The organism is Verruconatronum alginivorum (assembly GCF_056590205.1).
Map to the genome: position 1 here is coordinate 1,211,099 of NZ_JBWPVQ010000001.1, position 57,671 is coordinate 1,268,769.

At 58.1% G+C, this 57,671-nt stretch carries 44 protein-coding genes and 1 pseudogene (2 of these 45 running past the window's edge); 11 read left to right on the forward strand and 34 right to left on the reverse strand.

From position 1 onward, the window contains the following. Positions 1–1,365 carry the 5' portion of a bi-domain-containing oxidoreductase gene (locus tag ACWUI2_RS04160; RefSeq protein WP_486981605.1) on the reverse strand. The gene continues 915 nt to the left of window position 1, outside the view, so the window shows 1,365 of its 2,280 coding nt (coding positions 1–1,365); its start codon is at positions 1,363–1,365; the stop codon falls past the left edge of the window. A gap of 65 nt (positions 1,366–1,430) precedes the next feature. On the opposite strand from ACWUI2_RS04160, the gene ACWUI2_RS04165 reads away from it, so the two are divergent. Further along, complete coding sequence (locus tag ACWUI2_RS04165; RefSeq protein WP_486981606.1) at positions 1,431–2,186, forward strand: YdcF family protein; 756 nt, start codon at positions 1,431–1,433, stop codon at positions 2,184–2,186. 145 nt (positions 2,187–2,331) lie between these two features. Here the strand turns inward: ACWUI2_RS04165 and ACWUI2_RS04170 are convergent, their stop codons facing one another. The 22 genes and pseudogenes from ACWUI2_RS04170 to ACWUI2_RS04275 form a co-directional block, all read right to left on the reverse strand. After that, positions 2,332–3,483 (reverse strand): glycosyltransferase family 4 protein, encoded by a 1,152-nt coding sequence (locus ACWUI2_RS04170; RefSeq protein WP_486981607.1) that lies wholly within the window; start codon positions 3,481–3,483, stop codon positions 2,332–2,334. Positions 3,484–3,695: 212 nt separating this feature from the next. Next, positions 3,696–4,874: a glycosyltransferase family 4 protein gene (locus ACWUI2_RS04175; protein WP_486981608.1), complete on the reverse strand. Its 1,179-nt coding sequence runs from the start codon at positions 4,872–4,874 to the stop codon at positions 3,696–3,698. A gap of 10 nt (positions 4,875–4,884) precedes the next feature. After that, the gene (locus ACWUI2_RS04180; protein WP_486981609.1) at positions 4,885–5,895 is read right to left on the reverse strand and encodes a glycosyltransferase family 4 protein; all 1,011 of its coding nucleotides are present in this window, start codon (positions 5,893–5,895) and stop codon (positions 4,885–4,887) included. A 57-nt stretch (positions 5,896–5,952) separates the two neighbouring features. Beyond that, a complete protein-coding gene (locus ACWUI2_RS04185; RefSeq protein ID WP_486981610.1) occupies positions 5,953–7,173 on the reverse strand; it encodes a glycosyltransferase family 4 protein in 1,221 nt (406 codons plus the stop codon). 26 nt (positions 7,174–7,199) lie between these two features. After that, positions 7,200–8,273 carry a CgeB family protein gene (locus tag ACWUI2_RS04190; protein ID WP_486981611.1) on the reverse strand — a complete coding sequence of 358 codons (1,074 nt, stop codon included), beginning with the start codon at positions 8,271–8,273 and terminating at the stop codon, positions 7,200–7,202. Positions 8,274–8,350: 77 nt separating this feature from the next. Beyond that, positions 8,351–9,838, reverse strand: a complete 1,488-nt coding sequence (locus tag ACWUI2_RS04195) for a hypothetical protein (protein ID WP_486981612.1) — start codon at positions 9,836–9,838, stop codon at positions 8,351–8,353. Between the two features lie 164 nt (positions 9,839–10,002). Beyond that, positions 10,003–11,091, reverse strand: coding sequence for a CgeB family protein (locus ACWUI2_RS04200; protein WP_486981613.1), 1,089 nt, complete (start codon positions 11,089–11,091; stop codon positions 10,003–10,005). Between the two features lie 71 nt (positions 11,092–11,162). Continuing rightward, positions 11,163–11,906 (reverse strand): class I SAM-dependent methyltransferase, encoded by a 744-nt coding sequence (locus ACWUI2_RS04205; RefSeq protein WP_486981614.1) that lies wholly within the window; start codon positions 11,904–11,906, stop codon positions 11,163–11,165. Positions 11,907–11,908: 2 nt separating this feature from the next. Then, entirely contained in the window at positions 11,909–12,904 is a 996-nt protein-coding gene (locus ACWUI2_RS04210; RefSeq protein ID WP_486981615.1) for a hypothetical protein, read from the reverse strand. A 29-nt stretch (positions 12,905–12,933) separates the two neighbouring features. Continuing rightward, on the reverse strand, positions 12,934–14,106 hold the full coding sequence (locus ACWUI2_RS04215; protein WP_486981616.1) for a polysaccharide pyruvyl transferase family protein: 1,173 nt from the start codon (positions 14,104–14,106) through the stop codon (positions 12,934–12,936). Between the two features lie 23 nt (positions 14,107–14,129). Next, positions 14,130–15,683: a lipopolysaccharide biosynthesis protein gene (locus tag ACWUI2_RS04220; protein ID WP_486981617.1), complete on the reverse strand. Its 1,554-nt coding sequence runs from the start codon at positions 15,681–15,683 to the stop codon at positions 14,130–14,132. 303 nt (positions 15,684–15,986) lie between these two features. Next, entirely contained in the window at positions 15,987–16,790 is an 804-nt protein-coding gene (locus tag ACWUI2_RS04225; RefSeq protein ID WP_486981618.1) for an alpha-1,2-fucosyltransferase, read from the reverse strand. A 379-nt stretch (positions 16,791–17,169) separates the two neighbouring features. Continuing rightward, complete coding sequence (locus ACWUI2_RS04230) at positions 17,170–17,451, reverse strand: DUF2442 domain-containing protein (RefSeq protein ID WP_486981619.1); 282 nt, start codon at positions 17,449–17,451, stop codon at positions 17,170–17,172. Between the two features lie 4 nt (positions 17,452–17,455). Next, positions 17,456–17,725, reverse strand: coding sequence for a DUF4160 domain-containing protein (locus ACWUI2_RS04235; RefSeq protein ID WP_486981620.1), 270 nt, complete (start codon positions 17,723–17,725; stop codon positions 17,456–17,458). Between the two features lie 436 nt (positions 17,726–18,161). Next, positions 18,162–18,377, reverse strand: a complete 216-nt coding sequence (locus tag ACWUI2_RS04240) for a type II toxin-antitoxin system HicB family antitoxin (RefSeq protein ID WP_486981621.1) — start codon at positions 18,375–18,377, stop codon at positions 18,162–18,164. 327 nt (positions 18,378–18,704) lie between these two features. Further along, positions 18,705–18,929, reverse strand: a complete 225-nt coding sequence (locus ACWUI2_RS04245) for a type II toxin-antitoxin system Phd/YefM family antitoxin (RefSeq protein WP_486981622.1) — start codon at positions 18,927–18,929, stop codon at positions 18,705–18,707. 5 nt (positions 18,930–18,934) lie between these two features. Next, positions 18,935–19,141 (reverse strand): type II toxin-antitoxin system RelE family toxin, encoded by a 207-nt coding sequence (locus ACWUI2_RS04250; protein WP_486985039.1) that lies wholly within the window; start codon positions 19,139–19,141, stop codon positions 18,935–18,937. Positions 19,142–19,544: 403 nt separating this feature from the next. Next, entirely contained in the window at positions 19,545–19,985 is a 441-nt protein-coding gene (locus ACWUI2_RS04255; RefSeq protein ID WP_486981623.1) for a GbsR/MarR family transcriptional regulator, read from the reverse strand. A gap of 957 nt (positions 19,986–20,942) precedes the next feature. Beyond that, positions 20,943–21,032, reverse strand: a pseudogene (locus ACWUI2_RS04260) (phosphotransferase); the annotation flags it as partial. Between the two features lie 4 nt (positions 21,033–21,036). Further along, positions 21,037–22,548: a nucleotide sugar dehydrogenase gene (locus tag ACWUI2_RS04265; protein WP_486981624.1), complete on the reverse strand. Its 1,512-nt coding sequence runs from the start codon at positions 22,546–22,548 to the stop codon at positions 21,037–21,039. Positions 22,549–23,028: 480 nt separating this feature from the next. Next, positions 23,029–23,979, reverse strand: coding sequence for a GDP-mannose 4,6-dehydratase (locus ACWUI2_RS04270; RefSeq protein WP_486981625.1), 951 nt, complete (start codon positions 23,977–23,979; stop codon positions 23,029–23,031). A gap of 41 nt (positions 23,980–24,020) precedes the next feature. Further along, a complete protein-coding gene (locus ACWUI2_RS04275; protein ID WP_486981626.1) occupies positions 24,021–24,494 on the reverse strand; it encodes a NanQ anomerase/TabA/YiaL family protein in 474 nt (157 codons plus the stop codon). Positions 24,495–24,906: 412 nt separating this feature from the next. On the opposite strand from ACWUI2_RS04275, the gene ACWUI2_RS04280 reads away from it, so the two are divergent. The 3 genes from ACWUI2_RS04280 (at position 24,907) to ACWUI2_RS04290 (ending at position 28,295) form a co-directional block, all read left to right on the forward strand. After that, entirely contained in the window at positions 24,907–25,524 is a 618-nt protein-coding gene (locus tag ACWUI2_RS04280; protein ID WP_486981627.1) for a hypothetical protein, read from the forward strand. A 235-nt stretch (positions 25,525–25,759) separates the two neighbouring features. After that, a complete protein-coding gene (locus ACWUI2_RS04285; protein ID WP_486981628.1) occupies positions 25,760–26,665 on the forward strand; it encodes a 3'(2'),5'-bisphosphate nucleotidase CysQ family protein in 906 nt (301 codons plus the stop codon). A 121-nt stretch (positions 26,666–26,786) separates the two neighbouring features. Beyond that, positions 26,787–28,295, forward strand: coding sequence for an O-antigen ligase family protein (locus tag ACWUI2_RS04290; RefSeq protein WP_486981629.1), 1,509 nt, complete (start codon positions 26,787–26,789; stop codon positions 28,293–28,295). 239 nt (positions 28,296–28,534) lie between these two features. On the opposite strand, the gene glmS is transcribed toward ACWUI2_RS04290, so the two are convergent. Beyond that, on the reverse strand, positions 28,535–30,382 hold the full coding sequence (gene glmS / locus ACWUI2_RS04295; RefSeq protein ID WP_486981630.1) for a glutamine--fructose-6-phosphate transaminase (isomerizing): 1,848 nt from the start codon (positions 30,380–30,382) through the stop codon (positions 28,535–28,537). 371 nt (positions 30,383–30,753) lie between these two features. On the opposite strand from glmS, the gene ACWUI2_RS04300 reads away from it, so the two are divergent. The 5 genes from ACWUI2_RS04300 (at position 30,754) to ACWUI2_RS04320 (ending at position 35,807) form a co-directional block, all read left to right on the forward strand. Beyond that, entirely contained in the window at positions 30,754–32,262 is a 1,509-nt protein-coding gene (locus ACWUI2_RS04300; protein ID WP_486981631.1) for a hypothetical protein, read from the forward strand. Beyond that, positions 32,255–33,007 carry an MlaE family ABC transporter permease gene (locus tag ACWUI2_RS04305; protein ID WP_486981632.1) on the forward strand — a complete coding sequence of 251 codons (753 nt, stop codon included), beginning with the start codon at positions 32,255–32,257 and terminating at the stop codon, positions 33,005–33,007. Before ACWUI2_RS04300 ends, ACWUI2_RS04305 begins: the two co-directional genes overlap by 8 nt. 108 nt (positions 33,008–33,115) lie before the next feature. After that, the gene (locus ACWUI2_RS04310; protein ID WP_486981633.1) at positions 33,116–33,883 is read left to right on the forward strand and encodes an ABC transporter ATP-binding protein; all 768 of its coding nucleotides are present in this window, start codon (positions 33,116–33,118) and stop codon (positions 33,881–33,883) included. Then, positions 33,880–34,878 (forward strand): MlaD family protein, encoded by a 999-nt coding sequence (locus ACWUI2_RS04315; protein WP_486981634.1) that lies wholly within the window; start codon positions 33,880–33,882, stop codon positions 34,876–34,878. The genes ACWUI2_RS04310 and ACWUI2_RS04315 overlap by 4 nt, the downstream gene beginning before the upstream one ends. Positions 34,879–35,039: 161 nt before the next feature. Continuing rightward, positions 35,040–35,807, forward strand: a complete 768-nt coding sequence (locus ACWUI2_RS04320; RefSeq protein WP_486981635.1) for an Hsp33 family molecular chaperone HslO — start codon at positions 35,040–35,042, stop codon at positions 35,805–35,807. A 607-nt stretch (positions 35,808–36,414) separates the two neighbouring features. Here ACWUI2_RS04320 and ACWUI2_RS04325 read toward each other — a convergent pair. From ACWUI2_RS04325 to tal, 7 genes are all read right to left on the reverse strand, one after another. Next, positions 36,415–36,900, reverse strand: coding sequence for a transposase (locus tag ACWUI2_RS04325; RefSeq protein WP_486981636.1), 486 nt, complete (start codon positions 36,898–36,900; stop codon positions 36,415–36,417). A 1,384-nt stretch (positions 36,901–38,284) separates the two neighbouring features. Beyond that, complete coding sequence (locus tag ACWUI2_RS04330; RefSeq protein ID WP_486981637.1) at positions 38,285–39,835, reverse strand: NADH-quinone oxidoreductase subunit N; 1,551 nt, start codon at positions 39,833–39,835, stop codon at positions 38,285–38,287. An 18-nt stretch (positions 39,836–39,853) separates the two neighbouring features. Then, positions 39,854–41,425 carry a complex I subunit 4 family protein gene (locus ACWUI2_RS04335; protein ID WP_486981638.1) on the reverse strand — a complete coding sequence of 524 codons (1,572 nt, stop codon included), beginning with the start codon at positions 41,423–41,425 and terminating at the stop codon, positions 39,854–39,856. 10 nt (positions 41,426–41,435) lie between these two features. Further along, positions 41,436–43,325: an NADH-quinone oxidoreductase subunit L gene (nuoL, locus tag ACWUI2_RS04340; protein WP_486981639.1), complete on the reverse strand. Its 1,890-nt coding sequence runs from the start codon at positions 43,323–43,325 to the stop codon at positions 41,436–41,438. A gap of 1 nt (position 43,326) precedes the next feature. Then, positions 43,327–43,632, reverse strand: a complete 306-nt coding sequence (gene nuoK / locus ACWUI2_RS04345; protein WP_486981640.1) for an NADH-quinone oxidoreductase subunit NuoK — start codon at positions 43,630–43,632, stop codon at positions 43,327–43,329. Between the two features lie 31 nt (positions 43,633–43,663). Further along, the gene (locus ACWUI2_RS04350; protein ID WP_486981641.1) at positions 43,664–44,188 is read right to left on the reverse strand and encodes an NADH-quinone oxidoreductase subunit J family protein; all 525 of its coding nucleotides are present in this window, start codon (positions 44,186–44,188) and stop codon (positions 43,664–43,666) included. Between the two features lie 475 nt (positions 44,189–44,663). Continuing rightward, positions 44,664–45,644, reverse strand: coding sequence for a transaldolase (tal, locus tag ACWUI2_RS04355; RefSeq protein WP_486981642.1), 981 nt, complete (start codon positions 45,642–45,644; stop codon positions 44,664–44,666). Positions 45,645–47,484: 1,840 nt separating this feature from the next. Between tal and ACWUI2_RS04360 the strand changes: the two genes are divergently transcribed. Both ACWUI2_RS04360 and ACWUI2_RS04365 read left to right on the forward strand, forming a co-directional pair. After that, positions 47,485–49,422: a sodium:solute symporter family protein gene (locus ACWUI2_RS04360; RefSeq protein ID WP_486981643.1), complete on the forward strand. Its 1,938-nt coding sequence runs from the start codon at positions 47,485–47,487 to the stop codon at positions 49,420–49,422. Between the two features lie 317 nt (positions 49,423–49,739). Continuing rightward, a complete protein-coding gene (locus ACWUI2_RS04365; RefSeq protein ID WP_486981644.1) occupies positions 49,740–50,876 on the forward strand; it encodes an ATP-binding protein in 1,137 nt (378 codons plus the stop codon). Positions 50,877–50,902: 26 nt separating this feature from the next. Here the strand turns inward: ACWUI2_RS04365 and ACWUI2_RS04370 are convergent, their stop codons facing one another. The 3 genes from ACWUI2_RS04370 to metH form a co-directional block, all read right to left on the reverse strand. Next, on the reverse strand, positions 50,903–51,922 hold the full coding sequence (locus ACWUI2_RS04370; protein ID WP_486981645.1) for a M28 family peptidase: 1,020 nt from the start codon (positions 51,920–51,922) through the stop codon (positions 50,903–50,905). 282 nt (positions 51,923–52,204) lie between these two features. Beyond that, positions 52,205–56,146: an ATP-dependent RNA helicase HrpA gene (gene hrpA, locus ACWUI2_RS04375; RefSeq protein ID WP_486981646.1), complete on the reverse strand. Its 3,942-nt coding sequence runs from the start codon at positions 56,144–56,146 to the stop codon at positions 52,205–52,207. Positions 56,147–57,006: 860 nt separating this feature from the next. Beyond that, positions 57,007–57,671, reverse strand: the end of a protein-coding gene (gene metH, locus ACWUI2_RS04380) for a methionine synthase (RefSeq protein WP_486981647.1). The gene runs 3,067 nt beyond the window's last position; only the last 665 of its 3,732 coding nucleotides appear in the window; the start codon falls outside the window, past its right edge; the stop codon is at positions 57,007–57,009.

The following is a 57,671-nucleotide window of genomic DNA, read 5'->3' on the forward strand; positions in this document are numbered from 1 at the left end:
GACTCCGGCAATTGCCGGGTCGTTGAGAACGGTTTCGAAATCGGTGGTGCTTTCGGAAATGCCGTACTTCCGGGCGAGGCTTGTTCCTGTCACGCCGCCGGAGCTAACGATCGTTTTTACCAGCACTGCCCCTTTCTTCAAGGCGGGCAGGACGGTCATTTTGGTGAAGTTTCCAGCCCCGATGATCGCTAATGCTCCACTGACGGACGCGAATTTACCTTCGCCAACGGTTACGGTGGATCTTAGCTCCGGTTCGTCGACGTAGCGCAAAATTGAGGCGATCTTTCCTCCGCTTCCCAAGTTATCATAAACCTTGGCAAAATCGGCGAAATCGACCACTTCGCTGATCAACGGCTTCACATCGAGGCGTTTGGACGCCATTGCCTGGAGGACTGCTTGAAAATTTCGGTTCTCCGTCCATCGGACAAAAGGGAGCGGGTAATCACGCCCTTGGTTTTCGTAAGACTCGTCGTAGCGGCCGGGACCATAGGAGCAGGATACTTGGAAAGTAAGTTCCTTTTCGTAAAACTCCGAGCGGTTCAGCTCCAATCCTACCACACCCACCAAAACAATTCGTCCCCGTTTGCGCGACATCCGCGCGGCCTGAGAAACAATGTCGTTCGACTTCGCGGAAGCGGTGATCAAGACCGCGTCGGCACCGATCCCTCCCGTTAAGTCCATAACAATCTGAACCGGGTCGTCGTGACCAGAAAGCGCGACGGCATGAATCCCCTTTTCCTTCGCCACCTTTACTTTGGATGCATCGAAATCGAAGCCGATCACTCGGCAGCCGGAGGCCTGGAGCAACTCGGCGGTCAACAATCCGATCAAGCCGAGGCCGGTCACGACCACCGTTTCGCCTAAAGTCGGATTTGCCAGCCGAATTCCCTGAAGGCCGATCGAGGCAACAACCGTAAACGCGGCTTCGTCGTAGGTAACGCCATCGAGGATCTTCGCGACCAGATTCCGGGGGACGGCCACAATCTCCGCATGGGAGCCGTTGGAAATCACCCGGTCCCCGAGCTTGAGGTCGCCACCCTCCAAATCCTTCCCCAAACCGATCACCTCTCCGGCATTGCAATAGCCTAACGGAAGCGGTTCATCCAATTTATTGAAGACCGCCTCCAAAGTAGGCATCACCCCATCGGCCCTCATCTTATCGAAAACCATCTTCACCTTCTCCGGTTGTTGACGGGCTTTCGAAATCAAATTCGACCGGCCGAACTCAACCAGCATCCGTTCCGTTCCCAAAGAAACGAGCGTTCGATGCGTCCGAATCAAAACCGTTCCTCGCCCGGCCCTAGGAACCGGCACATCTTCGAGATAGGTTTGACCACTTCTCAGGTTCTGTAAAATTTGCTTCATTGAATCAAAAGGGTGACAGGGATAGAAGACGAAAGCCCGGCCCCTGGCATAAAAAATAATTCTGCATGAAATTCCTGGTTTCTCCCCTCTTGTGGCTTTTCATCCTTCTCGTAGGAGTTACGTTGGGCGTTCTTTGGGCAGGATTTCGGGGCAAGCGAACCTTGTGGAAAACCGGAAGTTTGTTGGCCCTGCTTCCAATTGGTGCTCTGTATTTGTTGTCTATATCGTTCGGACCGGAAATCCTCCACCGCACGCTGACGCATCGGCTCCCGTCCGCTCCGGAATCTACTCCCCGCTACATCGTGGTCTTGTCCGGCGGCTACATCCGCGGACTCACTTCCAACCTGGACGTGCTCTCTTCCGCCTCTGCCCACAGGATGCGGTATGCGGTCGACTGGCTGGATGAAAGTCCTGACGCAATCCTCGTTCTGACCGGCACCGGAGATGGACTCGATGGTCGTTCATCGTCCCACATGACCGACCTGATGGCCTCTTACGCCAATAGCCTCGGGGTTCCCAAGGAAAGGATTATTCAGGAAACAGAAGCCATTAACACATGGGAACATCCGATTAAACTTTTGTCACTTGATGATATCGACTCCACCACGCCAGTCGGAATTGTAACGTCTGACTGGCATCTTTTCCGCACCCTGGCCGTTTTCACCCCTCATTTTGATGAACTCACCTGGCGGGGTGCAACTATGGTTCCTCGGCCACTTCCCCTTTGGCGACGACTGATTCCCAACGAAGAATGTCTCTTGGACAGTACCCGCTATCTGCACGAGTGGTTTGGCCATGCTTGGTACCGTTTACGCGGCTAATGTGAGCCATTCAAAAAGTTTCTTCAATCACGGTCTCGCCGCAAGCAGCCGGACCGTGATTGGAGACCGGCGGCATGACGTCGCTTTGGATTGGGGTGACATTAGCACCCTGAAACGGGTCCGCGCATCCCAACCGACGGCTCCCTCAGTCCCCTCTTCCAACCCTCGTCAGGAAACCGAAGGTCTCCTCCGCACAACGCTTCCACGAAAACTGCTTCGCTCGCCCATAAGAGATCTCGGCGCACCTTTCCCTGAGCTCATGGTCCGTCGCCATTCTCTTCACAGCCTCACGGGCACTCTCCACACTTTCCGGGTCATAATAAACACCTCCCCGATCCCCCAAAACTTCCGGCATGACGCTGCGATTCGAGCAGACAATCGGAAGTCCGGCCGCCATCGCCTCCAACAGCACGTTTCCAAAAGCCTCGCAGGTGGAGGAATAAACAAACAACTCCGCGGTTTGATAGTTTTTTTCCAACTCCAAATGAGGCACTTCACCAAGATATGACATGAATTCCTGGCCCGGGTCCAACCGGTTCAAGGTTCCGCGTAAGCGCTCGACTGCCATCGGGTAAGTCGGCTGACCGATGAAATCCAAACGGACCGGAAGCCCGCTTTTCCGCAACGCCGCCACTGCCTCCGCCAGCACCCAGGGAAACTTATAGTTGTTGATCTGGTTGACGTAAAGAATCCTCAACGGATTGACCGCGTCGCAACGGGCGAGTGGCCGCGCTGGCCGGGGCTTCTGGAAAAACCTCGCCGAAATCCCATGTGGCACTACCGCAGTCGGACACTTTAGCGATCCCGTCGATTCCAGGACTTGCCTTCTGGCCCCCTCTGTCAAAAACATCACGCCGTCCGCCCGCCGGTAAGCCCTTCCCTGCGACCACTCCAAGGCGTGCAGGCGGAGGCGGTTCTTGCTGATGCCATAACATCTTCGCGCCTCATGGTCAAAGGGGAGAAGGTTCCGATTGAAAATCACGTACGGTCGAAATTTCCCGGTATAAGTCCCGGCAGGCACCCACAGCAAATCCAATCCAGGATTCATTGCCGCGATCTCCTTCGGATGAATGTGCTTTTGCCAAAAGAGCCGATGGTAACGCGTCTTCTCGAACAGCGGATGGTGACGCTTTTCGAGCCATGGAGTGTCGGGAACATTCTCGAGCGTCCACCGCCGCCCCCATAAAACCACCTTCTTAAATCCGAAAACCTCCGGACGTGCTTCGGCAAACAGCCCCCGAATGTGGCTGATCGCACCCCCAATGTACAAGTTGGACGCTTCAATACCGAGAATCATCTGCTTGGATAGAATGAAATAGAGTGGAAGTTAGAAGAAAGTATACGGCTCATCAATCATTGCCTATTACGTAGCGAATCTTCCCCGAAGATTCGACCGGCCAGGCCACCCGCCAAGCCTGCGCCGAAGGCGCTCGAGAGGTACGAGCACGACACCAACCCGTAATCCAGAAACCAATTGATCAACCATAACTCAATCCTTACCCAGTTCTCCTACCTCGGTCCTCCGTCCCCCGCTCTCCGCTCTGAACCCTCCGCTTTCGCGCACTCAGCCAAAAAGTCGAACGTCTCTCGTGCACACCGCTCCCATGAGAAAGTCTTGGCGCGGGCAAAAGCCTTCGCAGCGAGCTCCGCCCGGAGAGGCGCATCATTCATCATAGCCCCAATGCACCGGGCGATGTCTTGCGGATCCTCGGGATTGAAGTAACACCCCGCATCGCCTAGAACTTCGGGGACGGCGCGCCGATTGGTGCATGCGATAGGCAGACCGCTCGCCATCGCTTCGAGGACAATATTTCCGAAGGTCTCGCAATTCGAAGCAAAGACGAAGAGGTCAGCTTCGCCATAAATACGCTCAAGCTCGGCATAAGGGATCTCACCCAGATACCGCAGAAACTCACCCGACGGGTCGAGACTTTGCTTCGTCTCCTCAAAACGCCTCCAGGAGGCGGGATGGGGCGCCGGCCCCACGAAATCTATCACCACTGGAAAACCCTTTGCCCTGAGCAAAGCCACCGCTTCAGCGACGTGCCACGGATTCTTGTATTGATTGATATGGGACACATAAAGGAGACGAAAGGGTGCTTCCTCCGTACAATCCTGCAATGCTCGCGTCACTCGCGGTTCATGAAAAAACCGCTCCGCAACTCCATGGGGGATGACCCCGATCGGACAGATGACATCTTCCATCTGGGCCAGAATCCGATCCCGGCTCTCTCCGGTCAAAAAAATCACCCCCTGAGACCTGCGAAAGCTCGACTTCTGACTCGCCGCCAGCAACTTCAAACGCAAGCCCTTGACTGTCCCGCGATAGCGGGCTACCTCGGTCGGCTCAAACGGGAGCAGGTTGCGTCCCATGGTAACTGCGGGCTTGTATTTCCCGAAATAAGAACCGCCGGGAGCCCAGACAACGTCCGGCGCAATCTTCTCCGCCAATTGGGGAAACACGAAACGCTGCCAAAGCTGCCGTGCGACCGCACCCCGTTCGATCCAAGGGTGCTCTCTCTTGTCAAGCCACGGCCGGTCCGGCAAGCGTTTCAAGGTCGTTTCGCCCGCCCACAACGTCACCAGGTCAAAACCATGGCTCGTCGGATCGCCCGCAGCCAACATCTCTCGAATATGAGTAATACCTCCGCCCAGCCGCAGGTTGCTGGCATCAATAAACAAATGCATGATTCTATCTTTAAGAGTCTTGACCAGCGACTTCCCGATATAACTTCGCGTATTGTCCAGCAATCGTTTCGGCAGAAAACCGCCTAACGTTTTCGAACCCTTTTGCAACCAGCGATTCTCGGTAATCCCGATTGTGGATTACCATTCTAATTCCGGCCCGAATCGACTCCACGTCAAACGGATCTACCAGGCACGCACTCTCCCCAGCCACCTCCGGCATGGAGGAGATGTTGCTCGTAATAACGGGCCGCCCCACAGCTTGCGCCTCGATGATCGGCATCCCAAAACCCTCGAAAGTTGAGACAAACACAAGCAAGTCAGAATTGGCATACGCCTCTACAAGCTCCTCCTCAGTCAAATTCGCCCGACTTTTCCAATCCAGCCCGTGACGTTCGAATGCCTCTCGCTGTTCTTCTGTCTCCCTCCCGATCACATGCAACTCACACCGCATTCCCTCCAACGCCTCCGCCAGTCGAATCAGATTCTTGTTTGCCTTTGTCCCAACGTGAAGAATGACGGGTTTCTCGCTGCAAAAGAGGCGGTCTACCGGGGTAAACCGTTCCGCAACACAATCCGGAATGACTCGGATTTTCTCAGAAGGAAGGTTATTGTCTTCGACTAGCGTTTTTCGCGTGGCTTCAGAGATTACGGTGATCCATCGAACCCGCCGAGCTGGCATAGCAAACCAAAGTATGAAATAGATTCGCCGCCGCCATCCCTTCAACCGATAGAGAAGAGCGGCATCATGGATGGTCAAAATCGTCCGCCGTTTTTTCAAAAAGACGGCTAAGTAATGAACATCTCCCGTGATGTGGTTGACATCGCCCTGATGGAAAATAGCGGCAACCGCGTTACCGATCCGACGAAAAACGCCGGTACTCAACCATGGGCAACAGAACCGCCGCACATGGCACCTTGGGGGCAAATGGCGAATGACGGAGTCAAAAAGGCCCTCAATACTAAAATTTCCGGCGCGTCGCTTTCGGAAAAATAGAGTTACCGACAAGGGTTTTCTGTTCATCGAATCAACGTGTAGTCCAACGTATATCCAGACCAAAATCCCCCGCCCCAGCAGTCCTTACCAGTTTTTCGCGACGTAACTGGGTGCCGGAGAGGCCAGTCGGACGGTTGTGCCGAAAACCGTCAACATTGCACCGCGAGCAGCCTTTATCGAATGCCTCCCCGAAATTTCCGCACTGACCTTCCGCAGGTTTTCCTGAAAGACCGAATCCACCCTCCGGTTCTGGAGATCTCGAAGTTTCTCCAACGCGACATCCGAGCCAAAATCGTTAAGAACGTAACCGTTTTCTCCCTCGCGAACAAGATCGTCTGAACACCCGCAAACAGAGGAAAGCAGGACAGGAAGTCCGGCCGCCACAGCCTCATTGACCGACAAGCCCCACGGCTCGTGGGTGGAGGGCATGATAAAAAAATCAGCAGCACCAAAAAACCGCCAAGCTTCCTCGGGCGGCCGAAAACCTAGGAGATGAAATCGCGCCTCAAGCCCGGCATGCCGGATCCGATCAGCAAGTTCCTCTTCAAGGACACCTGATCCAATCCAAGCTATATGGGTACTCCTCGGAGCCTTGGCCAGCAGGTCTACCAGCACAAATGGATTTTTCTTTCCGATCAATTTTCCAAGGGCCACGCCCAAAAACGCATCGTCAGGAATGTCGAATTCCTGCCGAATCACCGCCCGCTGTTCCTTTCCCTTCATCGCCATCTTCGCGACCAAAGCAGTATCCACAAAAAAGGGGATTGGATGAATCCGATGAGGTGCCATGCCCATTGCCTGAAAGTACCGAACGCCCGCACTCCCGGCCGCGAAGGCCCCTCGAAGGCGCCCCATTAATGCCCGCTTGAATGGTTGGGCCAATCTTTTCTTCCAAGCCTGGCGACCTCCCTCCTGTCCGCGCGGAAGAGTGCTGTCAGCCCTAACAAAAACCGGAATGCCTCTCACGAAGCAATAGACGGCAATCTGCCACATCATTAAACTTCGCCAACCTGAAATAATCACCGCATCAGGCTTATATTCTCTTATCCAATCCCACTTCGTAACATATAACTCAAAGAAACGATTTCGCTTTTGAATCCCTCGTCGAAGGAAAATTGAATCGTAGCCACCTAGAAGGTCGATGCCGAAATCCACAACTCGACCGAACCCCGGATCGTAGGATGGCTTGGTCCCATGATCCGTTCCAAACACGACCCGAAAATCGAAATCTTCAACGTGCGCCAGCTCGCGAAAAAAAGGTGCAAAGTACTGAATGGGATGGCTGACACAATAAAGCACTTTCATAGATTGATTCAAGATGACATTTGCACTCAGCCAACGAGCAAGGAGTGTCTCGAAAGAATTTCCCGAATTCTGGCGTCCCAGGTGTGGTTTCTGTGAACCCAATCAGACAATTGATTAGCGATATCTTGACGATCCTCCTCGTTTGCCAAAAACAGGGAAATCTGTCGAACCAGCACTTCCGTATCCTTAAAAAGAAGTCGTTCGAAACAAGGATGTTCAGCAACGTTATAGGCGTCCCTAACCTCTTCTGTATCCTCATGGAGAATGAAACCGCCCGCTGCCGGTATATGAAAGGTTCGGCTCGTGATTTGATCCCCACGCGACGCTCCATGTCGGACTTCGCTCATCAACCCGAGGTTAATTTTCGAACCTGATATCGCCTTAATGTAAGCATCTCCCAGTACTTCGTGACCCATGACACATGAAATAAGAGGAGAACTCGGCCGAATGCGCTTCCACTGCTCACCCCAAATCTTCAATCGAATATCCGGCAAAGCAAGATGCACGGTTTCAAGAATCTTCTCCTTCTTCGGGGACCAAGTTCCGATGAACGAGAGGTCGCAGCCAAAACAATTACGATCCTCTTTGTTTAAATCGATCGGCCGATGCACATCCGGATCCGAAGCATGCCACACTAATGAAGACCTCCGAATTCCGAGCTTTTTCTTCATATCGTCAATCCCGAACGATTTGGTAGAAAAAATCCAATCATATTTAGGAAGTGTTTTCGGAATATAAGACCCGTGTGCATAGACTGACACATCCGGGAAAAAGCAGTAGCATCGAATTCCCTCATCACGAAGGAGCGAAACGGTCGCGGGCATGACATAGGCTCCCTTAAAGACGAGAAGAATCTCGGGGCGAAGGCGCTTTGCTTCATGAATCAGCGCATCATTAAACTCCTGAACCGCCCACCTGCGGACGATTCGCCCCAAGAGTTTCATCGGATAACTCTGCCACTTCAGAGGAATAAAATTGTCCTCGGAAATCACATGAACCGCCCACCCTTGCCTTCTAAGGGCGTTGGCACCAGCCAAGCCATTGCTCCCGCGCCACTGCTGGCAAATGACTAAAGCCGAGTCAGGAAGGAAAGATTGCATGAGCTGAGATAAAAACTTAGCGATGGTCCTCCGCCTTGATTGCCATAGGATCGTGGATATAACTGCGCCTACTAGGCCTATCGGGGAACACCAGCGGAATTAAAAAACCTGTTGAGTGTGTGGAAAACTACAAGTGCAAATATCCCTTCAAGAACCAGGGAACGCAAACTGGGGATCAACGATGACAATTGGAACCGAATAACGGCAAAATAACAAAGGACGCTCAACATGATCAGGAACAAGGGAAGCGAATGCGGAAGCAGCATTCGTCGCAAAACGGTCTCGGCCCAGAAAAGCGAAAATGCCGCGATTAATCCGTAAACAAATGCACCAGCCCAACCCGCCCGAGTAAAGCCGTCCACGACAACCGCAAACTCAACATTGCTTGTCCGAACCCCATCCGCTCCCACATGAACGGCGAAGCCATAAGGTTGAAGGTGGATGTTGGAGAAATAAAAAGATCCACCACTTCCTGGCGATAGGAGTTGAAAGATGTGAAGTCCAAACGCTCCCCGGATTTCACGGGTGATATCCCCGAACCCACGATATGGAACCGGATCAGGTGTCATGGCTGGCACCGCCACGCGGGGCCAGCTATTGAGCCGACGAAAGGCCTTGTAGAAAAAACCGGTCTCCTCATCCAGCTGACTCGTAACCGTTACGTCCTCTGCCGCCTCCAGCAACGACCCTCCGGTGAGGGCCTCCCGGATATCCATTCGCCCGGAAACGTCCCGCAATGCACCAATGTATGCCGCCAGCATCATTAGCACAATCAGGAGAGGAGCTAAACCGAACGCTCCGATATGGATACGTTGCCGCCAAGTAGGCAAGCCGAAGAAAAATCCGATCATAAAGTAGCCGACCGGAAGAAAAGCGGCACCGCGCCCTCCCGTCAGGCTAGCTCCCACCAAGCCAAGACCGAGCGTGACAAGCCAAAAACACGCAATTCGTCGATATTTGAAGGCGGAAAAGCCCGCGAAGAAGGCAGCAAATCCTAATAGACTCCGTAGAATCCGCAGGAAATAAAACACCGGATTTCCCGTATCGAGAACCGTTACCCAAATCGACAGATTGATGATAGCGGCAAAGATCAGAAAATACCCGTATCTTGGCCCTGCCGCATCGACCAAACGGCGCAAACTGATTTTCTTTACCCGATGAATCTGTCGCGACCGAACGCACTGCAGTACGAAGGCACAAGCCAAAGGCATCATCAATAGCCCAAATGCCGCCGATAAAGGAGAACTAAAAAGGTATTCGCTAAAAGGAAAAAGATAGTCCTTGTCGAACGGGACGGCGAAGCACATCCCCAGCATGGTTATGGGAGCCACGGCGTTCGTGAAGAAAAGCATTTTGACCGCAAATGCCCTCAACTCCTGCTTAATGACGCCGAAATAAAGTGCGCCATTGATACAGGTTGCCATCAGCAATGCCGTCACGTAACCGAAGCGGCCATAGCCGGCCTCTCGCAGGACGAGGGTTGTAATGAGAAGTAGAGCGGCCGCCCCCAAACATACAAAAACCTTCGTCCCCGCCTGCGGATCGATAGCAGGGGCAATTGGCATTCCTTGGGGGCGAATCCTTAACCCCGGAGGGGCCAGCCGTGGCAACGAGCGCGGGAGTGATCGAGCAATTGACATATCGTGATGTGAAAAAGGTAAAAACTAGCCCAGGCAGGCCGTAATGAAAAGTCTGAATGTGGCGCAAGCAGAAACTCGATCAACCTCGATCATCGACAGCAAGTTTTCGGATCGGTTTCTTTTAAAATCGGCGCCCGGTGGTCCAAGCCAACCGTGCCCGACTCCGTCAGCACCTTTCTCAACTGCCCGTGATAGCTATAATCCTCCACGTGACAACGCCGCATTCCCGCTTGAGCAATTTCTTTCCGTTGCTCGGGATGGTTCAGATAGTGTCGCACTTTTCGCTCCAGTTCATCCATTCCGTCAAAAAACTCGGCTTCTTTCCCTTCCACGAAGAGATCGGCATGCTCGGCTGTCCGCTCCGCCAGCATGAAGCCCCCGCACGCCGGTATCTCCACGCTCCGCTGCGTCTGCAGATCACGGTTTTCACGCCGCAAAAAACAGAGGTTGATTTTTGTCGCCACCACAATTTTGGCGTATTCTGAACCGACAAACCACTGGGCCTCGATGGTCAGATTCGGCAAATTCGCCGGTGCCGTCGGCCACCCTGGCCCCCGCACCGAGATCGCCAGGCCTCGCCGCGCCAGTTCGAGCAGCATTTCCCACCGCTCGCGTTCATACACACCGACAAATCCGATTTCAGCCCCGTAGCGGGCCAATTCTTCCTTCGAAATTTCCACCGGACGATGGGTTTCCGGATCAAAGGCGTTGGGCACAAACAGCACCGATCCTGCCCCCGCTGCCCGCAACTCGTCCACGTTGTAGCTTTTGGTGGTTACGTGCAGATCATAGAGGGGAATGGCCGCCCGATAATGGCGGCTTTGGTTGCGTCGGTTCATCATGTCGTCCGGTGAATAATGAATCAGGCGAATACCGGCCTGTCGCTCCCGCATCCGCTCCAGTGTCTGCGGCCTCACGGTCAGGCCTTTGTCCACCCACAGCAGATCCCAGCTCTCCTGCTCGATTAGCCGACAGATCTTGCGGTTCAACCCGCGCCAGTCGACCAAGCGGTGGGTCCGGTTAAAGAACACCTTCAACGCCCGGATCGGGGAGCCAAAACAAAGACTGCCGGAGGGCAGGGCCGTCACCGCGTGCCCCAATTCCTCCAGCACCCGCGCCCGTTGCCGCGCCGTCCCATCCCGATCCACGGATCCAATGAATAAGATCCGCAAAGTCATTACCACACTAGGAGAAACGGGTTACCGCTAATATTCGCCAATTGAACGCTTATGACGAGATTTTCGACCATCTACTTTCCATTCTCCGCCTTTCGCGCCACCCCGCGAATAACCCGGGTGTAATAACCGGTCCCGAAGCCCCCGGTTTCAATCCGGTGACAACACCGGATCAGAAAACGCAATCCCTTCCATAACACCCAGCGCACCGCCCAGGTGGGGCGGATCGGGGGGGCAATGGTTTCCTGAAACTCCATACGCTCAAACCCGCAGGCCGTCAGGAGGTGACGCAGGCTGATGGCGTTAAGCAGGGTTTCATGGGTCGCGTCTCCGAAATAAATCGCCCCCACAAAGGGTGAATCCCCGTTTGGCATCTGGTAAAGGAAAACTCCCCCGGGACGAAGTTTCTCCCGGATCCGGTCCAGCAGAGTTATGATTTCATCCCGGTTCAAGTGCTCCAAAATATCGAAGGCCGTAATCAATCCAAAATACCCGTCCGGATATCCCTCCAGGAAACTCATCGCATCGGCTTTCACCACCTTCAATCCCCGCTCCCGCCCGAGCGCCACCTGTTCATCGGAAAAGTCGGCCCCGGTTATATCAGTAAACCCCATCGCCTTCAGCCAATCGATCAAAAACCCGGCCCCACATCCCAGGTCCGCCACCGGACTCCCCCGGTCCACCGGACGCAGCCATTCCTTGAACCGCAACTGCAACCCCCGCCCATATAACGCCCGCCGCGCCGGGGTGAACGCAGCGTACACCGGCCCGCGGTTAGAGGAAACATAGCTGCCGTAAAGACGTTCGCGGTAGCCCATAATCAGCTTTGCGAACGTGATTCCGGCGCTGAACTCTTTGTGGGCGCTTCGGCTGGCTTATTCTTAAAGCATCCCTTGATCTTTCGTTTCACCCCCCGGGCGAAATGGCGAAGTTTCCCTTTGTTCTCAAAATAGCTGATGCAACTCCGATCCCAAAGAGAAGGGGCAACAAACACTTGTGAACCCGGTTCAAAATCTTCGATCTGTTTTGGGATCTCGCCCTCGAATTTGACAGCCCGGGTAAAGCTCCACGGGTTCATCGGGTGCAAATTTGTTACGCTCGGTTTCCAACCCAACCACTTCGCCCGATACCAAAGCTCTTTATCGAAGAGGTCGTTGGTGTGCCCCCAGGTTGAAATTTTTCGATACATCTCTTCGTCACTAAACACGAAGGATAAATGGTGACACATGCCCGGTAGCATGTGGAAGTGCCCAGAGCTGGTTGTTTGCCGTTTTCGCCAAAATCGTTCCCCCTTCCTCAGGTTCAAGGCGAAAGCGGCGCTATAGTTGTAAGGCACATTCTCTTCTCGCGATGCCAACTCTCCTTTAATATGCGTCTCCACACGCCGGTTAATGAGGATGGTCCGGGTATTTTTCCAAAAAAGATACCACCGGTTGCGGTAATACGGAAAATCCGGTTCTTGTTTGATTGCCTCTATGTTCTTCTCAAACTCGGCGGGCAAGTAAAACTCATCGGCATCCTGAACAATCAGGTAATCAAACCCATCGCGAACAGCCCGGTCGACACACTCATTACGCTGGTCCTCCTCCGTAAGCCAATCCCCATTGACCAACTCCACCTTGTCCAGGTGTCGTGACTGCTTGAGCGTTTCCGGATTTACGGTATTAGGAAATCGTTCCCGAGCCTCCGGATTGTAGGCCCACGGAAGAGGGCTGTACGAAACGTATATTTTCTCTACAAAAGGCGCGCAGTTTTCAATGGTTCGAAGGATAAATTGATCGCAGTCGAAATAGAGAATAATGGCAGCAAAACGCATGAAATTTAGTCTATATTAGAAAAAAACGCTCACAGCACGGCTGACGGTGGAGTCGCTTCCTTCCGTTTACGATTAGGTTGAGGTCCGACGGTTGTTGCGATGTAGTTTTCAAAAGTCGTCAAAAAGCTATTGGATACCGTTTTAAACGACCCATTGGCATCAGACTTCCACTTTTCGAAAACCAAATCCACTGGGACTGAACGACGAAGATCGCCGCGAAGGGACAAGTCCCTTCTTCCAAACCGCCAACATAAATCAAAAATCTTGCTTCGATATGGCTGATACCTTCGGCCGTAGGAATCCATGGAAGCGAGCGGAACGGAATTAGCGAACGCACAAACAGTAGGGTGAAAGCGATTGCAGAGAATCCCACTTGCGTGACGAATCCATTGATACCACTCCAATGGATCCAGGGGATGACGGATGATGCGATCGTATGGCCCTTCGAGTTCATGTTCGGGCAACGGCAGACTCACTAACCTCAGGCCCTGTTCATTACTTCGTATTCGCATCTTCTCCACCCACTCGACCGGCGGCTTCCATTTGGTAGAAATCAAAACGTAATCCTCCAGCATTGGGCGCTCATTTAAAATCGCCGGTTCAACTTGCGCCAATACGTGATTCAGAGCAAAAACGGGATCTGAACAAAAATGTGCCCGGTTCAACGGTGTCCCTGCCGCAATTGCATTTATCTTGGTGTAAGCGTCGCGAAAGCTGATAAAATCAAACGACGCCAGTGCCTTCCGGATCCCTTTCCGAACTTCTGTCGACTGGAGCAGGAAATTTGTCCCCATGGAACTTAGAGCCAAACCGATCAACTTTGGTTTCGACGAAAGTTGATTTGTCCACTGCAGCCAGTAAGGATTGGGGAAAACGGTGGAGCCGACTTTCGAAAACCTCAAAACCGCATCGCTTCCGAGGATGATCGCATCGAATTGGCGGCTGTTGCAGTAATCGATTAAATCCGAATCTCCCGTCAACACCGGACTGGTGGTCAGCCGGTCGCGCACAAAAGCCTCGTGCGCCTCCAATTGCGCGGGGGGAATCCTGCCATTCCCGTATTCCTCGTCCAGGAGCGGATTGCGGTAGTTGAGGATCTCGGCCTCGTGCCCCGCCAGCTTCAAATAATTGAGGGTGGCCAGCGCCTGAAGGTTCGCCCCGAAATTAGGGACGTAATGGTAGGTTAAAATTCCAATTCGCATAAAGTAGAAGAAGGTTCACGGACCTACGCCCGTTTCAAAACGCGCCGGGTCAACGCTGAAAACACTTGCCGGCTTTCCAGCCGGCTTTGGGTCGAGACCAGCAACAGAATTCCCGCGTAGACAGCCGCAAATAGAAGACCACCGGCCGCGAAGGTTTCCCACTGCAGAATTGCCCAATCAATGGTAAGCCAATGGGAGAAAAGGAGGGTGACAAAAATCCCGACGCCCGCCGTCTTCATGGCCTCCCCCCCCAGAACCGCCATGTCCGCGCGGGTGAATCCAGCCAGCTTTGCGCAGGACCAGGGAAGATACCAGGCATTCAACAAGATGTATCCAAAAACTGGAGCCAAAGCCGCTCCCAACAGGCCAAACTGGTAGATTCCGATCAATAGAAGTGGAAAGGTGATCAGGGCCTGGGTGCCATTCAACAACCCCACGCCTTTGATATCGCCCATGGCCACACAAAGCGCCGCCAGCAGGGCACTCATGGTCGAAGCAAAAAGAAGCAGACAAAGCAGCCCCGAGATGACCGGCCCGGCAAACAGCTCCGGCCCCACCCACAACCCGACAAATGTTTCGTTGAAGGTCAGAAACCCAAACACGGCCAGGCCGACCCCCCATAGATTGATACGGAGGAGACGCGTCAGAATCGAGCGCAGCTTGGCTCGATCTCCCTCCCCCGTCAGGTGCGACACCGCCGGACTGATGGCGTTGCCCGGCCGGACCAAAATCGTCTCGGCGACACTCATGGCCCTTTTGGTCAGCACAAAAACCGGAACCAGTTCCGGTCCGAGAAACCGGGCAATCAAGAAGGCGTCGACCTGCCGGCTCAGGGTGCGGCCAAAATGCCCTATCCCGGTGAAGGAGAAGAGTCCCAGCATCTCCCGGAGCCGGGAACCATCCCACCGCAGGGCAATTCCCTCCGCGCGCAGCCTCCAGAGAAGATACCCCAATGCTCCCACAAAGTTGACCAGCCCACGGAAAACCAAGCCCCAGGCCAGAGCATACAATCCCCACCCCATAAGGAGGAGAACCAGGGTCACCAACAGGGAGCCGATATTGGCCGCCAGCGTGATCACCCCCATGGCGATGCTCGATTGCATGGCGCGGGCGGTGGCGCTCAATGCGTAGCTCAAAAAGGTGAAGGCGGTCCCGAGCGCCGCCAGCAGGAACGCCTCGCGCAGGATCCCCGCCAAGGCGGGATCGGCGAGATTCACCCATCCCGGAAGAAACGAGGCGATCCCCCAGGCCACCACCATCACCAGAAAACTGGCCATTGCCGTGAACACCATCCCCGCGTTGGCATACGCGATCAATCCGGCGTTATCCTGGCGCCCGTAAGCATGCGCGCACCGCTGCATTACCACCGTGGATATGCCCGGGTCGACCAGCGTGATCCACAACAGCACGTTGCCCGTCGCCAGCCAGGCGCCATAGAGCTCCACCGGAAGGTAGAGCAGGTACAGCGGCACCATCACGATGCCGGAAACAATAGCGTATCCAACCGTGGTGTAGGAAAAAACCAGATTCCAGAGCGTCTGTTTTTTCCGGCTGCGTTTGCGCGGGAATTGGCTCACTTGAAGAGGAGGCCCGAGGCGCTGGTCGCAAGATGCCTCTCGCGGACAGCCGGGCTCAGAAAAACAAGAGTGTGCGAACCTGAACCTGAGCAGGACCCGGCCGTTCGCCCACAGCAAGCGGGAAATGGCTACGTGGTCCCAGCTGAACTTGAAGCCGTCGAAATGGACCTCCCGGCGCTTCTCCGAACAGTAGGCGCGCAAGCGCATAGGCCAAGGCCGGTGCCCGGGGTTTGAGAAATTTGCTGACCAACTTCTTTAACATCGTTCGCAACGAAGTGCCCACCAAAGGGTTTCTTCGGCCCCTCAGGCCGGCAATCGGATCCATTCCTCCGGCATCAAATCGCGGTTTCGAATCCATTTCCATTTCCGGGGCTCCGGGTAAAAGACCACCTTTCCCGGGTGCGCTCCCAGCCAGGCGGCCCACCAGCTGTAGGTGCTGATTCCGGTGACAAAATGATCGCACCGGCGCATCAGCTCGAATTCCCGATGGGCGGAGGCGTTCCCAAGAACATCGGAGGCGAGCCTCACCTCACCCAAGCGGGTCAGGTGCCCGCGACACCAGGCGGGATCATCGGAGAACACAACCGGCAGCACCTTCGCGCCCAGTTTTGTCTGGAGCGTGGCAATGGCCTCCGCGTAATAGTTAAGATCTAGGGACGTGGCCCGCGCCCCTTCCGCGTTGCTGCGGAGGCGGCGCACGTGCATGGCCACCGTCGGCCGGCCCGCCTCCAGCCAGGGGATTGTTTCCGGCCTATCATCCGCCTCGCTCTCCCGCAGGACCAGTTCCTCCCGCAACACTCCGGCGCAATCGGCAAAATATTTCCAACTCTCCCAATGCCCATCCAGGTAAATATCGCGGCTGCCGTCGATTGCCTCCAGGCTGGGGTCGTATGATAATCCGCATCGTTCGTAAAAAAAAACCCGCTTCGCATGAGACTGGCATTTTCCGATCCATCGACTCGCGATTCGGCGGGGCGTTCCAAGCCCGCACGCGTATGATTCGAAATCGCTAGCCGAAGTGCCTTGAATGCTGAATCGATCCAGTTCGAATGTCCTTCCAAAGAGCCCCTTTCGAAACCCGGACCACCTGTCGAATCTTAGCTCCATTCCGGTGCGCAGAGCAATGGCCCTTCCAGCCGCATATTGAAATAGCTGGTTTCCCAAGCCACCCTTAAAGCGAACTATGACTTTAGACCTCAAAGGCAGGGAGAAAAATATTTAACCGCAGATGAGCACGGATTGACGCAGATGGGATTCTGGGGCTCGGGAAGGATTAACCGCGAAGGGCGCAAAGGTGGGAGAAGGGAGGAGAGGAAGAGAACGTTCAACTTCCAACGTTCAACGCTCAACGTTCAAAGGGGAGAGGAGAGGGAGAATGGTTTAACCACGGAAGGAAAGGCATAACGACACGGAAAGTTTGGTTTGAATTAGTGTAAATTAGTGGTTCGAAATCTTGTGCCTGAGCCATACCGATGCGGGCGGGGCTTCATGCCGACCGAAGCTGATCTCGCAGAGCACCAGCGACTTCATCCCAACGATAAATGGTATCCGGATCAAAGTCGGCCCCATTCGGCCATGCGATGGTGCCAACAGAGCGATCGAGATAGGCTTTGGAAAACATTTCCTCATCTCTCAACTCTCCGAAAAACGGCCCGATCAGAACTGGCTCAAAGTCAATCGTCCGGATCACACCATCGGCAAAACGAAGTTCAACCTCGTACCGTCCCAATAAGCGAATAGCCTCAACTCTAATAAATTTGTGTTTCATCGTCTTAACGAAGCGGCGCGATCGGATCTGGCCGCTCTCCCTTCTGTAACAGATCCCAGTCGTTCATCAACTCCAACTGATGAATTTCGGCCCACGCCTCTACCATGCGACGCTGTTTATTCGGCAAACTTCCCTCGATCTGATCAACGGGGTCTATGGAAAATACGGCGAAGGCATCTTGGTAATACGCATGGAAATGCGGCTTATGGTGGGGGACCCCGAGTTCCATATACATCCGGATAATGATTCCAAAGAAACGGCTCAGTTCAGGCATGGAAGAAGAATTTAACCGCAGATGGGCGCAGATTGACGCAGATGGGATTCTGGGGCTCGGGAAGGATTAACCGCGAAGGGCGCAAAGGTGGGAGAAGGGAGGAGAGGAAGAGAACGTTCAACTTCCAACGTTCAACGCTCAACGTTCAAAGACGCCAGAGGAAGTAAAACTAAGAACAATGAACCATGAACCAAGAACACGCAAAGCGCTTATCCACGGAAGGAAAGGCATAAGACACGGAAGGGGGACGCTCTGTAGGGAATTTTTCTCAAAGATTCGACGCGGTTGGAACCAAGAACCAAGAACTACGAACCAGCAACAGCCGAAGGCCCCTTCATCGCTACGGAAGATTCGTGTGAATTAGTGTTTATTAGTGGTTAAAAATGACAGTGCCTGAGTCTCTTCTGCGCGATCTTTGTGTCCTTTGCGGTTAAGGTCAGGCGTATTTCAGCCGCCCGCGCGGTTGCGGGATTTCCCGCCCAAGCTCACGCGCTGTACTGATCCACTCCTGAATGACGACTTCGGCATTAACGACAGCTTCGGCATAGGTCTGGCCGTCCGCCATACAACCTGGGAGTTCCGGGACGTCGACGACAAAGGCTTGGTCGTCATCGCTCCAAAAAATAATCAATTCGTATTTTAGTTGGCTCATTATTGACGGTCGAGAATGAATTTAACCGCAAAGGGCGCGAAGGACGCGAAGGTGGGAGAAAGGGAGCGGAGGGAAGAGGAAGAAAACGTTCAACTTCCCACGTTCAACGTTCAACGCTCAACTTTCAAAGACGCCAGAGGAAGTAAAACTAAGAACAATGAACCATGAACCAAGAACACGCAAAGCGCCTATCCACGGAAGGAAAGGCATAAGACACGGAAGAGGCTTTGTAGCGAATTTTTTCAAAGATTCGATGCGGTTGGAACCAAGAACCAGCAACAGCCGAAGGCCCCTTCATCGCTACGGAAGATTCGTGTGAATTAGTGTTTATTCGTGGTTTTGAGGGTAATTTCCAGGATCCTCCGAAACCATTCGTCGGGCCTGATCCAGGGAGATGGTTTCCTCACCTTCGGCTTCAGCTTTGGCGTTCCTAAGTTCACGGAGGTCCTCGTAATCTTCAAGGAATCCCTGAATGGTTACAAATTCGTTGTATGGAAGGACTACAAACTCCTTTTTCCCCTCTTTTTCGATGACTTGCGGATGAAGCTTCATATTTCCTAGCGGTAGGATTCTCTGCGGTGAAGAATACGGTAAACGACGACCCGAGTTCCCTCAACTTCGAAAAGCACTCGGTAAGTTCCAACGCGAAGGCGGTATTCAGGAGAAAAATTTGTGAGCCGTTTCACATCCCCGGCCAGATCATTCTCAAGAGCCCCAAGACCGGCGAGTAACCGCTGCCGATCCCCTGCGGAAATTCTGCGCAGGTCTTTTTATGCCAGCCGCTTTAGCTCAACAGAATACTGCATTATCAACGTTCAGCGATCAGAAGAGGAGGGATTTTTCAACCACTAATGGACACTAATTCACACTAATGGGGAGAAAAGGGGGAGATTGGAGAATGAGAGAGGAGCGGAAGAAAACGTTCAACTTCCAACGCTCAACTTCCAACTTCCAAAGCGGAGGAAGAATGGTTTAACCACGGAAGGAAAGGCATAAGACACGGAAAGGGCTCTGTAGCGAGTTTCTCTCAAAGATTCGACGTGCTGGAACCAAGAACCAAGAACCACGAACCAACAACAGCCGAAGGCCCCTTCATCGCTACGGAAGATTAGTGTGAATTAGTGTTTATTAGTGGTTTAAAAGACAGTGCCCAAGCCTATTCGTGGTTCAGACGAATTTCATCAGGAAGGGAAGGAGGCGGTCGCTGAGGCGGTGGAGGCGGGAGAGACGTTTGATCTTGGAGGCGAGGTCCTTCTGGTCGGCGTCGTCGCCGAGGGCGGCGAGGAGGCCTTCCATCCGGCCGATCCGGTCGCGGCCGCTTTCGAGATGGGGACGGATTTCTTCCTGGACGAAGCCGTTGAAGACTTTGCGCAACTCCTGCTCGGCGACGAAATAGTCGCGACGGGTGCCGGGCAAATACGTGGTCCGGACCGCCCGAAAGGCCCGGAGTTGCTTCAACCCCTGGCTGACCGATCCGGTGCTGATCTTCAACCGGTTGACAATGTCCTCCATCGAAAGCGGCACCGGGCTCAGGTAAAGCAGTCCGTAGATCTCCCCGATCGAGCGGGGCTGTCCGAGGAGCTGGGCGGCGCGCACGAAGAATTCCATCACCTCGAGCTCGAGCTCGACGCGGGTGGAAGGCGAAACTGGAAGTGAGTTATGAATGAGGAATGTGGGATTTAACCGCGGATGGAGACGGATGGCTGGGGCACTGGTTTTTTAACCGCAGATGGGCGCAGATTAACGCAGATGAAGAGCTAGGGAACTGCTGGGAGGGACAGAATGGGCGGTGGCTCGGGAAGAAGAGGTTATCCGCAAAGGGCGCGAAGGGGGGAAAGTAAAGAAGGAAGAGAACGTTCAACTTCCAACGCGGAGAAGAGAATGGTCCAACCAATCAGGAGGATTAGTGTTTATTAGTGGTTAAAAATTCTGTGCCTGAGTTCGCCTACTTCGGCATTCGACACTCGCAATTCGACATTTTCGTACGGGCTTCGCCCCGTCACTTCCCCTCTTGGGTGAAGATTCGAGGCACTCAGGCTTTCACTGAGATCACGATCAGGGAGCTTTTGTTCATTTGTTTCAATAAAAAATGAAAGAAAACTGAAAATTGTTGGGGAACGGGAAGAAAATTGAACCGCAGATGGGCGCGGATTTGGCCGCAAATGGGGAGCTGGAGGAAACGGGTGACTGGGGCTCGGGAATGATTTAACCGCGAAGGGCGCAAAGGGCGCGAAGGCGGGAGAAGGAAGAGAACGTTCAACCTTCAACGCTCAACTTTCAAAGACGCCAGAGGAAGTAAAACTAAGAACAATGAACCATGAACCAAGAACACGCAAAGCGCCTATCCACGGAAATAAAGGCATAAGACACGGAAAGGGAGGAAGTTGCTGGGTATTGGATGCTGGATTCCGTAGCGATGAAGCCACGCCTTCATCGAAATTCCCGGATCAATAGGCTGACTCTAACGCCGTCGAATCTTCGAAAAAGATTCGCTACACCAGCACCCAGCATCCCGCACCTAGGATCCCAGCATTCCGGCATCCAGCATTCCGGCATCCAGCATTCCGGCATCCAGCATCCGGCATCCAGCATCCGGCATCCGGCATCCGGCATCCAGCATCCGGCATCCGGCATCCAGCACCCAGCATCCAGTATCCCGTCAGGCTTTGACGACGGTTCCTTTGGCGGGGCCGGCGGTGGCCATGGCGTTGCGGGTGTCGACGATGCAGGGAGCCCATTGGGCGAGTTGACCGAAGTCGATCGCGGCGTGGGCGGTGCTGATCAGAACACAGTCGAAGCCGGAGATCGTTGCTTCGTCCCAGGCGACCGATTGGGTTCCGGCCCAATGGCCGTGCTCGCGGGTGGGACGGATCACCGGGACATGCGGGTCGTAGTAGGCGACTTCGGCGCCGCGGGCTTTCAGCAGGTCGAGCAGAACGTAGCTGGGGGACTCGCGGTCGTCGTCGACGTTCGGTTTGTAGGCGAGGCCGACGATGAGGATCCGGGAGCCGTTGATCGATTTGCGGTTGAGGTTGAGGGCTTCGGAGACGCGGGTGACGACGTAGTTCGGCATGGCGGTGTTGATCTCGCCGGCGAGTTCGATGAAGCGGGTGTGCTGGTCGAATTCGCGCGCCTTCCAGGTGAGATAGAACGGATCGATCGGGATGCAATGGCCGCCGAGGCCGGGTCCGGGATAAAACGGCATGAATCCGAACGGCTTGGTGGCGGCGGCGTCGATCACTTCCCAGACGTCGATGTTCATTTTCTCGAAAACCATCTTCAGCTCGTTGACCAAGGCGATGTTGACGGAGCGGAAGATGTTTTCGGTCAGTTTGGTCGCCTCGGCCACCCGGCAGGAACTGACCGGATGGACCTTGTCGATCGCTTTGGAGTAGAGCGCGACGCAGCGTTCGAGGCAGGCGGGGGTGAGGCCGCCCATCACCTTGGGGATGGTTTTCACCGAATGGTCCTTGCGGCCGGGATCTTCCCGTTCCGGAGAAAAAGCGAGATGGAAATCGACCCCGGCTTTGAGTCCGGACCCGCTTTCGAGGACCGCCCGCAGATCCTCGTCGGTAGTGCCAGGGTAGGTGGTCGATTCGAGCACGACGAGCTTACGCTTCGCGTGTTCCTGGTTCGAAGCCTGAGGCTGTTCCTGGTTCGTGGTTCCTGGTTCCTGGTTTCTGGATTCTGGTTCCTGGATTCTGGATTCTGGTTCTTCTGAACGTTGAACGTTTTCCCCTTCCCCCTCACCTGTCTCTGAACGTTGAACGTTGAACGTTGAACGTTGAACGTTTTCCCCTTCCCCCTCTCCCTCACCTTCCCCCAGATACGGGGCGATGGAGCGGCCGGTGTCGAGGACGTAAGAGAGGTCGGGTTCGCGGTATTTGTTGAGGGGGGTCGGGACGCAGATGATGACGGCTTCGACTTCGCGGATGCGGGAGAAATCGGTGGAGGCGGCGAAGACTCCGGCTTCGACCCGGTCAGCGATCTCGGCGCCGTCGATGTGTTTGATGTAGCTCTTGCCGGCGTGGATGGCGTCGACTTTGGTTTGGTCGACGTCGAGGCCAAGGACGTTTACCCCGGAGCGGGCGAACTGGAGGGAGAGCGGGAGGCCGACGTAGCCGAGGCCGATGATGGCGATCTTGCCGTGGGAATTGGTTGGTTGGGTCATACGGAAAGGTAAAAGTGTTTGAAGGGTCAGTCTTTGCGGCTCGGACGCGCTTTGGCGAATAAAAAAGAGAGGGGAACCGCGGAGCGGAGGCTCGGGAAGGAAGAGATTAACCGCAGATGGGCGCAGATTGACGCGGATGGGGAGCTGAGGCTCGGGAAGGAGAGGTTAACCACAGATGGGCGCCGATGAACGCAGATGGGGAGCTGAGGCTCGGGAAGGCAAAGGGCGCGAAGGACGCGAAGGTGTGAGAAAGGGAGCGGAGGGAAGAGGAAGAAAACGTTCAACTTCCAACGTTCAACGTTCAACGCTCAACTTTCAAAGACGCCAGAGGAAGTAAAACTAAGAACAATGAACCATGAACCAAGAATACGCAAAAAATCCAGTGCCCAAGTGCTTATCTTTGTGCCCTTTGCGCTCTTTGCGGGTTCAACTCACCGTGCCGAAGACTCTCCATTCGTGTGAATTCGTGTCCATTCGTGGTTAAATCGACTTTTTTTGGTACCAGTCGACGAACTTATTGATTCCTTCGCGGAATTGGACTTTCGGGGAGTAGCCGAGGAGGCGACGGGCTTTATCGATGTCGGCCCAGGTGCGGGGGACGTCGCCGGGTTGGTCGGGCTGGCGGTCGAGGCGGGCTTTCGTGCCGAGAGCTTCTTCGATGGCGGCGACCATTTCGGCGAGAGTTACGGTGGCGTCGTTGCCGAGGTTGATCACCTCGTAAGGGGTCTCCCGGTAATGGATCGCCCCGAGGATGCCGTCCACGGTGTCAGTGACAAACGTGTAATCGCGGCTGGTGGAGCCGTCGCCGAAGAATGGAAGCGATTTGCCTTCCGAGATCAGGCGGGTGAATTTGTGGATCGCGAGGTCGGGGCGCTGACGGGGACCATACACGGTGAAAAAACGGAGGCCGACGAACCGGATTTTATAGAGATGGCTGTAGACATGGCCAAGCAACTCCCCGCTGACTTTCGTGCTGGCGTAGGGACTGATTGGCTGCAGGACCCGGTCGTTTTCGCTCCAGGGAACGTTTGGGTTGACCCCGTAAACACTGGAGGAGCTGGCGAAAACGAACTGAGGAGTCCCCCACTCCCGGGCCAGTTCGAGGAGGTTTTGGGTGCCCCGGACATTGGTCTCCTGGTAGGCGATCGGGTCTTCGATCGAGGGACGAACCCCCGCCTTGGCCGCGAGGTGGACGATGCAGTCGTAGCCGCCCGGGAGGGTTGCCCGGAGATCGTTTAGATCCCGAATGTCGGCCTGGAGGAAGGTGTAGCCGGGGTGGCGCCGGTGCCCGGCGATGTTCGCCTCTTTGATGTCGGCCGGGTAAAACGGGTCGAAATTGTCGAGCACGGTCACGGAGACGCCGTCGTCCAATAGCCGTTCGACCAAATGGCTTCCGATGAAGCCGGCACCTCCTGTGACAAGAATGTTCATAGGGATGATTTAACCACTAATAGACACGAATGAACACGAATTTAGCTTCCGAGCCTGATCTTCACCACCAGTTTGCGGACAGACGGGTGGTGTCCGTCCTGGACGCGGGGGCGGTGGGCGTCTTCAGGATAGAAGATGGCGAAGTCACCGGGACGCATCAGGAGGGAGGTGTATCCGGCGGAAGATTCGTCGACAGTGTAGAATTGGAGATCCTTATCGGCGTCGAAAGGGCCGTCGGGGGTTAGGCGGGAGGCCCATTCGATTTCAATCCGTTCGCCTCCTTCGATGCAATATTGGATGTCGAGGTAGTCGCGGTGGCTCTCAAACCGGCATTGGGCGGCTGGAAGGGTGTCGTAACCGTGGACGTTGACGTAGATCTCTTTCCCCTGGAGCTCGTAAATGCCGGGAGCCTGGTCGTCGGGCATCGACCGGATCCAGGAAAAAGCCGTGCGGAACGACTCGTCGCGAATGAGAGCTTCGTAGGAAGCGGGAAGGTGTAAGTTGCCGAAAAACATGGTAGTTCGAGATCGATTGAATTAACGCGGATGGGGCGAAAGCGATCAATGTTAAATGTTCGATTGGGCGTTTGTAGCGTTTGTAGCGATGAAGCCACGCCTTCATCGAATCCGATGCTGATGCTCGGGAAGAATCGAACCGCAGATGGGCACAGATGGGCACAGATGGGATGCTGGATGCTGATGCTCGGGAAAATTTAACCGCAAAGAGCGCAAAGATTTGTAGCGATGAAGCCACGCCTTCATCGATTTTGCCCGGAGCAATGGGCCGAATCTTCGGGGAAGATTCGCTACGGCTTAGGCCACTGGTCGAATCTTCGGGGAAGATTCGCTACTTTCCAAATTTCTAATTTCCGAATGAATTGTATTGCCGGGCGGGTTTGGAGATTCTTTAAAGGCACAACACACCCACATGGAATCTTCGCTCATCCTCCATTGGCCGGCGCTCGCCGGAGCCCTTGTCCTGCTCGGCTTTCCCCCATGGCTCTGGTTGAGCCGACGGCAAAAGCGGCATCTCGCCGACCGGCCAAGCGCCGGGGAGTTCAACCTGTGGAGGGGCGTCCAGGCATGGCAAAACTGGGTCGATCTGGTCCGGGGATACGCCGGCGCTTTTCTGCTGGTGCAGCACTCCTTCGAGGTGCCGGAAGGCTCCGGGACCGAGATGCAACGGCTCGGATGGATTTTGGGGATATTGCTGGCTACCTTGCTGATCCAGACAATCGGCCGCCATAAATCGAAGACCTATTTTCTGGCCCCGGTTTTCCTTCTGTGGGGAATCACGCTGGTGATCGCCGGTCCATTTCTCGCGCTTTACGGGATCGTGGCCAGCGTGGCGGTGGCGAGCGTTGCCACGAATCTGGAGTGGAAGCTGCCGATCATGGCGGTGGTGGTCGGGGTCGCCGGATACTTCCTGTCCGGAATTCAATTCCTGGTCATCATCAACGCGATCGCGATCCTCTTCCCCTTGATCGTGACTTTCTGCGGCCGCGGACGAATGGTCTTCGTGATGCGAGCCGAAAAACGGGCGTGACCTGAGGCTCGGGAAGAAGAGGTTGACCGCAGATGGGCGCAGATTAGCGCAATGGGGAGCTGAGGAACCGGTTTTTTGACCACGGAAAGAAAGGCAAAAGACACGGAAGGATTAGTGTGAATTAGTGTTTATTAGTGGTTAAAGACTCCCGATTCGTGTGAATGAGTGTTGATTCATGGTTAACCGACTTTTTCCTCTTTCATCATTCATCATTCCTCATTCATAATTTTCTTCCGTGTTGTTACTCGATCAGATTCAAGCCATCGCCCATGCGGCGGGAACGGAAGCGATGCGATTTTACGGACAGTCGGTTCCGGTCGATTACAAGGCGGACGATTCTCCGCTGACGGCGGCCGACCGGGCGGCCCATCGACTGATTTGCGACCGGCTGCGGGAATTGACGCCGGAGATCCCTGTTTTGTCGGAGGAATCGGATCCGGCGGAGGTCGCCGACCGGCGCCAATGGAAGAAGTTCTGGCTGGTCGATCCGCTCGACGGCACCAAGGAATTCATCAAGCAAACCGGCGAATTCACCGTGAATATCGCCCTGATCGTCTACGGCCGTCCGGAGCTCGGGGTGATCCATGCCCCCGCGACCGGCCTGACTTATCTGGCGGAAAAATCATCGGGGGCTTTTAAACAGGAGCGGGGCGGCGGCCGTCAGCCGATTCGGGTGCGGAAGGCGGACGGGCGGGGTTTGAGGAAGAGCAATGCCCAACGTTCAACTTCCAACTTCCAACGTTCAGAGGATAACCAGGAACCAGGAACCAAGGACCAGGAACAGCCGGAGGCTATCAACCAGGAACAGCCGGAGGCTACCCGCGAAGCGCTCATCATTGTCGCCAGCCGGGATCACGCGGGACCGTTGGTGGCGAAATTGTTCGAGCGGTTCCCGGAGGCGGAGACCCGGAGCATGGGTAGTTCGCTGAAGTTCTGCCTGGTGGCGGAAGGGGCGGCCGATCTTTATCTCCGGGATGTGCCGACGATGGAATGGGACACCGGGGCCGCCCAATGCATCCTGGAATGCGCCGGCGGAGAAGTCCGGGAACTGCACGGACCGGTTCTGGCATACAACAAGGAAAACTTGCGGAATCCTTCGATCATCGCCATCGGCGACCCGGCGACCTTGGCTCTGGTGTGAACCTTAATGTGAAACAGGCATTGCTGCCTGTTTTCCCACAGACAGAAATGTCCGTGCCAGCGGGGGGCGTTTTAGCCGACACTTGCGTTCCGAAGGAAATTCGTTACCTGCTGGTTTGGATATGAAACCCGAGCCGAATGTCGCCGGTGGGTCGTCACGGACCGCGCCTCCTTCGCCGCCGATCCATTGGAGTGAAAAGGCGGTGCTGATCCTGCTGTCCGTTCACCTCGCTTTTTTGCCGTGGGCTTTCGGCGCGATGGAGCTTTGGGCGCAGCAAGTGAGTCTCGCTCTGGCTGGAGCGGCCTTTCTGACCGCCGTTTTGCTCAATCCGCCGAGCACCCGGATCATCCCGAAAATTCCGGCTTGGAAAAAGCTGCTCCGGTCACCCTCGGTCTGGATCGGATGCGGACTCCTGGGTTACATCACCGTGCAGGCACTCAATCCGGCCTACGAACAAATCGAACTCCTCGACGAATTGTGGTTGATGCCGGTGGATCACATCCGCTGGCTGCCGTCGGGAATGGCTACGCCGCTGGAAGAAATGAGCCCCTACCGCCATTTGATGATATTCGGGTCGGCCTTTCTGACGATCTGGACGATCGGATTGTTCATTGAACGGACCCAGTCGATCCGGATTTTGGTCGGGGCGTTGGCGCTCAACGGGGTGGCGCTGGCGGCGCTGGCCTTCGCCCAACTTTTCACCGGGGCGGAGCAAATCTTCTGGCGGTTCGACTCTCCCACGGGGAATTTCTTCGCCTCGTTCATTTACCGGAATCACGCCGCTTCTTATTTGAACCTGGTCCTGGCACTCTCGACGGGGCTTTATTTTTACTTCCGGGAGCGATCCTGGCGATTGAACGAGCGGGCCGGGGATATGAGTCCGGTCTTCTTCTTCACGTCGACGGTGATTTTCACCGCCGTGTTGTTTTCCGGATCGCGGGGTGGAGTGATCGTCGCCGGGATGATCCTGGTGGCGGCGATTCTTTATACTCTTTTCCAAGCCTGGCGGTGGAACCGGTTGCGGGAGGGGTCGGTGATCTCGTTCATTTTCCTCGGGTTGTTGGTCTTTTTCGCCTCGGTGTTTACGGCGGTGATTGGTCCGGAACGAATCGTCGACCGGTTCAAACATTTCGCGGAGGACGACGGAGGAGGATCGGTTCGGGCACGGGTAATGGCGACGCAGGCGACCGCCGATATGTTCCGGGACAATTGGTTCTGGGGTTGGGGCGCCGGGAGTTTCGAATACGCTTTTCCCGAATACCAGGCGAATTACCCGGAGATCTATTACCGGGAACGCCAGCGCCGCCGGCAGACCATCCGGACCTATTTCGTCTGGGATTACGCCCACAACGACTGGATTCAATATCCGGCGGAATATGGAGTCGCTGGAATGAGCTTTTTCGTGGCCGGACTGGCTTTGTGGGGGGTCGGTCTCTGGCGTAGCCGGGCGATCCGGCATCCCATTTCAGTTTGGGCGACGGTCGGGATGCTGCTCACCCTCGGCCATGCGTTCGGTGATTTCGTGCTGCAGAATCCTGCGACAATCATTACCGCCGGTGCGGCGGTGGCCCTCGGCCTGCAGAATTCTCGACTCGAAAGCGGCCGGAGGAAGCGAAGGGAGTCGGCGTAGCGAGAAAGGAGCAAGGAGAGAGGAGAAAAACTTTCAACGTCCAACGTCCAACGTTTAACGTTCAGAGGGACGAGAGGTTAACCGCAGATAGGCGCAGATTGGCGCAGATGAAGAGCTAAGGAACTGGTTTTTTGACCACGGAAAGAAAGGCATAAAACACGGAAGATTAGTGTGAATTAGTGTTTTCAGTGCCCAAGTTCTTGTCTTTGCGGTTAGATTCTACAGTTCCATTTCTCTTCTCATTCCACCGTGACGCTTTTGGCGAGGTTGCGGGGTTTGTCGACGTCGCAACCGAGTTCCACGGCGATGTGGTAGGAGAGCAATTGGAGAGGGACCACCGAGAGGATCGGGGTTAGGCAATCGGCGCATTCAGGGATGTAAATCACGTCGTCGGCGATCTCCTCCATTTCCCGCTTCCCTTCCGTGGTGACCGCGATCACCGGGCCTTTGCGGGCTTTGACTTCCTCGATGTTGCTGATGTTTTTCTCGTAAACGGCGTCGTCGGGGCAAATGAAAACCGACGGCAGGCGTTCGTTGACGAGGGCGATGAATCCATGCTTCAACTCGGCGCTTGGATGGCCTTCCGAGAAGAGATAACTGATCTCCTTCAACTTCAACGAGGCTTCCAGGGCGATCGGGTAATTGAGTTGGCGGCCCATAAAAAGCATCCCGTCATGGCGGGCGTATTTCTGGGCGATCTGCTTGATCCTGTCGTTTTGTTTGAGGATCGTCCGGATCTTGTCGGGGATCGCCTGCAATTCCTCGATCAATCGTTGTCCATCGCTCGGCGAGAGGTGCCGCATCCGTCCGAGAAGGAGGGCGAGCAAGGTGAGAACGGTGAGTTGGGAGGTGAACGATTTGGTCGCGGCGACCCCGATTTCCGGGCCGGCGTGCATGTAAACCCCGCCGTCGCTTTCGCGGGCGATGGTGCTGGCGACGTTGTTACAAATCCCGAGGGTGCGGTGTCCCTTGCGCTTGCTCTCCCGCAAGGCGGCCAAGGTGTCGGCGGTTTCGCCGCTCTGGCTGACCACGAAGACGAGCGAGTTTTTGTCCATCGGGATGTTCCGGTAGCGGAACTCGCTGGAGAATTCGACTTCGGCGGGCAGGTAGGCGAGCGATTCGATCAATTGCTCGCCGACCATCGCGGCGTGGAGGGCGGTGCCGCAACCGATCAGGACGACGCGGTCGATTTCGCGCAACTCCTTGGAAGTCATGTTCAACCCGCCGAGTTTGGCGGTCGCTTCCTCGACCGAAAGCCGACCGCGCATGGCGTCAAGGACGGTCTCGGGCTGCTCGAAGATCTCCTTGAGCATGTAATGGGGGAATTTCCCCTTGGTGGTGTCCTCGGCGGAGAAATCGACCCGGCTGATCTGATGGGCGGCGGTTCCGGCTCGCGAGGTGATGTCGAAACCCTCGGCGTCGACCGTGACGATATCATGGTCGTGGAGGTAGATCGCTTCGCGGGTGTGGGCGACGATGGCGCCGGAATCGCTGGCGAGGAAGTTTTCCCCTTTGCCGACGCCGAGCACCAGCGGACTTCCCCGGCGGGCGCCGACCAGCAGACCGGGCAGATCCTGGTGGAGGATCACGATCCCGTAAGTGCCGCTGACCCGGTCGAGGGCTTTGCGCAACGCCTCGGTGAGCCGTTCGCGGGAAGGTTCGGCGTCGATGCGGTCGTAGTAGAAGCCAATCAGGTGGGCGAGGACCTCCGTGTCGGTCTCGGATTGAAAAAGGTGGCCTTCGAGCAGGAGTTCGGTCCGCAACTCCTTGTAATTTTCGATGACGCCGTTGTGGACGAGGGCCAGTTTCCCGCTCTTGTCGAGGTGGGGGTGGGCGTTTTCATCGGTCGGTTTTCCGTGAGTCGCCCAGCGGGTGTGGCTGATGCCGGTGGAGCCTGGGAGCGGGGTCGAATCGATCAGTTTGGCCAAATTGGCGATCGGCCCGGCGCATTTGCGGGTCTGGATGTGCTCGCCATTACGGATGGCCATCCCGGCCGAGTCATAACCGCGGTATTCGAGGCGGCGAAGCCCATTGAGGAGAATGGGGGCAGCCTGGGCTTTTCCTACATAACCGATAATTCCACACATAATACCCCCTTATGATCCCGGAAATCGCCAAATGTGCAATGATCAAAGAAAATAGGGGAAAAAATCAGGAGAACCCCGATGCTTGTGGACGTCGCGAGACGGGGTCAATGGGGTCTCGGAAACGAACCGGACACACCCCACCATGCTTGCGCATGGTCCCCCCCTCTCAAGAGGGGATCGGCGTGGAAAAGTTCCCCTCTTGAGAGGGGGGGACCGCTCGCCAGAGCGGTGGGGTGTGTTCCCCGGTGTGGTGGCAAACGCGGATTCTCCCGCTGGCCCCCGTTTCAGCAGGTTCATTCATCCCTCACAATTCACAATTCTCTGCGTGCGTTTTACGCGCGAAATGTGCTAGCTTCCGGGGTTTGTCGCCAATGAGACTCTTTCTTCACCTTTTTCTGCTCCTCGTCGCGGGCGGTTTCGGGGCGCCGCGGGGAGCGGCGGCCGAGGTGAACTATTGGCCGTTTTTCACCGGCGAACGGGATTCTTCCGGCGACTTCACCCAATGGCAGGCGATCGGTCCGCTGGTCTTCGAAGCCTCCGTCCCCGGAGCCGACGCCGCCGGGATTCGGCCGTTCTTCGTCGGTTTCGAGGAACATCGGCGCGAAGCCGGGGCCTTCCACGTATTGTACCCGGTTTTCAATTACCGCTATCGTCCCTACGGCACCTCCTGGGACCTCTTCACCCTCCTCCGCTACCAATCGTTCGACCGGAACGGCGAGGAGGAGCCGAGCCGTGGCGTCCGTCTGTTTCCGATCTTTTTCTGGGGAAGCGATCCGGATCCGGAGCTCTCCTACTTCGGGGTGTTTCCGATCGCGGGGAGCGCCCGCAATTTCCTTTTTTGGGACGAAGCGACGTGGTTTCTGTTTCCGCTCGGTGCGGAATTGGTCCGGGGGGACGTGACCACCGTCGCCATGCCGTGGCCGTTCATCCGGGTGGTGCGGGGGCCCGACACCGCCGGATTCCACCTCTGGCCACTTTACGGTCAGGTGGAGCGGGAAGGCGTTTACCAAAACCACTACTGGCTCTGGCCGCTCGGCTACCATTCGCAACGGCAACTCTGGAAGGAGGAGCCGTTCGTCGCCCATGGTTTCCTCCCGTTTTACTCCGCCTCCCGCTCCGAAGACGCGGTCAGCCGGACGTGGGTCTGGCCGTTTTTCGGTTACACCGACAGTTTCAATCCGGAATATTTCGAAACGCGCTACTTCTGGCCGTTGCTGGTCCAGCGGCGGGGCGACAGCTACATCAACCGCTGGGCACCGTTCTACACCCGCTCGATCCGGCGGCACGAGGACCGGCGGTGGATCCTGTGGCCGCTCCACCGGCGATCCATCTGGGAGGAGCGGGGATTGCGCAACGAGCGCACCCAGTTTTTCTATTTCCTCTACTGGGCGCAGGTTCAATCGAGCGTGGAGCACCCCGAGCTCGACCCGGCGGTGAAGCGGCATGTCTGGCCGCTCTACAGTTCCTGGGACAACGGGGCCGGGCGGCGGCAGTTCCAGACCTTGAGCCCGTTCGAAGTCTTTTTTCCGTTCAATGAAGTCGTCCGGATCAAATACTCTCCTCTCGCCGCGATTTACCGGATGGACGTCGAAGAGGAGGTCCACGCGCGGCACTCGTTTTTGTTCAACTTCGTCACCACCCGGCGCGAGTTCGAAGAGGAGGCGTTTGCCCTCCATGTCGGACCGCTCTTCAACTACGAAAGCGAACCCGAGGGCCGGCAATGGGAGTTCCTCAAGGGACTCCTCTCCTACTCGCGCGATGGCGACAACCGCTCCTTCGGCGCCTTTTGGCTGAACCGTCCCGGGTCTCTTTCCGGGCGAACGGACGACGCCCCCGACGACGACCCGGATTCCATTTCCGAACCAGCCTCCCATGAATAAACTCACGGAATTCTTCGATCACGTCGGGGGGGCGGTCCTCCTGTTGGTGCGCTCGCTGGCGTTTCTGCCGCAGTTGCCCCGCAACTTCCGCCGGTTCATCGACCAGTGCATGTTGATCGGTTACACGACGCTGCCGATCGTCGCCATCCTGAGTTTTTTCATCGGCGCGGTGCTCGCGCTCCAGACCGGATACGCCTTAGTGGAACTCGGCGGGGAAACATTCATCGGGGCGATCGTCGGTCTCTCGATGGCCCGGGAGCTTGCCCCGGTGATGGTCTCGATTCTCCTCGCCGGACGGGTCGGATCGGCGATCACGGCGGAATTGGCCTCGATGAAGGTTTACAACGAAATCGACGCCCTCGTCACGATGAACATCCCCCCGGCCCGGATGCTGGTGATGCCGAGGTTGGTGGCGGTGCTGGTGATGATGCCGGTGCTGGCCATCCTCGGCAACGTCATCGGCTGGATCGCCGGCGGCATCGTCTCGCAATACGTCGGGTTCATCAACGTCAGCACCGAGATCTATTTCCAGGCCCTGCGCGACGCGGTCGATTTCCACGACGTCTTCGACGGCTTGATCAAGGCGCAGGTCTTCGGTTTCCTCGTGGTGTTGATCGCCTGCCACATCGGCCTCCGCACCTCCGGCGGCCCCCGCGAAATCGGCAACTCCGTCACCCAATCGGTGGTCGTCTCCCTGATCACCATCCTCGTCCTCGACTACTTCATCACCCGGGCACTGATGTGAAGAAAATGTTCAACGTTCCGTGTTCAAAGCTCAAGGTTCAGAGGTCGGGATTCCAAGCCCCACTTCCTATTTCGCATTTGTAAATCGACACTCGTAAATTTTCCGCCCATGCGTCCCGTTCCCGTCCATATCAAGAATCTCAGCAAGTCGTTCGGCGACCACTTGGTGTTAAACGACATCAGCATCGAAGTGGAACCGGGCGAGATTTTCGTGATCATGGGACCGAGCGGATCCGGCAAATCGGTCCTGCTTAAAACCGTCGCGGGTTTGATCGACCCCTCGAAGGGGAGCGTCCAGGTCGCCGACGTCGACACCCGCGACAAAGCGTTCCGCTCCCGCACCCGGATGGCGTTGGTCTTCCAGGCCGGAGCCCTCTTCAACTCGATGACCGTCTTCGAGAACCTCGCCCTCTACCCGACCGAGCACCGGCTCCACGATCGCCAAACCATCCGCGACAAGGTCTTCGACGCCCTTCGCATTCTCGGCCTCGAGGACGCCGCGAAAAAATCTCCGGCGGAACTGAGCGGCGGCATGCGCAAACGGGTGGCGATCGCCCGCGCCCTGGTGATGGAACCCCAACTCCTCCTTTACGACGAGCCCACTTCCGAGCTCGACCCGACCATGGGGGCCACGATCAGCGAAATCATCGCCACGTTGCGCGAAGAAACCGGCGTCACCAGCATCGTCGTTTCCCACGATCGCGATCTTTCCCTGACAATCGCCGACCGCGTGGCTATCCTGATGAACGGCGAACTGCTCACCGTCGACACGCCCGACAAGGTCCGGCAATCCGACCAGCCCGCCATCAACGACTTTCTCAATCCGGTCATCGACCTGAAAAATCCGCGTTTCAAACAAATCCGTAATTCGTCATGAAAGAAACACTCAACACCGTCCGCGTCGGCCTCTTTTTCCTCCTCGGCCTCGCCGTCATCTGGATCGTTTACGAAACCTTACAGGAGGGGCGCCTCTTCGCCGAAGAGGGCTACACCATCCACGCCCGCTTCGACAACGTGAAGATGCTCCGCTCCGGCGACGACATCCGCGTCTCCGGAGTCCGGGTCGGCCGCGTCACCTCGACCCGCCTCGTCAACGGCAAGGCCGAAGCCCTCCTCTCCATCAACCCGGAGGTCCGGATCGCCCGCGACTCGGTCGCCACCATCGGCATGTTGAGCATGCTCGGCAACAACTACGTCTCGATCGAGATGGGCGAATCCGCCGAGTATCTCGCCCCCGGAGACGAAATCGCCACTCGCCACACCGCCGACCTCAACGAGGTCTTCGCCCAACTCGGCGACGCGGCCGGCGGCCTCGACGACCTCTTCGGCGAACTGAGCGGCTTGGTCGGAGTCATCACCGGGAGCGCCGACGAACCCGGGGTGGTGCAAAACCTCAACGCCATCCTGGTCGACAACCGCGAAGCCTTGCGCGAGACCCTCGCCAACATCCGGGAGATCACCCACAAGATCAACGAAGGCGAAGGAACCGTCGCCCGCCTGATCAACGAAGACGGCGCCTATCAAAGCCTACTGGCCACCCTCGACGAATTCGGCAAAGCCGCCGAAAACGCCCGTGGCCTCACCGGCGACGCGGGAGAAATTATCGCCCACATCCGGAGCGGCGAAGGAACGTTGGGCAGCCTGATCTACGGCGACCAGATCGGCCGCGAGCTCGAAGCGCTCGCCACCAATCTCCGCCAGGTCTCCGATCGCCTCGCCCAAGGCGAAGGCACCCTCGGGCGCCTCCTGGTCGACGATTCCCTTTACCAGGAAGTCCAAGCCGTCATCAACAAAGCCGAACGCGCCCTCGACGGCCTCACCGAGCAAGGCCCGATCACCGCCGCCGGCGTGGTCGGCGGCGCCCTCTTCTAACAAAGATCCCCTCTTGAGAGGGGGGGACCATGCGCAAGCATGGTGGGGTGTGTTCCGATTAAAAGCGAACCCGAGAGATGGCCCGAAGCATGGACAAATCGCCCTCCCGGTGCATCTTTCATTTTTCCTAATTCCTCCTGCATAATTCATAATTCTCATCCATGGTTGATGTCACAACCTCGTTTGTCCGCTACCGCAACGCCTTGTTGGCTCAAGGGGATTTCGGACCGCTCTTCGTCGATTATTACCTGCATCTCGCCGACCACGAGATTCGGCCCGCCCCCGAGCACGACGCGATTTTCAAAGGCGCCTTGGCGGCCTTCGTCCTCCATTGCGGTGCCCGGCCCCGCAACGAATTGATCGCCTGGACGGTCAATTTCCAGAATCCGTTGCTCAACCTCTTTTTGGTCGCCGACAACGAACTCGGGACCGTCGCCGGGCGGATTTTCACCGAAAACGTGAAGCAAGGGGACCACAACCTCTTCTTCTCCGAAACGGTCGTCGGGCAGAAGCCGCCCCGCCGGAGCGCGGTCACTTTCGACGGAAGCGACCCGTTTCACGCCGCCGAACATTTCTACGGACAAAGCGAACAACGCCCCGCCCGTTATTTCCAACTGGAAGGCGACACCTATGCGGTCCTCTGTTTCCATCCCGACTGCGACTCCTCCTGGTTTGAGGTGATCGACCGCGACGGCGTCCGCCGGATCGCGGACGACGAAACCCTCGCCCCGCTCGAACGCCGCGCCTACCGCTGGCATTGCGGGTGCAACCAAAAGAAGATCCTGCAAGTCCTCGAACCGACGATGCGCGAAGCCCCCGAAGAACTCTTCGGCGGCGAAGAGTCGATCCGGGTGGAATGCCCCCGCTGCGCCGGCCGCTACACCATCACCCGCGAAGCGATGGAAGCCCACCTGGAGAGGAAGGACTGAGCTCCAAAGTGGCGGGGCCGTCCCGGCTCCGTGCGGTGCCTCAGGCTCCGCATACCGAACCTACGAACTGAGGCGGGACGCCTCACCCACCTTGGCGACCCACGCCGCAACCCGACCTCCATAGCCCAACGGGCTTACGCCCTCCAGCCCAGGGTTGAGCCGAGGGAAACGAGGCCTACCCTGGGAAAACGTGACCGCCGCCACGAACCGCAACGCGGTTCCGCCCGTCTTCGATCACGGTCGATCCCCCATACCGCGCGGGCCCGGGCGCAACCCCTTCGGGGTAGAACGACTCGTGGGACCTAAACCCAGGGTAGCCCCGCTTCGCGCGGCAACCCTGGGCTGAAGGGCGAAACGCCGTTGGCGTATAAACCACAAAGTGGCGGGGCCGTCCCGGCTCCGTGCGGTGCCTCAGGCTCCGCAAGGCGAAACCCACGCACTGAGGCGGGACGCCTCACCACCTTGGCGACCCACGCCGCAACCTGACCTCCAAAGCCCAACGGGCTTACGCCCTCCAGCCCGGGGTTGAGCCGAGGGAAACGAGGCCTACCCTGGGAACACGTGGCCCGCCGCCACGAACCGCAACGCGGTTCCGGCAACCGAACGGCTAATCCCAAACGTATTTCTCATCCCAAGTCTCGCCATGTTTTTTGAGGAACGCCCGTAGTTCGTCCTGAAAGGAAACCTTTCGATGATGTTCTTCCTGTTTGTCAATGTAGGCGGTGACAAGTTCGAGATTGGAAACACTCACCGAAAAACAGGCGTATCCACCTTGCCATCCAAATTCCGCCAAGGGTGCGGACGGACCGTCTCGTGACGGTGGTGGATTGGGTTGCTCCTTGATCCAGAGGTTGGAGGCCCGTTTCATCTCCTTGACCCATTCCGACTGGCTCATGGTGCGTCCCAACCGTGCGAGGATGTGGATATGGTCTTCGATACCTCCAACCCGCAACGGAGGGCATTCCAGTTTCTTGGAAACAGCTCCGACATATCCGTGGAGTGATTCCCGGAACGACCGATCACGCAAGAACGAACGACGGTCTTTCGTCGAAAAAATGGCGTGCAGATAAACAGCAGACAAAGATTGGGGCATATCGCAGGGGGTTACTTTTCAATCGGAGCAATACCAAGAACCGGTCCCCGGATGCAATCCCTTGGAGCATGTTTGGAGAAAATTTTGGAGCAACCGGCCCCCATAGCCCAACGGGCTTACGCCCACCAGCCCAGCCCGACGAAACCTCGGAGCAACCGGGCCACCCCATAGCCCAACGGGCTTACGCCCTCCAGCCCAGGGTTGAGCCGAGGAAAACGAGGCCTACCCTGGGGAAACGTGGCCCGACGCCACGAACCGCAACGCGGTTCCGCCCGCCGTCGATCTACCATCGCACAACGGCCCGGGCGCAACCCCTTCGGGGTAGAACGACTCGTGGGACCAAAACCCAGGGTAGCCCCGCATTCGCGTGGCAACCCTGGGCTGGAGGGCGCAACGCCGTGGGCGTATTTGCCACATCAGAGCCGAAGTTTCATAGCCCAACCGGCTTACGCCCTCCAGCCCAGGGTTGAGCCGAGGGAAACGAGGCCTACCCTGGGAAAACGTGACCGCCGCCACGAACCGCAACGCGGTTCCGCCCGTCTTCGATCACGGTCGATCCCCCATACCGCGCGGGCCCGGGCGCAACCTCTTCGAGGTAGATCGGCTCCGTGGGACCAAGACCCAGGGTAGCCCCGCTTCGCGCGGCAACCCAGGGCTGGAGGGCGCAACGCCGTTGGCGTATTTGCCACATCAGAGCCGAAGTTTCATAGCCCAACGGGCTTACGCCCTCCAGCCCAGGGTTGAGCCGAGGGAAACGAGGCCTACCCTGGGAAAACGCGGCCCGCCGCCACGAACCGCAACGCGGTTCCGCCCGTCTTCGCTCACGGTCGATCCCCCATACCACGGGCCCGGGCGCAACCTCTTCGAGGTAGAGCGATTCGCGGGACCAAAACCCAAGGTAGCCCCGCTTCGCGCGGCAACCTTGGGCTGGAGGGCGAAACGCCGTTGGCGTATTTGCCACATCAGAGCCGAAGTTTCATAGCCCAACGGGCTTACGCCCTCCAGCCCAGGGTTGAGCCGAGGGAAACGAGGCCTACCCTGGGAAAACGTGGCCCCACGCCACGAACCGCAACGCGGTTCCGCCCGTCTTCGATCTACCATCGCACAACGACCCGGGCGCAACCCCCTGGGGTAGAACGATTCGCGGGACCAAAACCCAAGGTAGCCCCGCATTCGCGTGGCAACCTTGGGCTGGAGGGCGCAACGCCGTTGGCGTATTGGCCAAGTGGCGGGGCCGTCCCGGCTCCGTGCGGTGCACCAAGTCCGGCGGACCAGACGGGGTCATCGAGTGAAAACTCGATGCTACGGTGGTGGTCCCTCCCGGGAAACCCACGCACTGAGGCGGAACGCCTCACCTACCTTGTGGCGGCCTACGCCCGACCCCCTACATCAACCACGTGGTCAACGGGGCTTGCACGAAGCCAAGGACGATCGTCGCGCCGGTGAGGATTCCAAGAACCCAACGGGTGCCGGTACCCAAGGCGGGGAGAACGGCTCCGTCGGGCGTCGGCGGAGAGACTTGCGCCGGTTGCCCGGCGTCCAATCGCCAGACCCGGAAGACCGCCGCCTTCATCCAGCCGAAATAATAATAAATCGACACTACCACCCCGACGATCGCGATCCCCAGTCCGAGATAAAGTTCCGCCTGGAACGCGGCGATGAACACCAAAAGCTTTCCGATGAACCCGGCCAACGGCGGAATTCCCGCCAACGATCCGAGGCCGACGACCAACACCACCGCCAGGAACGGTGACTTGTTGCCGAGATCGGTGTAATGCTCGATTTGCTGCCCGGTGTGACCGTTCCATCCGCCGACGTGCAACATCACCCCGAACACCGCGAAGGAGGCCAGCAGATAGGCGAACAGGTAAAAGATCACCGCCGCCGACGCCCAGTCGATGGTCAACGCCGCCGCCACCCCGAGCAACAGATACCCGGCGTGGGCCACGCCCGAGAGACCCATCAGGCGTTTGGTGTTCAACTGCGTCAGCGCCGCGAGGTTCCCGACCGCGATGGTCAGGACCGCCAGCACGATCAACATCGGCTGCACGATTTCCTGCAACGGAGGGAAGACGTTGCGGACCAACGAGAGCAACAACCCGAAGCCCGCCGCTTTCGAGGCGATCGCCAAGAAGGCGGTCACCGGGGTCGGAGCCCCTTGGTAAACGTCCGGCACCCAGATGTGGAACGGCACCGCCGCGATCTTGAAGCAGATCCCAGCCAAGAGAAGCGCCACCCCGAAGAAGACCAGCAGGTTGTCCGGGTTCGCCTCCAGAAAGTTCTGCAAGACACTGAAATTCATCGCGGCGGCGCTATTTCCCGGCAAGTCGGGATTCCCGGCGGCTCCGTAGAGCAACACGATGCCGAACAACAGGAGGCTCGAACTGAGCGCCCCCATGATCAGGTATTTCAACCCGGCTTCCAACGAGTGCGAGGTGTGACGGAAATAGCTGACCAATACGTAAAACCCGATCGTCACCGTCTCGAGCGCCACAAACAGCATCACGAAGTGATGGCTCTGCACCAGCAGCATCATCGCCCCGGTCACCACCAGGGTGATGTGGAAGAATTCCGTTTTCGGCAACGGGGCCTTCGCCAGCGCCAGGCTCCCGAGGTAACAGACCAGCGCCCCGCTCAGGAGGAAAAAGGCGCGCATGATCTGACCGAAATGGTCGTGATACAACATTCCGGCGAAGGTTTGCTGCCCGAGGTGGCCTCCGGCTTCCCGGAAGAAGAAGAGGAGATACCAGACCAGAATGGCCACCGTGCCCCAGATCGCCGCCTGCGGGATCAACCGGTGCTTCTCCTTCGGCAGGACCATTTCGAGCACCAGAAGTCCGAGCGCCAGGAAACCGAGTAGCATTTCCGGAAGAATCGCTCCCCAGAGATTGGTGGCGGCGAGTTCCTGGAATTTTTGAATTTGTTCGGGATTCATGGAGAAATCGGGCGAAAATTAATGATCGTGGCCGTGACCGTGAGTCCGGGCCTGGGCCGCTTCTTCGATTTGTTGTTCGATGGCCGGGTAAATGTCGACGAGGGTCCGGTCGAGCGGATCGGAAATCGACCGGGGCCACACCCCGACGAAGATCAACACCGCCGCCAAAATGAAGGCGGGACCTTTCTCTCCCCAGTGCAAGTCCTTGATGCCGGCGAGATCGACTTCGCGGGCGAAGGCTTCGGTTGGCTTGCCGAAGAAGATGCTGGCCAGGGAGCGAAGTCCGTAAACCGCCGAGATCACCACGCCGAAGACCGCCGGCACCACCATCCAGGCTTGGAAGTCCCAGAGTCCGATGAAGACGGTCAACTCACCCCAGAAATTGGCCAACCCGGGACCGGGCAATCCGATGCTCGCCAGCATCGCGGTGGCGAAAAACGCCGCCAGCAACGGCGCGCGCTCGGCCAATCCGCCCATCGCCGTCATGTCGAAGGTGCGGGTCCGCTGGTAGATGCAGCTCGCCAAGAGGAACAACAGCGCCACGCTCAACCCATGGGCGAACATCAGCAAAACCGCCCCGCCGACGCCGATGGTCGAGAGGCAGGCGATCCCGAGGAAGCAATATCCCATGTGCATCACCGAGCTGAAACCGATCATTTGCTTCAGGTCCCGCTGGGCGATGGTGACGAATCCGATGATGATGACGTTGCCGAGAGCCAGCCAGGCGAGGATCAACGCCCAGTTCGCCGCCCCCGAGGGCAACAGCGGCGCCCCGATCTGGGCCAAGCCGTAAATGCCGAATTTCTTCAAGACCGCGGCGTGCAAAATCGCCGCCGCCGTCGGAGCGGCCCCGTAGCCGAGCGGCGCCCAAGTGTGGAACGGCCAAAGCGACACCAGAATCCCGAATCCGAACAACAGGAGAGCGAAGGCGTAGTTTTGCACCGTTTCCGAGATCGGCTGGTCCGCCACCACTTCCCGCAGGGCGATCAGACTGAAGGTTTCCGCCCCGCTCTGCACATACAGAAGGATCAATCCGGCCAACGACAACAATCCCCCAAGCGTCAGGTAGATCGTCATCTTCATCGCCGCGTACTGACGGTCCCGTCCGCCCCAGATCCCGATCATGATGAAGGTCGGGATCAGCGCCAGTTCGTGGAAGAAATAGAAGAAGAAGATGTCGATCGAGGCGAAGATTCCCATCAACCCGGCCAACATCACCAGCAGAAGCATCAGGTAATGCGGCAGTCGGTCAGTTTCCAGCTGCACCGCGTAAATCCCGGCCGCCAAGCCGACCACCCCGGCCAACACGAAGAGCGGGAGCGAGATGCCGTTCAACCCGAGGGTCAGGTAAATTCCCCAATGCTGGAGCCCGGTGGCGATGCTGGTGACGTAGGCGTAGTCAGCGTCCCCTTCCACCGCGTAATGGATCCAAAGCCAAACGGAGAGAATCGCCGGGAGGGCGAAACCGGTCAGGGCCACCCCTTTGACCGCCGCGGCACTGAGAGCCCGTCCGCCGAACAGCAGGATCGCCGCGGCGACGAGCGGCGCCAGAATGGCGACGTGGAGCAAATACGGATTCAGGTCGGTCATAGCGAGTGGATCAAAAGAGGCCGATGGCCAAAACGGTCAGGAGAACGGTTCCGACGAAGAACCAGTAAACATAGCTGTGAAGGTTTCCGGTCTGTCCGGCCTTGGCTCCTACGCCGAAGAGAGCGACGAATCCGGCCGCTCCCCGCACCATCACCCCGGCGACCAGGATCTGGTCGAGGAAACTGAGCAGGGAGGCCAGGCGTTGCTGCACTTTGACCACATACCAGTCGTAGAGGTCGTCGAAATAGAGTTTCTTGCCGAGAAAACGGTGCAGCCCCGGGGCGCCGCGCTCCAATCGGTCGTCCGCCGCGCCGGGTTTATACAGGAACCAGGCCGCCGCGAAACCGACCACCACCACGACCACCGAGACCACCAACACCAGGATGTGGGCTGGACCTTCCGGATGCGGGATCTGGTCGATGACTCCGGCGAAAGCCGCCGGATGCACGAAGGTCCAGCCGGCGGCGATCGATCCGACCGCCAGCACCGCCAACGGCACCAGCATCAGCGGTCCGCCTTCATGCGCGTGATCCGCGTCGTCCGATTTCGGCTTCCCGAAGAAGACGGTCAGCCAGAGGCGGGTCATGTAAAACGCGGTCAACAAAGCGGTGAATCCGAGGATCCAGAAAACGAGTTGGTTTTTCTCCCACGCCAGATAAAGGATGGCGTCCTTGCTGAAGAACCCGGACAGCCCCGGCACCCCGATCAGGGCGAGAAAGGCGATGGTGAAAAAGGCGAAGGTCCACGGGAGCTTCCGGGCCAGTCCGCCCATTTTGTAAATGTTTTGCTGGTGGTGGCAGGCGTAGATGATCGAGCCCGCCCCGAGGAAGAGGAGGGCTTTGAAGAAGGCGTGGGTGGTCAAATGGAACATCGCCGCCGCGCCGCCGGCGGTCACCACCGGTTGGACGCCCGCCCCGGCCTGGGTCGCCTCGGCCCCGCCGGGGAGTCCGCCGAGTCCGAAGGCCGCCACCATGAAACCGAGTTGCGAGATGGTCGAATAGGCGAGGATCTTCTTGATGTCGGTCTGGACGATCGCCGTGAACGCCCCGAAAACCGCCGTCGCCGTGCCGATGAAGAGGATCACCGTCAGCACTTCCGGCAACATCAGGAAGTAAATCCGGCTCAACAGGTAAATCCCGGCCGCCACCATCGTCGCCGCGTGGATCAAGGCCGAGACCGGGGTCGGACCTTCCATCGCGTCCGGCAACCAGACGTGCAACGGGATCTGACCCGATTTCCCCAACGCCCCGCAGAACAAAAGCAAGCCGACCCCGATTTGCAGGGTCCCGGCGTCGAGGGCGATCACTTCCGACAACTCGACGAGATTGAGCGTCCCGAACTGCCAGTAACACCAGATGATCCCGATCAGGAAGCCGAAGTCACCCACCCGGTTGACGATGAAAGCTTTCTTCGAAGCGGCCACCGCGCTCGGCTTCTGATACCAGTGGTTGATCAACAGGAAGGAACTGAGTCCGACCAACTCCCAGAAGATGAAGATCACCATCAAGTTGTCCGCCAGCACCATTCCGGTCATCGAAAACATGAAGAGCGAAAGCCCGCCGAAGAACCGGGCTTTGCCGTCGTCGTCCTTCATGTATTTCAAACTGAATACGTGGATGAAGAACCCGACCACCGCGACCACGAACAACATCAGGGCCGCGAGGTCGTTGAAATAAATGCCGAGCCAGAGAGTGTAGTCGCCGAGCGTCAGCCAGGCCCACCCGTCGGTGAACCGCTCCCCGCCGAGCACGAGGGCCAGGGAGGAGATCAAAATGACCGTGGCGGCGGCCAACGAAATCCCGGCCGCCACGTTGCCGTTGCGCCGGAAGAAGAGGGCGATCAGGGCGGCGGAGACGAACGGCACCGCCAGGATAAAGATAGCGTGGTAGGTCGGGTTCATCCTAGTATTTCAAGCTGTTCAGCTCCTCCACCTGCACCGTCTGGCGCTTCCGGTAGAGCGCCACGATGATCGCGAGTCCGACCGCCACTTCCGCCGCCGCGACGGTGATGATGAAAAAGACCAGCAGCAACCCCTCCATCGTGCCGTTGAACCGGGAGAAGGCGATCAACGCCAGGGCGACCGCCGTCAGCATCAACTCCAGCGACATGTAGATCACGAGCGTATTCCGGCGCAGCAACACCCCGAAAAACCCGATGGCGAACAGCAACCCGCTGACGGCCAGAAATTCGTTCAAACCAATGTTCATAGACGATACGACGCGAAAGGGCTCGGATGGATCAGATCTTCTTGCCGCCCTCGATGGATCCCTCGCGCTTGCTGATGAGGATCACCCCCACCATCGCGATCAGGAGAAGAAAACCGGCCACCATGAACGGCAGCAGATACATGCTGAAAAGATAATACCCGTATTCCTTGGAAAAATTGCCGACCGCCACCGTCTCCCCGAGTTTTTGCGAAGCAAAAACCCCCTCGGCGGTGAACAGATAAAGGACCGCGCCGAACAAGAGCAGCAGGGCGACGAAACTCCCAACCATCGTCGCTTTCCCGGCGGGACGGCGTCCGCCGGTTTGGGGGTCGAGCAGCATGATGATGAACAAAAAGAGGACCACCACCGCCCCGGCATAGACCAGCACTTGGAGAATCCCCAAGAAGAACGCCTCCAACAGGAAGAACATCGCCGCCGCCGAAGCCATTGCCACCAGCAAAAACATCGCCGCGGTCACCGGTTTTCGCCCGGCCACGACCATCACCCCCGACGCAAGGAGCAAGGCCGAAAAGAAGTAGAAGAGAAAATCCACCATAAAAACCAAGAGGTCATAGACCGCGCCCCGGTCAATGACAACAAAAAGATGGAAATCCCCGCAGGTTCCGGACTAAGCCGCGACGGGAAGTAAGGCACCACGGAAAGAAAGGTATAAAACACGGAATTCGTAGTCCACCGCCGAATCTCAAAACTCAGCTCAATCCCCTTCCGTGTTTTATGCCTTTCTTTCCGTGGTCAAAAAAAATCCGATCAAAAGCCCCCCCGGAAATTCCCCCAGCTGGAAAACGGCGGGGAGCGTTCGATGCGATTCCCCGCAGGTTCACAGCGATAGGAGAGAACGTCCAACGCTCAACGTCCAACGTCCAACTCTCAAAGAGGGAATGAACCTTCTTCATTGAACGTTGAACGTGCCTCAACGTCACTCACCTACACAGTATCCGCGCCGATCCGCGCCCATCTGCGGTTCAACTCCCCGCAGCATCGGGCCATCCGCGGCGCGCGGTTCCTTCTTCCTACAGTTTTTGCGCGATGATGTCGTCGAGGATGCCGGCGTCGATGGCGAACTTGCGGATTCCTTCGGCGGTCTTTTCCGTCGCCATCGCGTCTTCGTTGAGACTGTAGCGGAACTGCTTTTCGTCGAAGGAAAGCTTTTCCAGATCCGACTCTTTGGCTTTTTCCGGACTCAACTTCCGCTCCACCGGCTCCTGACTTCCGTCGAGTTTCTCCAACAGATCCGGACTGATCGTCAACAGGTCGCACCCGGCGAGTTCGATAATCTGGCCGACGTTGCGGAAACTGGCCCCCATCACTTCGGTCTTGTGACCGAACTTCTTATAATAAGCGTAAATCGTCTGCACCGACTCGACCCCCGGATCTTCCGCCGGAGCGTATTCCTTGCCGGTCTCCTTCTTATACCAATCGTAAATCCGGCCGACGAAGGGCGAAATCAATTTCACATTGGCGTCGGCGCAAGCGACCGCCTGGGTCAACGAAAAGAGGAGGGTCAAGTTACAGTTGATTCCCTCCTTCTGCAGAACCTCCGCCGCCCGGATTCCTTCCCAAGTGGAAGCGATCTTGATCAAGATCCGGTCGCGCGAAATGCCGCGCGCCTCGTACATCTCAATCAACCGGCGACCCTTTTCCACGCTCCCCTTGGTGTCGAAGGAAAGACGGGCGTCGGTCTCGGTCGAAACCCGCCCCGGAATGATATTCAGGATTTCCGCCCCGAACAGAACCAGCAATTCGTCCGAAATCCGCTGGACCAATTGCGGCCGCGAAAGATTCTCCCCCTTCAAATTCCCCACCGCCTGGTCGAGCAGGTGGGCGTATTGGGGCATTTGCACCGCCTTCAAAATGAGGCTCGGATTGGTGGTCGCGTCGCGCGGCTGGAACCGGCGCATGGTTTCGAAATCGCCGGTATCGGCAACGACGCAAGTCATGCTCTTCAACTGAGCCAATTGGGACGATTTATTTTCGGTCGATGTCTGATTCATTTTTCGTGGAAACGGAACAAGGTTGGATTCGCGAAACGCAAAGATCCCATCGTTTCAAATTCCCCCGACAAAGGCAAGACCGCATCTGACCGATAAGCCTCCCGCAGTGACGTGTCTTTCTTGTTGGAGTCCCGCATTGATGCGGTCTTCGCCCAGTTGAACAGACCACCTGAAGGTGGAACTCCAACTTATCGACCCGACAAATGCCCTGAAAACTGGAGACGCAAACGACCAGCACCACACACGGAGGCGGGACGCCTCCGCCACTTTGTGGCGACCGGCACCGCTGCCGCAATTCCATAGCCCAACGGGCTTACGCCCTCCAGCCCAGGGTTGAGCCGAGGGAAACGAGGCCTACCCTGGGAACCGATTCCCGAGAGCCACGAACCGCAACGCGGTTCCGCCCGTCTTCGAGCCACCACCGGGCGCAACCCCTTTGGGGTAGAACGACTCGTGGGACCAAGACCCAGGGTAGCCCCGCATTCGCGCGGCAACCCTGGGCTGGAGGACGAAACGCCGTTGGCGTATTAGGCAAAGTGGCGACCGGCACCGGTGCCGCAGTTCCATAGCCCAACGGGCTTACGCCCTCCAGCCGAGGGTTGAGCCGAGGGAAACGAGGCCTACCCTGGGGAAACGATTCCCGAGTGCCACGAACCGCAACGCGGTTCCGCCCGTCTTCGAGCCACCACCGGGCGCAACCCCTTTGGGGTAGAACGACTCGTGGGACCAAGACCCAGGGTAGCCCCGCATTCGCGCGGCAACCCTGGGCTGGAGGACGAAACGCCGTTGGCGTATTAGGCAAAGTGGCGACCGACACCGGTGCCGCAGTTCCATAGCCCAACGGGCTTACGCCCTCCAGCCGAGGGTTGAGCCGAGGGAAACGAGGCCTACCCTGGGAACCGATACCCGACGCCACCGAACCGCAACGCGGTTCCGCCCGTCTTCGAGCCACCACCGGGCGCAACCCCTTTGGGGTAGAACGACTCGTGGGACCAAGACCCAGGGTAGCCCCGCATTCGCGCGGCAACCCTGGGCTGGAGGACGAAACGCCGTTGGCGTGTTAGGCAAAGTGGCGACCGACACCGGTGCCGCAGTTCCATAGCCCAACGGGCTTACGCCCTCCAGCCCAGGGTTGAGCCGAGGGAAACGAGGCCTACCCTGGGGAAACGATTCCCGAGAGCCACGAACCGCAACGCGGTTCCGCCCGTCTTCGAGCCACCACCGGGCGCAACCCCTTTGGGGTAGAACGACTCGTGGGACCAAGACCCAGGGTAGCCCCGCATTCGCGCGGCAACCCTGGGCTGGAGGACGAAACGCCGTTGGCGTATTAGGCAAAGTGGCGACCGACACCGGTGCCGCAGTTCCATAGCCCAACGGGCTTACGCCCTCCAGCCCAGGGTCGGGCCGAGGGAAACGAGGCCTACCCTGGGGAAACGATTCCCGAGGACCACGAACCGCAACGCGGTTCCGCCCGTCTTCGAGCCACCACCGGGCGCAACCCCTTTGGGGTAGAACGACTCGTGGGACCAAGACCCAGGGTAGTCCCGCATTCGCGCGGCAACCCTGGGCTGGAGGACGAAACGCCGTTGGCGTATTAGGCAAAGTGGCGACCGACACCGGTGCCGCAGTTCCATAGCCCAACGGGCTTACGCCCTCCAGCCGAGGGTTGAGCCGAGGGAAACGAGGCCTACCCTGGGGAAACGATTCCCGAGAGCCACGAACCGCAACGCCGTTCCGCCCGTCTTCGAGCCACCACCGGACGCGGGCCGGGGCGCAACCTCTTCGCTCCGCCAAACGGACCCTTTACATGCCTTTCTCCAATTGGCATAATCGACACGCTATGCTCGATTTGTTCATTCTGCTGGCTTTCGTCGCTTACGCGATCACGGCCGGGTTCCGGGCCCGGCGGGCCGCCTCGAAAAACCTCACCGAATATTTCCTGGCCGGACGGACCGTCAAGGGTTGGCGGGCCGGGGTCAGTATGGCGGCCACCCAGTTCGCCGCCGACACCCCGTTGCTCGTCACCGGCCTGATCGCCACCGCCGGGGTCTTTGCCCTCTGGCGGCTTTGGATCTACGCCCTCGCCTTTCTCCTCCTCGCCTTCATCCTCGCCCAACTCTGGCGCCGGGCCCGGGTGTTGACCGACGCCGAGTTCACCGAGGTCCGCTACAGCGGAAGGGGCGTCCTCGGTCTCCGGGTGCTCAAGGCCTTTTATTACGGGACCGTTTTCAATTGCATCGTCATGGCCTGGGTTCTGTTCGCCGCGGTCCGGATCACCGAAATCTTCCTCCCTTGGCACCTTTGGCTCCCCGGCGGCCTCTACAAGCCGTTGCTCAACTTCATCACCTGGACCGGCTTCAACCTCGGGAGCGGCTTCGTCGACCTTCCGCCGGAAACGGCGACGTTGAACAACATCATCAGCGTCCTTCTCATCCTCGGGTTCACCGCCCTCTACGCCACCACCGGCGGACTGCGCAGCGTCATCTCGACCGACATCCTCCAGTTCGCGATCATGATGGTCGGCACCATTCTCTACGCGGTTTACGTCCTCCGCCACGAGGCGGTCGGCGGACTCGGAGGGCTCAGCCGGAACGTGGTCGAAATCTACGGCGAGGAGCGCGCCACCCAGATGCTTTCCTTTTGGCCGCCTCCCGGGGAGTTAGTGATTCCGTTTGTCATGGTGATCGCCATCCAATGGTTCGTGCAGATCAACAGCGACGGCACCGGATACCTCGCCCAACGCGCCATGGCTTGCACCTCCGACCGCGAAGCTCGGATCGCCGGAGTCGTTTTCACCTGGCTGCAGATTTTCGTCCGTTCGATCGTTTGGCTGATCATCGGGGTCGGCATCCTCGTTATTTATCCGTTCGCCACCGGCGACGTCGACGCCGACGGATTCACCGCCGGACGGGAGATCCTCTTCGCCACCGGCATTGACGAACTCCTGCCGGTAGGGATCCGGGGGCTGATGTTGACCGCGATGCTGGCCGCCCTCGCTTCGACCCTCGACACCCACCTCAACTGGGGGGCCTCCTATTGGAGCAACGACATTTACCGCCGCCTCATCTGCGAAACCTGGAAGAAACGCGAACCGGGACACCGGGAACTGGTCGTCGTCGCCCGCCTGTCGAATATCCTGATCGTGGTCATCGCCCTGATCGTCATGGCCAACCTTCAATCGATCCAGCAAGCCTGGACGATTTCCCTCCTCTTCGGCGCGGCGGTCGGACCGGTCCTGGTCCTCCGCTGGCTCTGGGAACGGATCAACCTCTGGTCCGAAATCACCGCCATCGCCCTCAGTCTCTTCATCGCCCCCCTCCTCCTCTTCCTCGGCGGCGAGATCGGTCCGGCCGGTCTGACCGCGAACTGGGAAGGACTGGTGGAACGCAACCCGTTCGCTGGCGCGGTCCACGCCGGACTCTCCGAAGAATGGATACGCCTGGTCACAATGGGCGGACTCGCGATGCTGGCCGCCGTCGCCAGCGCCTTCCTCGCCCCTGGCACCGACCCGCAGATCCTGCGGAAATTCTATGAAAAGGTCCGGCCGGCCGGTTTCTGGAAAAAGACGGCAGCGAACTTCGGACCGAAAGAAAAAAATCCCGCCCGCGAACTCGGCGTCCATCTGGTCACCCTCGTTCTTTGCGCGGCATCGCTCTTCCTCCTACTCAGCGGCATCGGCCGCCTGATGATCCCGGCCCCCGGCATCTCCACCGCCGTCAGCTGGACCCTCCTCCTCATCGGCGCCGCCCTCGTCCCGCTCTGGTGGAAACGGGCTTGAGGACCGCAGATGGGCGCAGATTGGCGCAGATTGATGCTGAATTCTCGGGAAGGAAGTGTGTGTGTAACCGAAAAAGACGCAAAGAGCGCAAAGGAAGATTGTAGCGATGAAGCCACGAGATTCCCATGAGGAAGACATGCTCTGATGGAAATCGAATCTTCGAAAGACTCGCGACGAATCCACCATCCCGTTACCGGCTCCAAACGGTTCAATTCCGCAATCCACCTCGGATTTGACTTGATTTATTTTGGTATTTCAAGATATAACTTTGAAACAGCAAAATGATTCCCCGTGAAATCACTCCACATTTTCGGACGATGTTCGAAAAATATCCGGTCGTGACGGTTACCGGTCCCCGGCAATCCGGCAAGACGACCTTGGTGCGGGCGACATTTCCGGATTTGCCGTATGCGAACCTCGAGCACCCGCCGACCCGGGAATTCGCCCGTTCGGATCCGGAGGCGTTTCTAAAGCAATTGGGAGATCGGGGAGCGATCATTGATGAGATCCAGAGAGTTCCGGATCTTACTTCATACCTGCAGGTGCGGGTAGACGCGATGGGAAGTCCCGGCAAATACATCCTGACCGGAAGTCACCAATATTCCCTGCGTGAAGCGATCAACCAATCCCTGGCGGGCCGAACCGCGATCTTGCGGCTGCTTCCATTGAGCCTCACCGAACTCGCCTCCCAGAACCGGCGGACCGACACCGATTCCCTCCTGCAACTCGGGGGTTATCCACGGGTTCACTCCGATCACATTCCGCCGAGCCAAGCTTACAGCGACTACTTCGAAACCTACTTGGAGCGGGATCTCCGGCAGATGCTGCGAATCAAAGATCTCGGCCTCTTCGAGCGGTTCGTCCGGCTTTGCGCCGGGCGTGTCGGGCAACTCCTGAACCTCAACAGCCTTGCCGCTGATACCGGCATCTCCCAGCCAACCGCGCGAGATTGGTTGTCGGTCTTGGAAAGCAGCTTTGTCATCTTTACCCTCCAACCATGGTCGACCAATGTCGCCAAGCGCTTCATCAAACGGCCAAAGCTTTACTTTTGCGACACCGGATTAGCTGTTTGGCTTTCAGGAGTCACCCAAACTTCCCAGCTCGCCAACCACCCCTTGCGCGGCGCCTTTTACGAGAATCTCGTGGTTTCCGAGGCTCTGAAGACCCACTTCAACACAGGTTCAACCGCCCCCTTGTCATTCTTTCGGGATCAAACCGGCAACGAGATCGACCTTCTCATCCAACGTGGCGGACAAATTCAGCCGGTTGAAATCAAATCGGGCATGACCCTCAGTCCGGCGTGGCTGGATCGACTCAAGTGGTTCGGACGAACCTTCCCCGACTTGGTCAGTCCTCCCTCCTTGCTGGTCCATCCCCGCGACGACATCCAGGAACGAACCGGGATCACGCTCACCGATCACTGGAACTTCCCCCGCTTCCTGACCACCCAGTAACGCGCTTCCGTATTCAAAAAACCGATTTACCGCCCTTCCCGCGCCAGATCGACAATCACCGCTTCGGCGCCTTTCACGATGCGGGCCATCCGGTGATAATCGAGGTGTTCGGGCAGATCCTGCGACGTATGGTAGTAGGGATATCGATACGGCGCCGTATCGGTCAGCATGAAGGCGGGGTAATCGAATTGCCAGAACGCCCAGTGGTCGGACCAGCCGACGCCCGGAACCCGCTCCGGCACCGCCGCCCCTTCCGAGGGAAAATCGACCGCCCGGCGGAAGGTTTCGATCGAACTCCGGATCAAGGGACCGGATCCGACGTTGCCGATGAAGGCGATGAAATTGCCGGTGTCGGGATAAATCAAATTGAAGGGAAACGGATATTCCTGACTCCCGGGTTCGTCCGAAAAATACCCAATCGTTTCCAAGCTGATCATCGCCAAAATCCCCATTCCTTCCGCCGACGCCTCCCGGGCGTAGCGGTAGCTCCCCATATCCTCGCTCCCGAAATGCGGGGCCTCCTCATTCGCGAACGCCACCAGCCGGACCGTCCGCTCCAACTTCCGTCCGGCCAACAACTCCGCCAACGCCAACACCCCGGCCACGCCGGAGGCGTTGTCGTTCGCCGCCGGACTCCCCGGCACCGAATCGAAGTGAGCCCCAACCACAATGTTCTCCTGCGGGACTTCACTGCCCGGAAGAACCACCTCCAAGTTGTAACAGGTCACCCCCTGCACCTCGAACGACTGGCGCACCACCGTGTAGCCGAGATCACGAAACCGTTCCTCGATGTAGTCCGCCGCCGCCCGATATGCCGTCGGAGCTCCGACATGCCGCACCCCGATCTCCTCCGCAAGCGCGACCACATCGGCCCGCAATGTTTCCGCCAACCGTTCCTCCTCCTCGGTCCACGGCGGCAACTCCCCTCGAAACGAACTCCCGGGCATCCGGATCATGATCGCCCAAAAGATAATCCCGATCGTGATCACCGCGAGCGGAATCCCGACGATCAAACGGATCAACGCAGCCTTGTTGATGATCTCCATGGTGATCTAAAATCGCACCCAACGGAACATTTTCCAACTTTTTTAACCGCAGATAACACAGATAGGCGCAGATGAACCGTTTTTTTAACCACGGAAAGAAAGGCATAAGACACGGAAAAGAGAGGCACGTCTGTGCCACGCAGTTGAGTGAAACAGGCATTCCTGCCTGTCTGCCTCCCCACCCCTCTTGTCTTTCTTTCCGTGTCTTATGCCTTTCTTTCCGTGGTCAATTCCTCCCTCTTCGCGATCTTTGCGTCCTTCGCGGTTAAGTTACTTTTTCCTTCACCCGAAGGCCGCGATCTTCTCTTCCAGTTTCTTTTCCGAAACCTTGATCGGCGTCCCGAGTTCCTGGGCGTAAACCGACACCTTGAACTCTTCGATCATCCAGCGGAGTTCCTCCAGCGCCGCGCGCGAATGCCCTTTCTTCGACGCTTCCGCTTCCAATCGATCCAACGCCTTTACAAACCGCTCCACCCGACCGCTCTTCTCCGCGTCTTTCACCGGGTTCGCCCGCGCCCGCTCGGCCCTGATCAACAGGGCTTGCAAGTACCGCGACAGATGGGGCAAGCGGTCATACGGCACCGTCACCAAAAAGTCAGGACGGACCAATCGACCGACTTCCGCCTTCAACCAGTCCGCCGCCAGCTTCCCGGTCAACACTTCCTGCCGTTTCCGCAAAATGTCCCCGACCCGGTCGGCCAACTTCAACGGCAACCCCCGCATCTCCACCCGCGCCCGTTCCAAAAGCCGGTCGAACCGCGCCTTCTCCAACGGCAAGACCGGTTCGCGCAGGAAGAGATATTGCACGAGATTCCGATACCCCGCTTCTTCCAAATCGACCGTTGGATTGAGCGTCACGTAATACGGTCCGAGTTGCCGCAGCGCCTTCAAATCCTTCCGCAACCAGGCGAGGTCCTTCCCGGCTTCGTGTTCGCACAACGCCAGAAGCCCGTCGCGGGTCGCCCGTTCCGCTTCCTCCCCCGACCGAAACAGCCGGAGACTCACCGTGCCATCCTTTTCCGCCCGCAACCCGGGAAACGCTTCAACCGGGATCCCGGCCAAATCCCCGACCCGAATCTTCTCCGGCACGTCCCCGAAAACCCAAGAGGTGACGCCGTGGCGCTCCCATTTTTTCGCCGCCTCCTGCCACCCCGACAACGACGCGGCCCCAACCCCTTCCCGAGTCCGGGCCTCGACCGAGCGCTTGAAATTCGCCGCCACTTTCTCCCAATCCCGGCCCGCCACCAAAGTCCGGTTTTCCTTGTCCGTCACCTCGATCCGCGGCCGCAAATGCTCGGGCACGTTTTCATCGGTCCATTCGTCCGGAGTGATCCGCACCCCGTAACGCTCGCCGATTTCCTCCGCCAGCACTTCCGTCAACGGCCGGGGCGAGGGTCGCAAGACGTGCAACAACTCCTGGACTTTGTCGCCGATCGGAAAGAGTTCCTTCCGTTTCGCCTTCGGCAAACCGCGCAACAGGCAATCGATCCGCTCCTCCAAATATCCGGGCACCAGCCAATCGAGCATTCCCGGTCTCAGCGCGTCGAATTGACCGATCGGCACTTTCAAGGTCACCCCGTCGGTTTCCTCTCCCGGACGATAGACGTATTCGAGCGGCAATGACGCTCCGCCGATGTCGACTTGCGCCGGGAAAGCCCCGCCCTCGACCTCCGGACCGTTCCCTCCGAGGAGATCTTTCTCCCGCAACCGCAAAAACCGGTCGTCTCCTTTTTCGCCGATCAACTTTCGCAACGCCGCCACCGAGGAGATCTCGCCGATCCGGTCGCGATAAAACTGATACAGGCGCTCCTCCATCGCCCAGGCGACGCTCTGCCGCAAACGGGTTTGCATCTCCTCCACCCCGCGCCGGACTTCCCGGTTGTGCTCCAGGAAGGGGAGCCGTTCCAGCACGGTGTCTTCGACAAGCCCTTCCCGAATGAAGATCTCGGCCGCCTCCGCCGGGTTCGCCCGGTCGTAGCCGACCCAGCGGCGGACGATTTCCAATCCGTAGAGCAGGACCCGTTCGCGTCCGAGCACCCGGCCGGCTTTCGGATCCCACCGGGGTTCCTTGATCGATGTTTTGAACAGGTGCTTGCCGAGTTCCAATATCCACGGAGCCTCCACCCGGGCCGCCGTCCGCGCATACAGTCGGGTGGTGTCGAGCCACTCGCCCGCGACGATCCATTCGGGCGGTTGCTTGCCTTTCGGAACCGGCGGCTTCTTTCCTTTTGCCGCCGACGCCTTCGCCGCCTTCTGACTGAACAACGCCGACCCCGGAAAGAGCATCGCGGTCCGGCTGTGGGTCGCCCGGTAAAAATTGCCGTTGTCGCGCTGGGCCACATTGCCCAGAAGCCCGCTCAGGATCGCCCGATGGATCGCGTCGTAATCGGCCTCCAACTCGCTCAAGCGGTACTGGTCGAGGTCCTTCAACACATAGACGATCTGCTGATGGATGTCCCGCCACTCGCGCATCCGGGTATAGGAGAGAAAATGTTTTTTGCAGAACTTGCGAAGCTGTCCCTGACTCAACCGCTCGGTCTCGTCGTGATACGCCCGCCAGATATTCAGCAGCGTCATGAAGTCGGACTCCGGGTGGACGAACCGCCGGTGCATTTCGTCGGCCGCCTCGCGTTTGTCCATCGGACGTTCCCGCGGGTCCTGGACGCTGAGTCCCGCCCCGATCACCAGCACCTCCCGGAGCGATTGTTCCCGCCGCGCCTGCAAGAGCATCCGGCCAATGGTCGGGTCGACCGGCAGATGGGCCAACTGACGGCCGACCGGGGTCAACTCCCGTCGCTCATCCAACGCCCCGAGATCCTGCAACAACATGTAACCGGCCTTGATCGCCCGCTCCCCCGGCGGATCGATGAACGGAAACGTCTCCACATCCCCGAGCCGAAACGCCTTCATCCGCAGAATCACCGCCGCCAGATTCGACCGCAGGATCTCCGGCGGCGTGAACCGGGGACGGCTTACGTAGTCTTCCTCCGAATACAACCGAATGCAAACCCCTTCCGAGACCCGACCGCACCGCCCCTTCCGTTGATCGGCGCTGCTTTGCGAGACCGGCTCCACCGGCAACCGCTGGGTCCGGGTGTGCGGACTGAACCGGCTGATCCTCGCCGTCCCGGTGTCGATCACGAAACGGATTCCGGGGATCGTCAGCGAAGTCTCGGCGATATTGGTGGCGATGATGATCTTGCGCCGCTGCGAACGCTGGAAAATCCGTTGCTGGTCACCACCGCTCAACCGTCCGAACAGCGGCAACACCTCGCTGTTGGGCAACCGGCGGGCCTCGATCAGATCCCGGGTTTCCCGGATATCCCGCTCCCCGGGCATGAAAATTAAAACATCTCCGGCGGTCCGGCTTTGCACGATTTCCTCGGTCGCCGCCACCGCCGCCTCGATCGAAGTGAGTTCGCCTTCCTCCTCCAGAAACTGGTCCAACGGACGGTAAACCACCTCGACCGGATAGGTCCGTCCGGACACCTCCACCACCGGCGCGCCGTCGAACGCCTTCGAGAACGCTGCCGGATCGATGGTGGCGGAGGTAATGATGATTTTCAGGTCCGGGCGCCGCTTCCGGAGCAAAAGCAGATGGCCGAGCAGGAAGTCGATGTTGAGGCTCCGTTCGTGCGCCTCGTCGATGATGATCGCATCGTATTCGGAAAGATCCGGATCTCCCTGGGTCTCGGCCAGCAGCAGGCCATCGGTCATCATTTTGATGTAAGTCCGCGGCGAAGTCTTGTCGGAAAACCGGATCTTGCAACCGACCGCCTCGCCCCAAGGCACCCTCAACTCCTCGGCGATCCGTTGCGAGACCGAAAGGGCCGCCACCCGTCTCGGCTGGGTGCAGGCGATCTTGCCCGCCACCCCGAGCCCGGCTTCCAAACACATCTTCGGGATCTGGGTGGTTTTCCCCGACCCGGTCTCCCCGGCGATCACCAGCACCGGATGTTCCCGGATCAACCGCACGATCTCCTCCCGCCGCTCCGAAACCGGCAACTCCGGCGGATAAGTGACGGTCGGCAGTTGCTCCCGCCGCCGTTGCCAAATCTCATGCGACCGCCGCAACCGCCCCGCGAAACGCTCGACGACTTTGGATCGGCCTGCGGGCGGGGTGTCATCCACCGCCCGTTCGAGTTTCAACCGATCGACCGTCAAACACTCGGTCAACGGCGGCAGCCCGGGAAAGGAAGAATCACTCTGAGTCGGCCTCGACATTGAATCGGAAAAAGGAACTAAAATCGCCGCCCCCGCCCCCCGGCGCAACCGTCAAATGCGAACGTCATCCTCCGACGACAGGACGCCCCCGTGTGACACAGACATTCCTGTCTGTGCCCCGGGCAGAAACCACCGGCAGGAATGCCGGTGTCACAACACTGAGGCGGGCCGCCTCACCCACCTTGGTGCCTTCGGATCGTTCGGCGGAACCAGAGTTTCCTAGCCCAAACGGGCTTACGCCCTCCAGCCCAGGGTTGAGCCGAGGGAAACGAGGCCTACCCTGGGGGCACGATACCCGGTACCACGAACCGCAACGCGGTTCCGCCCGCGTTCGAGCCACCATCGCACGGGGGCCCGGGCGCAACCCCTTCGGGGTAGATCGTCGCGCGACCAAGACCCAGGGTAGCCCCGCTTCGCGCGGCAACCCTGGGCTAAAGGGCGAAACGCCGTTGGCGTATACCTTGGATCTTACGCCAAACAGATTCCTTCGCCGCAAGCGGCCCCCATAGCCCCAACGGGCTTACGTCCTTCAGCCCAGGGTTGAGCCGAGGGAAACGAGGCCTACCCTGGGAATCGATACCCGCCCCCACCGAACCGCAACGCGGTTCCGCCCCCCGATTCGAGGCACCATCGCACGGAGGCCCGGGCACAACCTCTTCGAGGTAGACCGTCTCCGCGCGACCAAGACCCAGGGTAGCCCCGCATTCGCGCGGCAACCCTGGGCTGAAGGGCGAAACGCCGTTGGCGTAAATACCCAAAGTGGCGGGGCCGTCCCGGCTCCGTGCGGTTCCCAAGGCTCCGTATGCTGGGCTGAACCCATGCACTGAGGCGGGACGCCTCACCCACTTTATCTTTATCAATCAGGCTTCGACGGCGGCGGGGGCCGCTTCGGGTTGATACCCGAGGTTCGGGGCGAGCCACTTTTCGACTTCCTCAACCGTCATTCCTTTGCGTTGGGCGTAATCTTCCACCTGGTCGCGGGTGATCATTCCGACCGCGAAATAACGGCTTTCCGGATGGGCGAAATAGAGGCCCGAGACCGAACTGGCCGGGGTCATGGCGCAGTTTTCGGTGAGCTCGATGCCCGCCGTCTCTTTCGCGTTCAACAACTTGAACAACGTCCGCTTCTCCGTGTGATCCGGGCTCGCCGGATAACCGGCGGCCGGACGGATTCCGCGATAGCGCTCGCGGATCAGGTCGTCGGGCGAGAGATCCTCGCCTTTACCATATTGCCAGAACTCGCGGACCTTCTTGTGCATGCATTCCGCGAAGGCTTCCGCCAGACGGTCACCCAGGGCCTTCGCCATGATCGCGGTGTAATCGTCGTGCTCGGCTTCGAATTGTTTCGCGAACTCTTCCACCCCGTGCCCGGCGGTCACCGCGAAGGCGCCGAGATAATCGATCCGCCCCGATCCCTTCGGCGCGACGAAGTCGGCCAGAGCGTAGTTCGGTTTGCCGTCGGCCTTGATGTTTTGCTGACGCAAGGTGCGGAAGGTGGTCACCACTTTCGAACGATCCTCGTCGG

Bases quoted from the DNA above. Each gene is read 5' to 3' on its own strand.
- ACWUI2_RS04165 (WP_486981606.1), top strand. From the start codon at position 1,431: ATGAAATTCCTGGTTTCTCCCCTCTTGTGGCTTTTCATCCTTCTCGTA.
- ACWUI2_RS04170 (WP_486981607.1), bottom strand. From the start codon at position 3,483: ATGATTCTCGGTATTGAAGCGTCCAACTTGTACATTGGGGGTGCGATC.
- ACWUI2_RS04175 (WP_486981608.1), bottom strand. From the start codon at position 4,874: ATGCATTTGTTTATTGATGCCAGCAACCTGCGGCTGGGCGGAGGTATT.
- ACWUI2_RS04180 (WP_486981609.1), bottom strand. From the start codon at position 5,895: ATGAACAGAAAACCCTTGTCGGTAACTCTATTTTTCCGAAAGCGACGC.
- ACWUI2_RS04185 (WP_486981610.1), bottom strand. From the start codon at position 7,173: ATGAAAGTGCTTTATTGTGTCAGCCATCCCATTCAGTACTTTGCACCT.
- ACWUI2_RS04190 (WP_486981611.1), bottom strand. From the start codon at position 8,273: ATGCAATCTTTCCTTCCTGACTCGGCTTTAGTCATTTGCCAGCAGTGG.
- ACWUI2_RS04195 (WP_486981612.1), bottom strand. From the start codon at position 9,838: ATGCCAATTGCCCCTGCTATCGATCCGCAGGCGGGGACGAAGGTTTTT.
- ACWUI2_RS04200 (WP_486981613.1), bottom strand. From the start codon at position 11,091: ATGACTTTGCGGATCTTATTCATTGGATCCGTGGATCGGGATGGGACG.
- ACWUI2_RS04205 (WP_486981614.1), bottom strand. From the start codon at position 11,906: ATGGGCTACCGCGAACGTCTTTACGGCAGCTATGTTTCCTCTAACCGC.
- ACWUI2_RS04210 (WP_486981615.1), bottom strand. From the start codon at position 12,904: ATGCGTTTTGCTGCCATTATTCTCTATTTCGACTGCGATCAATTTATC.
- ACWUI2_RS04215 (WP_486981616.1), bottom strand. From the start codon at position 14,106: ATGCGAATTGGAATTTTAACCTACCATTACGTCCCTAATTTCGGGGCG.
- ACWUI2_RS04225 (WP_486981618.1), bottom strand. From the start codon at position 16,790: ATGGAGCTAAGATTCGACAGGTGGTCCGGGTTTCGAAAGGGGCTCTTT.
- ACWUI2_RS04230 (WP_486981619.1), bottom strand. From the start codon at position 17,451: ATGAAACACAAATTTATTAGAGTTGAGGCTATTCGCTTATTGGGACGG.
- ACWUI2_RS04235 (WP_486981620.1), bottom strand. From the start codon at position 17,725: ATGCCTGAACTGAGCCGTTTCTTTGGAATCATTATCCGGATGTATATG.
- ACWUI2_RS04240 (WP_486981621.1), bottom strand. From the start codon at position 18,377: ATGAGCCAACTAAAATACGAATTGATTATTTTTTGGAGCGATGACGAC.
- ACWUI2_RS04245 (WP_486981622.1), bottom strand. From the start codon at position 18,929: ATGAAGCTTCATCCGCAAGTCATCGAAAAAGAGGGGAAAAAGGAGTTT.
- ACWUI2_RS04255 (WP_486981623.1), bottom strand. From the start codon at position 19,985: ATGGAATTCTTCGTGCGCGCCGCCCAGCTCCTCGGACAGCCCCGCTCG.
- ACWUI2_RS04265 (WP_486981624.1), bottom strand. From the start codon at position 22,548: ATGACCCAACCAACCAATTCCCACGGCAAGATCGCCATCATCGGCCTC.
- ACWUI2_RS04270 (WP_486981625.1), bottom strand. From the start codon at position 23,979: ATGAACATTCTTGTCACAGGAGGTGCCGGCTTCATCGGAAGCCATTTG.
- ACWUI2_RS04275 (WP_486981626.1), bottom strand. From the start codon at position 24,494: ATGTTTTTCGGCAACTTACACCTTCCCGCTTCCTACGAAGCTCTCATT.
- ACWUI2_RS04280 (WP_486981627.1), top strand. From the start codon at position 24,907: ATGGAATCTTCGCTCATCCTCCATTGGCCGGCGCTCGCCGGAGCCCTT.
- ACWUI2_RS04290 (WP_486981629.1), top strand. From the start codon at position 26,787: ATGAAACCCGAGCCGAATGTCGCCGGTGGGTCGTCACGGACCGCGCCT.
- glmS (WP_486981630.1), bottom strand. From the start codon at position 30,382: ATGTGTGGAATTATCGGTTATGTAGGAAAAGCCCAGGCTGCCCCCATT.
- ACWUI2_RS04300 (WP_486981631.1), top strand. From the start codon at position 30,754: ATGAGACTCTTTCTTCACCTTTTTCTGCTCCTCGTCGCGGGCGGTTTC.
- ACWUI2_RS04305 (WP_486981632.1), top strand. From the start codon at position 32,255: ATGAATAAACTCACGGAATTCTTCGATCACGTCGGGGGGGCGGTCCTC.
- ACWUI2_RS04310 (WP_486981633.1), top strand. From the start codon at position 33,116: ATGCGTCCCGTTCCCGTCCATATCAAGAATCTCAGCAAGTCGTTCGGC.
- ACWUI2_RS04315 (WP_486981634.1), top strand. From the start codon at position 33,880: ATGAAAGAAACACTCAACACCGTCCGCGTCGGCCTCTTTTTCCTCCTC.
- ACWUI2_RS04320 (WP_486981635.1), top strand. From the start codon at position 35,040: ATGGTTGATGTCACAACCTCGTTTGTCCGCTACCGCAACGCCTTGTTG.
- ACWUI2_RS04325 (WP_486981636.1), bottom strand. From the start codon at position 36,900: ATGCCCCAATCTTTGTCTGCTGTTTATCTGCACGCCATTTTTTCGACG.
- ACWUI2_RS04330 (WP_486981637.1), bottom strand. From the start codon at position 39,835: ATGAATCCCGAACAAATTCAAAAATTCCAGGAACTCGCCGCCACCAAT.
- ACWUI2_RS04335 (WP_486981638.1), bottom strand. From the start codon at position 41,425: ATGACCGACCTGAATCCGTATTTGCTCCACGTCGCCATTCTGGCGCCG.
- nuoL (WP_486981639.1), bottom strand. From the start codon at position 43,325: ATGAACCCGACCTACCACGCTATCTTTATCCTGGCGGTGCCGTTCGTC.
- nuoK (WP_486981640.1), bottom strand. From the start codon at position 43,632: ATGAACATTGGTTTGAACGAATTTCTGGCCGTCAGCGGGTTGCTGTTC.
- ACWUI2_RS04350 (WP_486981641.1), bottom strand. From the start codon at position 44,188: ATGGTGGATTTTCTCTTCTACTTCTTTTCGGCCTTGCTCCTTGCGTCG.
- tal (WP_486981642.1), bottom strand. From the start codon at position 45,644: ATGAATCAGACATCGACCGAAAATAAATCGTCCCAATTGGCTCAGTTG.
- ACWUI2_RS04360 (WP_486981643.1), top strand. From the start codon at position 47,485: ATGCTCGATTTGTTCATTCTGCTGGCTTTCGTCGCTTACGCGATCACG.
- ACWUI2_RS04365 (WP_486981644.1), top strand. From the start codon at position 49,740: ATGTTCGAAAAATATCCGGTCGTGACGGTTACCGGTCCCCGGCAATCC.
- ACWUI2_RS04370 (WP_486981645.1), bottom strand. From the start codon at position 51,922: ATGGAGATCATCAACAAGGCTGCGTTGATCCGTTTGATCGTCGGGATT.
- hrpA (WP_486981646.1), bottom strand. From the start codon at position 56,146: ATGTCGAGGCCGACTCAGAGTGATTCTTCCTTTCCCGGGCTGCCGCCG.